The following is a 57234-nucleotide window of genomic DNA, read 5'->3' as shown; positions in this document are numbered from 1 at the left end:
CCTGGCGAGGTTCCGCACCGAGGAGTCCCTCTTCCCGCCCGACGTGGCGGCCTCCCTGCAGCAGTTGTTCGGGCAGATGGCCACCGCCATCGAGAGCTTCGCCCGGCTCATCACCACACAGGTGGCCGCCAACGCCGAGCAGGCCGAGGAGGCGCTCACCGAGGCCCTCGCCGCCAGCCGCGCCACCCGCGACCGGGTCGCCGACCTGCTGCTGGAGGACGTGCAGGAACACCCCCGGCAGTGGCAGCTGCACGGCGCCCTGCTCGCCGAGGTCGACCGCATCCTCGACGAACTGGACATCGACAAGCGCACCGAGCGCCTCACCCAGGAGCTCGACCGGCACTCGGCGGAGGTGCGCGAACGGTACCCCCGGCTGGTGGCCCTCGGTCGGCGGCTGCGCGGCGGCGGGGCGGAGCGCCGCCCCAGCGTCGAGGCCTGAGCCTCCCGTACGCCCGTCCGGCCCGGCCTCGCTTTGCCTGCTCGGCGCGGATGTGGCGGAGCGGGCGTGGGCGTGTCTGCGCGACAAGGCCGCGGCGGTGCTGTGCGCGCCGCCGCGGCCCCCGCGCGCCCGAACGGCCCGCCCGTACGCGTCGGGTCAGCCGGCGGCGTTGTCGACGCGCAGCCGGACCTGCTCCTCCAGCCGCTGGAGGCTGCTGTCCAGGGCGCCGGACACGGCCTGCTCGCCGGGGTCGTGGCTCTCGTCGAAGAACGACAGGTGAACGGTCACCTCGCTCGCCCCGCTGCCGATGCCCGCCACCTGGAGCCAGCCGGTGTAGCCGCCCTGTTCGCGGGTGCCCCATTCGAGCCGCATCTGGTCCGGCCGGGCGCGCAGCAGGGCGGGGGTGTCCTCGTCGGTGCGGTCCTCGTGGACGGTGACGGCCGGCAGGTCCCCGGCGTGCACGTGCAGGTCCTCCGGGAGCCAGCTGTCCAGCTGCCCGACGTTCGAGGCCTGGTCGAAGACCTGCTCGGGCAGGGCCGGCATGGTGCGTGAGCGCTCGTACTCGGTCATCGCTGTACCGCTCCTCGGCTCGGGGTCGTCGTTCGAGGCACGAGTTCCCGGCGCGGGCGAAGTGAAGCGGACCGAATGCGGGAGGGGGCACCCGGCGCGCGAAGGGAAAGCCCCGGCTGGACGGGGGAACCAGCCGGGGCAGTCAGGGGGTTGGTGAAGGCTCCTTCACCACTGGATGAACGATAAACCACTTTCGCCCGGGGATGCCAATCGGCTCCCCCGGCGCCGGCGCGCGGTGCTCAGAGCGCCGACTGAGGGGCCGTACGGGACGTGGGCGCCGAGCCCGTACCCGCGGACTGCGCGGCCTGCGCCGACAGCGGGGTCGCGATGTCCTCCAGCGACTTGCGCTCCGCGGCGACGGCGAAGAACAGCGCCACCACCCCGCCGATGACCATGAGCGTGGCACCGACGCAGAAGGCGAGCACCGTGTCGGCGACGACACCGCTCTCCGTGAGGTTCGCGAAGATCAGCGGCCCGGAGATACCGCCGGCGGCGGTGCCGATCGCGTAGAAGAACGCGATGGCCATTGCCCGCGTCTCCATCGGGAAGATCTCGCTCACGGTGAGGTACGCGGAGCTCGCGCCCGCCGAGGCGAAGAAGAGGACCACGCACCAGCACGCCGTCAGGGTCGTCGCGGTGAGCCACCCGTTTCCGAACATCCAGGCCGTGACGTAGAGCAGCGCCCCGGACAGCAGGTAGGTCCCGGCGATCATCGGCCGGCGGCCCCAGGTGTCGAAGAGCCGCCCCAGCAGCAACGGGCCGAGGAAGTTGCCGAACGCGATCACCGCGAAGAAGTAACCCGTGGAGCCGCTGGGGACGTCGAAGAACTTCACCAGGATCGCGCCGAACCCGAAGGTGATGGCGTTGTAGAGGAACGCCTGCCCGATGAAGAGGGCCAGGCCCAGCACCGACCGCCGCGGGTAGGCGCTCACCAGCGTCCGGGCGATCTGCACGAACCCGACGCTGTGCCGCTGCTTGATGGTGATCGAGCCGGCCGGCTCGGGCAGCGGCCTGCCGGTCTCCCGCTCGACCTCCCGTTCCACGTCCGCCACGAGCTGCTCGGCGCCCTCCGACTTGCCGTGGATGAACATCCAGCGCGGGCTTTCGGGGACGTGCCGGCGTACCAGGAGGATGACCAGGCCGAGGACGACGCCGAGGCCGAAGGAGATCCGCCAGCCGATGTCCTTGGGCAGGATGTCGGTGTCCAGCAGGACGACGGAGAGCAGGGCACCGCCCATCGCGCCGAGCCAGAAGCTGCCGTTGATGATGAGGTCGACCCGGCCGCGGTACTTGCTGGGGATCAGCTCGTCGATGGCGGAGTTGATGGCCGCGTACTCACCGCCGATGCCGAAGCCGGTGAGGAAGCGGAAGACGAAGAACCACCAGGACGAGAACGACAGCGCGGTCAGCGCCGTGGCCGCCAGATAGACGGCCAGGGTGATCAGGAAGAGCTTCTTGCGGCCGAAGCGGTCGGTGAGCCAGCCGAAGAACAGCGCCCCGACGCAGGCGCCGGCGACGTAGAGCGCCGCGGCCACGCCGGTGACCTGCGCGCTGCTGATGGCGAGCCCGCTGCCCTCCTCGGAGAGGCGGCTCGCCATGTTGCCGACGATGGTCACCTCGAGGCCGTCGAGGATCCAGACGGTGCCCAGACCGATCACGATCATCCAGTGCCACCGTGACCATGGCAGCCGGTCCAATCTGGCGGGGACCTTCGTCGTGATGGTCCCGGTCGTCGACTGCCCGAGCTCGCTCATGGTCACCTCCGAGGCGTAGTGGCCGCTCCCGGGTACCCGATGATCAATCAGGCGAAACGGCGTCTGTTCGCCGTCCACGGGGGTACGCGGGGACCATGCGGACCGTCAGACCACTGGCCGTCGTGACCGGCGCCTCCAGCGGCATCGGGCGCGAACTGGCCGGGACCTTCGCCGACCACGGGTTCGACCTCATCGTCTGCGCGGAGGACGCCGCCCTGGCGGACGCGGCGCGCGAGCTGCGCGGGCGTGGCGCGGACGTCACCGCGGTACGGGCCGACCTGGCGACGTACGACGGTGTGGAACAGCTGTACGCCGCGGTCGCCGCGACCCGGCGGCCGGTCGCCGCGGCGGCGCTGAACGCGGGGGTGGGGATCGGCGGGGCGTTCGTCGACAACGACCTCGCCGACGAGGCCCGCGTCATCGACGTCAACGTCAGCTCGACGGTGCACCTGGCCAAGCGGCTGCTCCCCGGCATGGTCGACGCGGGCGGGGGCCGGCTGCTGATCACATCCTCGCTCGTGGCCACGACGCCGGGCTCCTTCCAGGCCGTGTACAACGCCTCGAAGTCGTTCCTGCAGTCGTTCGCCCAGGCACTCGCGAACGAGCTGAAGGACACCGGTGTGACGGTCACCGCGCTGATGCCGGGCGCCACCCGCACCCCCTTCTTCCACCGCGCCGGCATGGACGACACCCGCCTCGGCCGGATGACGGCCAAGGACGACCCGGCGCGGGTCGCCGAGGAGGGCTTCGAGGCGCTGATGCGCGGCCGGCACAAGGCGGTCGTCGGGTCCGTGCGGAGCAAGGCCCTCGGGGCGGCGACGAAGGTGCTGCCCGACCGGCTGAAGGCCGCGGGACAGCGGTTCCTCTCCGAGCCCCGCCCGCGGCGGCGTCGGCGCCCGCCGCGGGGGCCTCGGCGGTGACGGGCCGCACCGTCCCCCCGCGGAAAATGGTCTTTCTGTGGGGGCTGCGCCCCCACTCCCCCGACGCGGCGGCTTCGCGCCGCGTCCGCACCCTCCGTCGCCCGCGGCGGTCAGCGGCGGTACACCTCCGGGTTGGCGCAGTGGGCGAGTTCCTCGCCCCGGAGGAAGCGGCCCACCTCCGCCGCGACGATGCGCGCCGCCTTGTGGGCGACCTGGCGGCTGGCGCCGGCGATGTGCGGGGTGAGGACGACGCCCGGCGTGGACAGCAGACGGGCGCCGGCGGGGACGGGCTCGACCGGGAACACGTCGAAACCGGCGCCCGCGAGACGACCCGAGTCCAGCGCGTCGCACACCGCCTCGTAGTCGACCAGCGCACCGCGCGCACAGTTGACGAGGACGGCGCCCCGGGGCATCGAGGCGATCTCGGCGGCCCCGATCATGCCGGTGGTCTCCTCCGTCACGCGCGCGTGCAGGGAGACGATCCGGGAGCGGCTCAGCAGCTCGTCGAGGGGGACGAGCTGCGCGATGCCGTCCACCGCCTCCGGCTTCACGTACGGGTCGTGGACGAGGACGGTGGCGCCCATGGCGACGAGCACCCGGGCCACGCGTGAGCCGATCGCGCCGAAGCCGACCAGACCGACGAGGGAGCCGTCGATCTCGATGCCGCAGGCGTCGTAGTCGTAGTAGTCGCCGCGCCAGGTGCCGTGCTTGAGGTCGGTGTGGACGTCGCCGACGCCGCGGGCGGCGGCGAGGATCAGGGCCAGGGTGTGTTCGGCGGTGGCGACGGCGTTGCGGCCGGGGGCGTAGCAGACGGCGACGCCGTGGCGGGTGGCCGCCTCCAGGTTGGCGTTGACCGGGCCGCCGCGGCTGACGCAGAACAGTTCCAGGCCGGGGCAGGCGGCAAGGACGCGCTCGGTGAGCGGCGCCATCTGGGTGACGCAGATCCGGGCGCCGCTCAGCGCCTCGATCATGTCGTCCTCGGTGCCGGACGCCTCGTCCACCTCGGCGACCCGGCCGAAGGGGGTGTGCGGCCAGGGCAGCCGGGTTTCGCGTACGTCGAGGTCGGCGCCGGCGGGCGCGGCGGCGCGCAGTTCGGCGGTGAGCAGGCCGGGCAGGACGAAGTGGTCGCCGGCGGCGAGGACGGTGGTGGTCACGGTGGGATCTCCGGTCAGTGGGCGGTGGCGGGCGCGTTCAGCCGCAGCAGGGACGCCTGTCCCCCGGGCGGCAGCCGCAGTTCGGTCAGGGCGCCGTTCTCCAGGGCCGGGAAGACGTCGCGGTAGCGGGCGAGCGGGATGCCGAGGAGCTTGCACAGCACGAGGCGTACGAGGGTGGAGTGGGCGACGACGAGCACGCGGCCGTCGGGGAGTTCCCGCACGGCCTCCTCCAGGCAGGCGATCGCCCGGTCGGCCGCCGCCGCGGGGTCCTCGCCGCCGGGCAGGTGGTGCGCCACGGGGTCGTCGAGGAAGGCGGCCAGCTCGTCGGGGAACGCCTCGGCCATCTCGGCGCGCGTCAGCCCGTCGCCGCGCCCGAAGTCCACCTCGTAGAGCCGCTCGTCGACGCGCGGGGTGAGCCCGAGCGCGGTCGCGGCGGGTTCGGCGGTGAGCCGGGCGCGGGACAGCGGCGAGCAGAGCACGGCGTCGAGGCGCTGTCCGGCGGCCCAGGTGGCGAGGTTGGCGGCCTGTTCGCGGCCGAGTTCGGTGAGCGGCACGTCGGTGCGGCCGGCGTAGCGGTTCTCCGCGTGCCACTCGGTCTCGCCGTGGCGTACGAGGACGAAGTCGGTCACTGCTCGGCCTTTCCGCGCGCGTGGGCCGCGACGGACCGGTCCAGCCAGCCGCGTCGGGTGAGTTCGTCGACGAAGTCGAGGTAGACGGGGGTCAGCCGGGCTGTGCGGGACGGGTCGGGGGTGAGTTCCTCGCGGACGCGGACCATGCCGGCCGCGGCCTCCTCCAGCGTGGCGCCCGACGCGGTCGCGGCGAGGACCGCCATGCCGGTGGCGCTCTCCGCGTGTTCGGGGAGGCCGGCCGGGCGGCCCAGGACGTCGGCGCGCAGCTGGGACCAGTAGCGGTTGCGGGCGCCGCCGCCGGTCAGGGTGAGCGGGCCGGTCACGGGGGCGCCGATGTGGTCGAGGTAGTCGAAACAGAGGCGTTCGACGCAGGCCACGCCGAGCAGGCAGGCGTGGAACGCCTCCGCGTCGCCGGACACGTCACCGAGGACGAAGGGGGTGGCGCCCGGGGCGTGGAAGGGGAAGCGTTCGCCGCCCGCGCCCACGAGGGGGTAGGCCACGGCGGTGGAGCCGGTGGCGGCGGCGCGTGCGGTGAGGGTGTCGAGGTCGGCGCCGGGGAAGCGCCGGGTGAGGACGCCCGCGCCGCTGCTGGAGGCGCCGCCGGGCAGCCAGGTGCCGCCGGGGCCGCGGTGGCAGTAGACCACTCCCCCGGGGTCGCGTACGAGGTGGGGGCTCGCGCCCTTGAACACGAGAGTGGTCCCGAGGACGGAGTTCCAGGCCCCGGCGGTGAGCGCTCCCGCGCCGATCTGGGCGGCGCAGCCGTCGGTCATGCCGGCGACGATCGGCGTACCGGTCGGGATGCCGGTGGTCGCGGCGGCTTCCCCGCAGACGGTGCCGATGACCGTTCCGGGCCGGGCGACCCGCGGGAGCAGGCCGGAGGGGACACCGAGGGCGGCCAGTTCGGCGTCCGGCCAGCGCTCGTCGGTGAGGTGGTAGCCGGTCTTGAGGGCGTGGCTGGCGTCGCTCGCGACCTGGCGTCCGGCGAGCCGCCAGGTGATCAGGTCGGCCTGGTGCAGCAGCCGGGCGTCCGGGAAGTCGGTGTTGTCCAGCAGCCACAGCAGTTTGGGCAGCGCCCAGGACGGCTGCATGGTGCGGTAGCCGAGCTCCCGCCAGACCCGGGATCCGGTGGCGTTGACGCGGTCGGTGTACGCGCGGGCGCGCCCGTCGTCGTACATGAGGCCGGGGGTCAGCGGCCGGCCCCCCGCGTCGGCGAGCAGGATGGTGCCGGAGGTGGCGTCGACGGCCAGGCCGCGTACGCGCGCGGGGTCGATGCCGGTCAGGGCCTCGCGGCAGGCGCCGGCGAGCGCGGACCACCACTGTTCGGGGTCCTGCTCGTGCCGTGGACCGTCGCGGTGGCCGGTGACGGTCCGGGAGGCGGCGGCCAGGAGGCGGCCGGTGCCGTCCACGGCGACGGCCCGGGCGCTCTGGGTGCCGAGGTCGAGGCCGAGGTGGACGGCGTCGGCGGAGAGGGCGTCAGACATGCGGTGCTTTCTGTACGGCGGGGGCGGCGGGCGCCGGCGCCCAGCCGAGGGAGCGGGCGGCGTCGCGCCAGATGAGGAACGAGGTGTAGAGCTCGTCGTAGCGCTCGGCACGCCCGGGGTCGGGTTCCCACGCGGAGCGCATGCGGACGTAGGTGGCGGCGGCGGAGTGCATGCTGCTCTCGGCGCCGGTCAGGACGAGCCCGGTCAGGAACGCGCCCTTGGCGCCCGGTTCGGAGTCGGCGCTGCGAGCGGTGGGCACCCCGGTGACGTCGGCGATGAGGCGGCACCACGGGTCGCTGGCGGAGCCGCCGCCGCACAGGCGCAGTTCGTGGACGTCGGTGCCGGAGGCGCGCAGGCAGTCGCGTACGACGAGGGACAGCCCTTCGAAGACGGCGCGGGCGAGGTCGGCGGGCGTGTGGTCGAGGGAGAGGCCCCAGAAGGTGCCGCGGGCGCGGGGGTCGAGGAACGGGGCGCGTTCACCGGCGGGTGAGAGGTACGGCAGGAACGCCGGTCCGCCCGGGGCGGGTGCGGTGGAGAAGGCGAGTTCGCCGAGGGCGGCGGGGCCGTCGGCGGCGAGGACGCGGGAGGCCCAGTCGAGGACCTCGGTGCCGGAGAGGGTGGGGAAGGCGCGCAGGACGCGTTCGCGGCCCCCGTAGGCGATGTTGATGCCGCACGGTTCGCCGGTGGTGTCGACGTGCCGGGTGACGATCTCGGTGCAGAGGGTCGTGCCGAGGATGGCGCACGCCTGGCCGGGGTCGACGACGCCGGCGCCGCGGGCGGTGGCGGCGATGTCGTACGGGGCCATGACAACGGGCAGGCCGGCGGGCAGGCCCAGCTCGCCCGCCGTGCGGTGGGTGATCTCGGCGACGCGCTCGTGTTCGCCGAGGACGCGCGGCAGGAGCCCGGCGTACGGGGCGAAGTCGAAGAGGTCGAGGATGGCGGGGTCGTAGTCGCCGGTGGTGTGGTCGAGGAAGGGCGCCGACGCGTCGGACTCGTCGATGGCGGTGACGCCGGTGAGCTTCAGGAACAGCCAGCCGGCCGCCGTCAGGGCCGTACGGGAGCGTGCCAGGCGCCGCGGGTCGTGGGCGGCGAGCCAGCTGATCACCGCGTTGGGCATGCCGCTGCAGGTGAGGGAGCCGTTGCGGCGGTACGCCTCGTCGAGGACGCCGTCGGCGGCCCAGCGGGTGAGCAGGTCGCCCGCGCGGCCGTCGGACCAGAGGACCGCGGGGCCGGTGGGGTGGCCGTCGGCGTCGACGAGCCAGCAGCCGTCGCCCTGGGCGGTGAAGGCGACCAGCCGGACCGGGTCGTGGCCGGCGCCGTGCTGGGAGAGCGCGCCGCGCACGGTGGAGACCACCGCGTTCCACACGGCGGCCATGTCCTGTTCCGCCCAGCCGGGGTGGGGGCGCAGCACTTCGGTGCCGATACGGGAAAGCGCTGTTTCCTGCCCCTGGTCGTCGAAGACGACCGCTTTGATGACCGACGTGCCGACGTCGATGGTGAGAACCGACATGAGTGGAATACCTGCCCCTTCGCACTTGCGGACGCCAGGGAAACGTGCGGCCGGGCGAAGCGTCAATCGGCCCGGGAATTATCCCGTGACCGGCCGTGGCCGCGGTGTGAGATCGCCGCTCGGCACCGCTCCGCCGGGCGGCGGGGGCCCGCTTCCGCCGTGTTAAGTTCACGTGAGGTTCGCATCACGCCGTCCCCCACGTTCCCGCTCGGCCGCGCGCCTGTCCACCACCGTGGGTGGAGTGAACCGGAAAGGAGCCGGACGCCATGACCCGTATGGACGCCCAGGAGGAGCGCCGCGGCCGGCTGCGCGATCTGGTGACCGCCAAGGGGTTCGTCCGCACCGCGGACCTGGCGGAGGAGTTCGGCGTGAGTGTGATGACGGTCCACCGCGACCTGGACGCGCTGCAGACCCAGGGCTGGCTCCGCAAGGTGCGGGGCGGGGCGAGCTGTCTGCCGTCGACGCAGTTCCACGGCAGCGTCAGCGAGCGCATGACGACGATGGCGCAGACCAAGCACCGGCTGGCGCGGGCCGCCGCCGAGCTGCTCACGCCCGGCCGGATCGTGATGCTCGACGACTCCACGACCTGTCTGAGCCTGGCGCAGCAGATGGCCGATCACACGCCGCTGACGGTGATCACCAACTCGCTGCCGGCGATCTCCACGCTGGCCCGGCAGCCGGGCGTGTCGCTGATCGCGCTGGGCGGCACGTACTTCCCGGCGTACGACGCCTTCATGGGGCTGCACACGGCGCACAGTGTGGAGTCGTTCCGCGCGGATGTGCTGTTCATGTCGACGACGGCGGTGACGGGGGGCCGCTGCTACCACATGTCGCCCGAGGCCGTGCAGGTCAAGCGGGCGATGATGGCGTCCGCGGCGCGGCGGGTACTGCTGGTCGACCACACCAAGTTCGCCAACCAGGGGCTGTACGCGCTGGCGCCGCTGAGCGACTTCGACCTGGTGCTCGTCGACGAGGCGGCGCCCGCCGGGGAAGTGCGGCGGCTGCGGGACATAGGCGTCGACATCCGCACGGTCGACACCTCGCGCTGACGCCGCGGGCGTCAGGCGTTCACCGACGCCACCCACCTGCTGAACAGCGGTGTACGGGCCGCCGCGCTGCACGGCGGGAAGTCGCAGCCGCAGCGCACCCGGAGTACAGGGGTACGGGCACGGCGGGCTCACGGACGTCACAGACCTCATGTGAACGTCACACCGTCTTCACCCGGGCTGCGGCGTCGCGCCGCGCCCCGGTCACCGCGGTGAGCTGGGGTGACGCCCTCCGGGCGGCGCGGAGCGCGAGCCGGTGTCCCTCGTTTTCACGCCGGTGGTGAGGGGACCGGCGAGGTTTTCCTCCCGGTCATTGACCGCGTTCCCGCACAGCCGTTTCATCATGACGCCTTACGGCACCCCGCTCCCCGACATTCGGCAAAGGTGGTTCTCGTGGCCGTCGTTCTGGATCCCTCGTCCTCCGCCGAGGAAACACCCCAAGGGCATTGGCTCGACAGGATCGGCATTCCCAGGCCGCTCGCCTGGGGATTTCTCGGTCTTCTCATTTTCATGATCGGTGACGGAGTCGAATCCGGATATCTGTCGCCGTATCTCCTGGACGAGGGGATGTCCAAGGAGCGGGTGGCGCTGCTGTTCAGCGTCTACGGCGTGACGGCGAGCGTCGCCGCCTGGTTCTCCGGGGCGCTCTCGGACCTCTGGGGCCCGCGCCGGGTGATGATGCTCGGCCTCGGCGTCTGGGCGGCGTTCCAGGTGGTGTTCCTCGTCCTCGCGGTCCCGTCGGTGGACTTCGGGCTGCTGCTGGTCAGTTACGGTCTGCGCGGTTTCGGCTATCCGCTCTTCGCGTACGGCTTCCTGGTGTGGGTCACCGCCGTGACGCCGCAGCGTCGGCTCGGCTCCGCGGTGGGCTGGTTCTGGTTCGCCTTCACCGGCGGGCTGCCGACCCTGGGCTCGCTGGTCGCCAGCTTCGCGGTGCCGTGGATCGGCGCGTACCGCACGCTGTGGTTCTCGCTCGGTCTGGTGGTGGCGGGCGGCCTGATCGCGCTGCTGCTGGTGCGCGAACCGACCGGCGCAAGACGGCTGGCGCCCGCGGGGGAACGCCCGGTCGCCACCCTGCTCGGCTCGCTCGCGATCATCTGGCGCAATCCGAGGATCGGTACGGGTGCGGTGGTGCGGGCGATCAACACGGCGCCGCAGTTCGGCTTCCTGGTGTTCCTGCCGGTGTTCTTCACCGACACGCTGGGTTTCTCGCTCAGCGAGTGGCTGCGGCTGCTGTCGGCGATGTTCGCCACCAACATCTTCTTCAACCTGGTCTTCGGGGTCGTCGGCGACCGCATCGGCTGGCAGCGCACCGTCGCCTGGTGCGGTGGTGTCGGCTGCGCGGTGACCACCCTGCTGCTGTACTACGGCACGGCGTCCGCGGGCGACGACTACGCCCTCGCCATGGTGCTGGTGAGCCTCTACGGCGCGACGCTCGCCGGGTACGTACCGCTGTCGGCGCTGATGCCGTCGCTCGACCCGGCGCACAAGGGCCAGGCGATGTCGGCGCTGAACCTCGGCGCGGGCGCCAGCACCTTCCTCGGACCGGCGCTGGTGGGGCTCTTCCTGGGGCCGCTCGGCGTCCAGGGCGTGATGTGGATCTTCGCCGCGCTCTATCTGGCGAGCGCGGTCATGACGCTTTTCCTCACCCTGCCGGAGACGGTATCGGCGAAGCCTCACGGGTACTCGTCGGAGCACGGCCCGGCAGCGCGGGCGCGGAACGATACCCCGGAGGCGTAGCCATGAGTGACCCGTGGGGCTACCCGACCCCTTCCCAGGCGGAGGGCGAGCGGGAGCCGGGTGTCGACGAACACCCGGACGTGGCCCGCAGCACGCCCTCACAGGCGGAGGGCGAGCGCACCGCCGAGACGGAGGAGCTCGGCGACGAGGGCAAGGGCGCCGAGGGCGCCGAGGACACGGAGTGAGACGGCGGCGGACATGCCCGGGTGGCGTGTCCGCCCGCCGCGGTGCACCACCGGCCGGCTGAAGGGCCGCGCGCACGACGTCACGGGCAGGTGCGCGGTCGGGGCGAAGTGGCCCGGCCACACGCGCGTCGAATGGCCCAGGGCACGGGCCGGTCCGGCCCCTGGGTTGAGGGCGTCCCCGTCGCCCGCGCCCGAGGAGCCGCATGCCCCGCCGACCGCTCGCACTCCCGGCTCCCTCGCCCCGCGCGCTTCCGGGGTCGCGGCGGCGGCGTGGGGCTTCCTCCCGGCGGCCGGGCCCGCGCTAAGAGCGCGGCGGGCCGGCTGGCGCCCGGCGCGTTGTTCCTGGTGGCGGGGGTGGCCATGGGTCCCGCGGTGCGGTGCGCGGAGGCCGGAGCCGCACGCCGGGGGCTTACCCGGCGATCAACGGGGAACCCGGGGATCACCGTCTGCAAGGAGTAGCCGTGACATTTTCCTCATCCACAGAGGTTCAGGAGGGGGCGGAGGTTCCGCACAATCCGGTGCCGTGCGCATCCCTCCCGGGTGATTCGATTCCGAGTGATCCGGTGCCGGGTGGTCCGGTACCGGGTGGCCCGGTGACGCACCAGCCGGGAGGTGCGATATGTGTGGCCTGAGCGGAGAGATCCGGTTCGACGACCGGCGCCCCGACATCGCCGCCGTCGAACGCATGACCGACCGGCTGGCCGCCCGCGGGCCCGACGGCCGCGGCCTGTGGTCGCAGGGCGCCGTCGCCCTCGGCCACCGCCGGCTGAAGATCATCGACCTGTCGGAGAACGGCGCCCAGCCGATGTCCGACAGCGAAGCCCGGCTCACCGGTGTGTTCAACGGGTGCATCTACAACTACCAGGAGCTGCGGGAGGAGCTGCGCGGCCTCGGCCACCGGTTCTTCTCCACCTCGGACACCGAGGTGCTGCTGAAGGCGTACCGCCAGTGGGGCACCCGCTGCGTCGACCACCTCGTCGGCATGTTCGTCTTCGTCATCGTCGAGAACGACACGGGCCGGGTGGTGCTCGCCCGGGACCGGCTGGGCATCAAGCCGCTGTACCTGTCGTACGGCCCCGGCCGGCTCCGGTTCGCCTCCACGCTGCCCGCCCTGCTCGCGGGCGGCGGCGTCGACACCTCGATCGACCCGGTCGCCCTGCACCAGTACCTGAGCTGGTCCGCCACCGTGGCGACGCCGCGTACCGTGCTCGCCGGGGTGCGCAAGCTGGCCCCCGCCACCGTGCGGGTGGTGGAGCCGGACGGCACGTACCGCGACCACCGCTACTGGCAGCCGTCGTACACCCGCCGACCCCAGGACGCGGGCATGGACGCCGCCGACTGGCGCGACGCGGTGCTGGACGCGCTGCGGACGGCGGTGCGGCGGCGCATGGTGGCCGACGTGCCGGTGGGTGTGCTGCTCTCCGGCGGCCTCGACTCGTCGCTCATCGTGGCGCTGCTCGCCGAGCAGGGCCAGCGGGACCTCGCGACGTTCAGCGTCGGGTTCGAGTCGGAGGGCGGCGAGGAGGGCGACGAGTTCGCGTACTCCGACCTCGTCGCGCGCCACTTCGACACCGAGCACCACCAGCTGATGGTGCCGTCCGACCGGGTGTCGGGGGCGCTGGACGGGGCGATCGCCGCCATGAGCGAGCCGCAGATCAGCCACGACGCGGTCGCCTTCCACATGCTGTCCGAGCTGGTCGCCAAGGAGGTCAGCGTCGTCCAGTGCGGCCAGGGCGCGGACGAGGTCTTCGGCGGCTACAGCTGGTACCCGGAGATGGCCGCCGTCCCCCGGGAGCAGGAGCCCGAGACGTACGCCGACGTGTACTTCGACCGGACGCACGCCGACCTGGCCCGGATCCTGCGGCCGGAGATGCTGCCCGACCACGACGCCTCCCGGCGCTTCGTGCACGAGCACATGGGCGAACCCGGTGCCGAGACCGCGCTCGACGCGGCGCTGCGGCTGGAGACGCACGTGATGATGGTCGACGACCCGGTCAAGCGGCTCGACAACATGACCATGGACTGGGGCCTGGAGGCCCGGGTGCCGTTCCTCGACCACGAGCTGGTGGAGCTGGCGGCGGCGTGTCCGCCGGAGCTGAAGCTGGCCCAGGACGGCAAGGGCGTCCTGAAGGACGCGGGCCGCACCCTGCTGCCCCACCGGGTGATCGACCGGCCGAAGGGCTACTTCCCGGTCCCCGCGATCCGCCATATGGCCGGCCCGGTCCTGGAGCGGGTCCGCGAGGCGCTCACCGCTCCCGAGGCGCGGGCGCGCGGCCTGTTCCGGGAGGAGTACGTGGCCGAACTGCTGGCGGCCCCCGACCGGCACCGTACGAAGCGAGGCGCGAACGCCCTGTGGCAGGTGGCGCTGCTGGAGCTATGGCTGCAGACCCACGACATCAGCTGACCGTCGACACGGCCGCCGCCTCCGCGGGCCCGGTGCCCGTCGCGCTCGCCGCCTCCGCGGGCCCGCCGGGCGCCCCGAGGCCGCTGCTCTCCCACGGCTGCTGGTACCCGTCGGCCGACCCGACCGGTGAGCGCGTCGCGTTCATCTGCGACCGGCTGGGGGTGCCCCAGCTGTGGACGGGGCCCACCGCCGCCGGCGACGGCGGCGACGAGGTGCGGCTGCTCGACTCGGACCCCGAGCCGGTGTCGGAGGTGGCGTGGTCGCCCGACGGGCGGTGGATCGCCTACACGGTCAACCCGGGCGGCGGCGAGCACAGCAGGGTGCTGTGCGTACGCCCCGACGGCACCGGCCGCAGGCTCATCGCCGGCGCGGACGCGGGTAGCTCGGCCTACCTGGGCTGCTGGACGCGCGACGGTTCGGGCGTGGCCGTGACGATCGCCGAGCCGCCCTCCGCCCACCGCGACCCGGAGCCCGGTCTGGCGGGTCTGCCCGCGGGCTGGGCGGACCGGGACGGGCACGCCACGCTGCTGGGCGGGGCGGACCGGGGGGACGTGGGGCGCCGGCGGGGCACCCGGGACCGGTTGTCGGCGTACCTGGTCGACCCGGACGAGCCGGGCGCGCCGGTACTGCTGGCCACCGAGACGGGCGCGGCCACGCTGCGGGTGTGCGACGTGAGCCCGGACGGGCGGCTGGCGCTGCTGCGTCGCGGCCCGCGCGGGCGGCGGGAGGCGGTGGTGCTGCGCACGGGCGACCTGCGGACGGCGTCCGTCCTCCGGGTGGCGGACGGCGACCCCTGGATCGGGCGCTTCGCCGAGGACGGCCGCACCGTGTGGCTGCGCAGCGACCACGACCGGGAGTTCGCCGCGCTGCTCGCGGCGGAGCTCGACGCGGACGGCACCATGACAGGCCTGTCCGTGGCGGCGGAACGGGACGGCTGCGGCCTGGAGTTGCTGGCGTTCCTCACCGACGGGCGGACCGCCGCGCTGGCGTGGAACGTCCAGGGGGCGAGCGAACTGGAGACGCTGGAGCCGGAGGCCGGGCCGGGGCGGGTCGCGCACTGCGTCGAGCTGCCCCACGAGGTGGTCACCCGGGTCACCCGCGGCGGCCCCGGCGGGATGGTGCTCGCCCTGTCCGGGTCGCAGCGCAAACCCGGCGTGTGGTGGCTCCCCGGCGGCGCGTCGCCCGTGCGCACTGCCTGGTCGTCACGCGACGAGGACGCCGTACCGCCTGGGCGGCCCCCCGTGCGTCCGGTGCCGGTCCGGCTGACGGCGCGCGACGGCCTCGCGCTGGGCGGCTGGTACTACCGGGCGCCCGGCCGCGACGCCGGTGACCCGGCGCCGTGCGTGATCCATCTGCACGGCGGGCCCGAGGAGCAGGAGCGGCCGGTGTTCGAGCCGCTGTACCACGAGCTGCTGGGGCGCGGTCTGGACGTCTTCGCCCCCGACGTGCGCGGCTCCTCCGGGTACGGGCGGTCCTTCGTGGACGCCGACCTGGGGAGGGGACGGTTCGCGGCGATCGAGGACGTGGCGGACTGCGCGGCGCACGCGGTGCTGACGGGGCGCGCCGATCCACGACGGCTGGCCGTGATGGGGCACTCGTACGGGGGCTATCTCACGTTCGCCTCGCTCGTGTGGCACCCGGAGCTGTTCCGCACCGGGGTCGCGGTGTGCGGCATGTCGGACTTCGGGACGTTCTTCGCGGGGACCGAGCCGTGGCTCGCGGAGTCGGCGGCGCACAAGTACGGCCACCCGGAGCGTGACCGGGAACTGCTCCGCGCGCTCTCCCCGATGAGCCGTATCGACGCCCTGCGCGTGCCGCTGCTGGCGGTGCACGGGGAGCACGACACCAATGTGCCGCCGGGCGAGTCCGACCAGATGGTGCGCGCCGCGCGGGAACGGGGCCTGCCGGCCGAGCTGCTGACGCTCCGCGGGGAGGGCCACGAGTTCCGGCGGGCGGACAACCGGAGGCTGTTCCGCCGGGCCGCGGCGGACTGGCTGGAACGGCACCTCAGCGGCTGAGCCGGCCGGACGCCGACCCTGGCGGACGCCGACCCTGGCGGACGCCGACCCTGGCGGACGCCGACCCCGGACGGGGCGCCAACCCCGGGCGGGGCCCCGAGCCGGGCGGACGCCGACCCCGGGCGGGTCCCGCACCCCGGCGGACGCGAACGGTACAGACGCCGCCCCTGGCGGACACCCGGCCCGGGCAGGCCCCGAGCAGCGCGGATACCGAAGCCCGGTGGGTTCCGCACCCCGGCGGGTCCCGCATCCCGGCGGACAGCCGGTCCGCGCGGGCGCTGGCCCCGGGCGGGCCGTACCCCGGCGGTCAGCCGGCCCGCGGGGGCCCCGAGCCGGGCGGACGCCGACCTCCGGCGGGCCCGAACGGTACAGACGCCGATCCCGGGCGGGGCGCCGAGCCGGGCGGACGCCGAACCCCGGTGGGTCCCGCACCCCGGCAGGTGCGAACGGTACAGACGCCGCCCCCGGCGGACAGCCGGCCCGGGAAGGCCCCGAGCAGCGCGGATACCGAAGCCTGGCGGGCGCCGAGACGGGCGGACGCCGACCCCCCGCGAGTCCCGCACCCCGGCGGACACCCGGCCCGCGCGGGCCCCGAGCCGGGCGGATACCGAAGCCCTGCAGACCGGGACACGTGCGCTTAAAGTTACCGAAGGTGGGCATTCCGTACGCCGCTACGGAACCGATCACCCCGGAACTGGAGGCGCAGACGCATGATTCCCCCGCTCGCCTCGTACGCCGTGGTCGTCCCCACCATCGGACGGCCCTGCCTCTCCGACTGCCTCGCCGCGCTCGCCGCGAGCGACGGGCCCGAGCCCCGCCGGATCGTCCTCGTCGACGACCGGCCCGATCCGGCGGTCGGCGGCCTCCCGCTCGGCGCGCTCGGACCGCTCGCCGACCGCGCGATCGTCCTGCGCAGCGGTGGGCGCGGCCCCGCGGCGGCCCGCAACACCGGGCTGCGCGTGGTCGACGAGCCGTGGACGGTCCTCCTCGACGACGACGTGCGGGTGAGCGCGTACTGGCGCGAGCAGCTCGCCCGCGACCTGGCGGAGGCCTCCCCCGACACGGGCGGCGTCCAGGGCGTTCTGGACGTGCCGCTGCCCACCGACCGCCGCCCCACCGACTGGGAGCGCAACACCGCCGGCCTGCGCGGAGCCCTGTGGGCGACCGCCGACATGGCGTACCGCACCGCGGCCCTCAAGGCCGTCGGCGGCTTCGACGAACGTTTCCCGCGCGCCTTCCGCGAGGACGCCGACCTGGCGCTGCGGATCATCGACGCCGGCTGGCTCATCCGGCGCGGCGAGCGGCGCACGGAACACCCGGTGCGACCCGCCGACCGGTGGGTGTCGATACGGGTGCAGAAGGGCAACGCCGACGACGCGCTGATGGTGCGGCTGCACGGGCGCGACTGGTGGCAGCGCGCGGCGGCGCCCCGCGGCCGGATCAGGCGGCACGCGGTGGTCACCGCGGCCGGGCTCGGCGCGCTCGCCCTGGCGACCGCCGGGAGCCGGCGGGCGGCGGCGCTGGCCGCGGCGGGGTGGCTGCTGGGGACGGCCGAGTTCGCGCGGGCCCGGATAGCGCCGGGGCCGCGCACCGTGGACGAGATCCTGACGATGACCGTGACCAGCGCGCTCATCCCCGCGGTCGCCACCTGGCACCGGCTGAGCGGCACACTGCGCCACCGTGCGGCGGGGACCTGGGACGGCACGGTATGAACCGCCCCTCGGCCGTGCTCTTCGACCGGGACGACACCCTCGTCGAGGACGTGCCCTACAACGGCGACCCGGAGCGCGTCCGGCCGATGCCGGGGGCGCGTGAGGCCCTGCGGATGCTGCGGGACCACGGCATACCCGTCGGGGTCGTGTCCAACCAGTCCGGCATCGGGCGCGGCCTGCTGACCGAGGCCGCCGTACGGAACGTCAACGCCCGGGTCGACGCGCTGCTCGGCCCGCTCGACACGTGGGTGCACTGTCCGCACGTACCGGAGGACGGCTGCGGCTGCCGCAAACCGAGACCCGGCCTCGTCCTGGAGGCGGCGCGGCGGCTGGGCGTGCGGGCCGCGGAGTGCGTCGTCATCGGCGACATCGGCGCGGACATGGGAGCGGCGCGGGCGGCGGGCGCCACGGGGGTCCTGGTGCCGACGGCGCGGACGCTGCCCGAGGAGGTGGCGTCCGCGCCGTGCGTGTGCCCCGACCTGCTCACCGCGGTGCGGCACGTCCTGGGGGACCACCTGAGGAGCCTGAGGAGGCTGTCATGAGGGCTCTCGTCGTCCGGCTGGACAGCTTCGGGGACGTCATCCTCGCCGGGCCCGCCGTGCGGGCGGTCGCGCACCGGGCGGAGCGGGTGACGATGCTGTGCGGGCCGCGTGGCGCGCCGGCCGCGCGGATGCTGCCGGGCGTGCACGAGGTACTCGTGTGGGCGGCGCCCTGGGAGGGGTTCACCCCGCCTCCCGTGGACCGCGCGGACATCGACCGCGTGGTGAACCGGATCGCCGCCGCCCGCGCGGACACGGCGCTCGTCCTCACCTCGTTCCACCAGAGCCCCCTGCCCGCCGCGCTGCTGCTGCGCATGGCGGGCGTCCCGCGCATCGCGGCCGACAGCGTCGACGCGCCCGGCTCGCTGCTCGACGTCCGGCACCAGCGGGCGCCCCACGCCCACGAGGTGCGGGCCGCGCTGGACCTTGCCGAGGCCGCCGGGTTCACGCTGCCGCCGGGCGACGACGGGCGGCTGCGGGTCCGGTACGCGGCGGGCGGCGCGCCGGAGCTGACCGGGCCGGGGCCGTACGTCGTCGTCCACCCCGGCGCGAGCGTCGCGGCCCGCCGGTGGAGCGCCGACCGGTGCGCCCAGGCGGTACGGCAGCTGGCGTCCGCCGGACACCGGGTCGTCGTCACCGGCGGCCCCGACGAGCGGGAGCTGACGGCGCTGGTCGCGGGCCGCGCCGGGATGGACCTCGGCGGACGGACACAGCCACCGCAGCTCGCGGCGGTCCTGGCGTGCGCCGGCGCGGTGGTGACCGGCAACACCGGCCCCGCGCACCTGGCCGCGGCCGTCGGCACGCCGGTCGTCTCGCTCTTCTCACCGGTCGTGCCCGCCGAACGCTGGGGCCCGTACGGCGTGCCGCACGTGCTCCTCGGCGACCAGCGCGCACCGTGCGCGGACACCAGGGCCCGGGAGTGCCCGGTGCAGGGCCACCCCTGCCTGAACGAGGTGACGGCGGAGGACGTGGTGGCCGCCGTGGAGAAGCTGCTGGAGGCCGACGAGTGAGGGCGGCCGGAGCCGGGCGCGTGGGCGCCATGCGGATGGGTGTCGGGCGGGTGAGCGCCGGGCGTGCGGATCGGGGGCGCCAGGACCCGGGGCGCGCGGGAGTCGGATGGGTCGGCTTCAGGCGCGCGAGCCCCGGAGGGGCGGGCTCCGGGCTGGTCGGCTCCGGGCTGGTCGGCTCCGGGCGCGCCGACCCCGAGCCGGTCCACTGCGCTCACGCGGACCCCCGGCGCGCGCGGAGGGCCGCCGCGTGAGGCCGCGGCTGCTCGTGCTGCGGGCGCTCGGCCTCGGTGACCTGCTGGCGGGGGTGCCCGCGCTGCGGGCGCTGCGCCGCGCGTTCCCCGGGTACGAGACGGTGCTGGCCGCGCCGGAGCAGCTCGCGGCGCCGGCCGCCGCCTCCGGGGCGGTCGACACGCTGCTGCCCGCGTCGGCACCCGGCAGGGCCGTACCGGCACGGCTCGACTGGGCCGGGCCGCCACCGGAGGTGGCCGTAGACCTGCACGGCAAGGGGCCGTCCAGCCACCTGCTGCTGCACCGCATGCGCCCGGGACGGCTGCTGGCGTTCGCCCATCCCGGTACGCCCGGCATCGCCGGGCCCGAGTGGACGCCGGACGAGCACGAGCGCGTCCGCTGGTGCCGCCTGCTGGAGTGGTACGGCATCCCCGCCGACCCGGACGACCTGCTGCTGCCCGCGCCGGAAGCGGCGTCGCCGTTCCCCGGCGCGGTGCTCGTCCACCCCGGCGCCGAGTCGGCCGCCCGCCGCTGGCCCGCCGAGCGGTACGCGGAAGTCGTCCGCGAGTTGCTACGACGCGGCCACCGGGTGGCCCTGACGGGCGGCCCGGGCGAGGACGCCCTCGTCCGCCGCATCGCCGATGCGGCGGCCGGGACGACGGGAGCCACGGGGGCGCCCGGCCCCGCGACGGCACTCCCCGCGGCCTCCGGCGCGCCCCCGGCGGCCGGCGTTCCTGAAAGGGTCCCCAGCGCCACGCGGGCGGCCACCGCGCCGGGTGGCGCCGACACGGCGGCCACCGCCGATGCGACCCGAACGGCCTCCGACCCGCAGGCGGCCGGCAGCCGCACAAACGACCCCAGTACGGCCGGGACCACCGCGCCGGGCGGCGCCGGCACGGCGGCCACCGCCGATGAGGGGCCGGCCGGGGACGGGGCGTCGGTGGCCGTCGGCTCCCACCTCGCGCGCGTGCCCGGCGCCCCGGACGCGCCCGGGTACTGCACGGCACGGGCGGCCGTCACCGGCGAGGCGGGCGCCCCCCACGCGCGCGTGCCCGGCGCCGGCGGCGCGGCGTCCGGTGCCGGGGCCAGCGCCGGGGTCGGGCGGCGTCCCACGGCTGTGGGCGACCCCGGCGCGCGGTTGCGCGTCTTCGCGGGTGGGTTGCCGTACGAGCGGCTCGCCGCGCTCGTCGCGGGCGCCGCCGCCGTGGTCAGCGGCGACACCGGCATCGCGCATCTGGCGGTCGCGTACGGCACGCCGTCCGTCACGCTCTTCGGTCCGGTGCCGCCCCGGTGGTGGGGGCCGCCGCGCGGTGCGCGGCACGTCGTCCTGTGGCACCCCGGACCGCCCGGCGATCCGCACGGGCGGGAGCCGGATCCGCTGCTGCTGCGCATCCGGCCGGCCGACGTTCTCACCGCCCTGTCCGATCACCCGGAGGTACCCCGCCCGTGACGCAACGGACCGCCGACCCCCGCACCAGCGTGGTCGTGATCACCCGCGACCGCCGGGACCAGCTGCTGCGTACCCTCGACCGGCTCGCGGAGCTGCCGGAACGGCCCCCGGTGGTCGTCGTCGACAACGCGTCGACGGACGGCACCGCCGAGGCCGTCGCCCGCCTCCACCCGGGCGTCACGCTGCTGACGCCCGGCCGGAACCTCGGCGCGGTGGGCCGCACGCTCGGCGTGCGTCACGCCCGTACGCGCTACGTGGCGTTCAGCGACGACGACTCGTGGTGGGAGCCGGGATCGCTGCGCCGCGCCGCCGACCTGCTGGACCGGCACGAGAAGCTCGGGCTGATCGCGGCGCGGATCCACGTCGGTCCCGACGCCGCGCCGGACCCGCTGAACGCCATGCTGGCCGCCTCCCCGCTCGGCCGGCCGGCCGATCTGCCGGGGCCGCAGGTGCTGGGGTTCCTGGCCTGTGCGGCCGTTGCCCGGCGGAGCGCGTACCTGGAGGCGGGCGGCTACCACCCGGTGCTGTTCTTCGGCGGTGAGGAGACGTGCCTCGCCTACGACCTGGCGGCGCACGGCTGGGGCGTGTGCCACTGCCCCGACGTGATCGCCGTGCACAGTCCCACGGGCGGTGTACGGGCGGGGCGGCCCGCGCGGCAGCGCCGCAACGCCGTACTGACCGCGTGGCTGCGCCGCCCGCTGCCGGTCGCCCTGCGGCACACGCGCACCCTCGCGGCCGAGGCGCGCCAGGACCCGGAGGCGCGGGAGGCGCTGCGCGAGCTCTTCGCCCGGCTCCCGGCGGCGCTGCGGGCCCGTAAACCGCTCCCGGCCCCCGTGGAGGCCGCCGCGCGCCGCCTCGACCTCCAAGGAGCCGTGACGTGACCGATCCCCGCACCACCGTCGTCGTCATCACGCACAACCGCCGCGACGAGCTGCTGCGCACCCTCGGCGAACTGGCACGACTCCCGGAACGCCCGCCGGTGATCGTCACCGACAACGCCTCCACGGACGGCACCGCCGAAGCCGTCAGGCGCCTCCACCCCGAGGTCACGCTGCTGACGCCCGGCCGGAACCTCGGCGCGGTCGGCCGCAATCTGGCGGTACGGCAGGCGCGTACGCCCTACATCGCCTTCTGCGACGACGACTCCTGGTGGGAGCCGGGGTCGCTGAGCCGCGCCGCCGACCTGCTGGACCGCCACGAGCGGCTGGTCGCGGTCACCGCCCGGATCCTCGTCGAACCGGACGGCCGGGAGGACCCGATCGTGGCCGAGCTGCGGGACTCCCCCATTGAGGGGCCGGAGTGGTTGCCGGGGCCGGCGCTGGGCTCGTTCCTGGCGGCGGCGACCGTGCTGCGCGCCGACGCGTTCCTGGCGGCCGGCGGCTTCAGTGAGCGACTGTGGCTGGGCGGTGAGGAGGAGCTCCTGGCCACCGATCTGGCGACGCAGGGCTGGTGGCTCGCGTACGCGCCGCAGCTGACCGTGCACCACGCGCCGTCGAAGCTGCGCGACTCGACGCTGCGACGCGTCCACGGGCTGCGCAACACGCTGTGGTTCTGCTGGCTGCGCCGTCCGCTCGGGCCCGCCCTGCGCCGGACGCTGCACCTGGCCCGTACCGTGCCGCGCGACGCGGCGTCGCTGCGGGCGTTCGCGGAGGCGGTGGCGGGGCTGCCCTGGGTGCTGCGGGAGCGGCGGGTGGTGCCGCCCGCGGTGGAGGCGCGGCTGGGGGCGCTGGCGCGGGCCCAGCGGGAGTCGACGGCGCGGCGTTATGTCGGCTGAGGCGGGGGGTACCCGGAGCGGCGTGATCACCATTGGCGTCGAGGAAGAGTATCTGCTGGTCGATCCGGCCACCTGCATGCCGGTGCCCCTGGCGGACCGGGTGCGCGCGGCGGCCGGGCTCGAGCCGATCCTGGACGACCAGGAGGTCCAGTCGGAGCTCCTCCAGGCCCAGGTGGAGATCGCCACGCCCGTCTGCACCGACCTGGAGGAGGTCGGTGGCCATCTGCTGCGGTTGCGGCACGCGCTGGGCGGCGCGGCGGAGAAGAACGGGTGCCGGATCGCGGCCGTGGGGACCGCCCCGTTCCGGGAGGCGGTGCCGGTTCCGGTGACCGAGAAGGCCCGCTATCTCGCGATGCGCTCGCAGGCTCCGCAGCTGGTCGCCGAGCAGCTGGTGAACGGCATGCACGTGCACGCGGCGGTGCCCGACCGGGAAACGGGTGTGGCGGTCATGAACCGGATTAGGGTCTGGCTGCCCGTGCTGGTCGCCATGTCGGCGAACTCGCCCCTGTGGGACGGCCGGGACACCGGTTTCGCGAGCTGGCGCACCGTGATCTTCGGCCGCTGGCAGGTCGGCGGCCCCCCGCCGCGCTTCGAGGACCTCGCGGACCACGAGCGGCGGGTACGGACGCTGCTGGACTCCGGTGTGATCACCGACACCGGCCAGCTGTACTGGCAGGCCCGGCTGTCGGACCGCTACCCGACCATCGAGGTGCGCTGCGCGGACGTGCAGTTGCGGGCCGACTCGGCGGTGATGTTCGCCGGGCTCGTCCGCGCCATGATCGCCACGGCGATCCGGGACGAGAAGGCGGGCGTGCCGGTCCCGGAGTGCCCGCCCGAGCTCCTGCAGGCGGCCAACTGGTACGCGGCGCGGCACGGGCTCAGCGGGCTGCTGATCGACCCGGAGGGCGTCCGCCGCAGGGCGGGGGACGTCCTGTGCCGACTGCTGGACGCGCTGGCGCCCGCACTCGACGAGTCCGGCGACACGCGTGAGGTGACCTCGCTCGTGCACCGGCTGCTGCAGCAGGGCACCGCGGCGGACCGGCAGCGCCGGGTGCTGGCCGAGGGCGGTCTGCCGGCTCTGGTGGACCTGCTGACCACGGAGACCGTCGCTCCCTGAGAACGCTCTGGTCAGAGGCGCGGGGAGGCGGCTTTCCCCCGCGCACCTGCCCTCCTGTCACGCTGCGTGATCACTCCAACGGCGCATACCACCGCGCCGCGCGCCCCCGTTCGGCCGAGCCTGGTGACAGACGCGGGACCGCAGCAGCGGTCGCGGACGCCGTCGCCGACGAACGCCGGACCGGTCGGTCGTCCCCGGTCCGCACGGTACGGAGGAGATCGAATGAACACCGCTTTCTCACGCAGCTGGGAACACGCCGTCGTCACGGGCGGCGCCGGTTTCGTCGGCTCGCACCTGTGCACCGCGCTGCTGGACTCGGGCACGGCCGTCACCTGCGTCGACGACTTCAGCACCGGCCGGCCCGAGAACATATCCGCGCTGCGCGACCGCCCCGGCTTCACCGTGGTGGAGGCGAACGTCGCGGAGCCGTTCACGGTGGACCGGCCGCCGGACCTGGTGCTGCACTTCGCTTCCCCGGCCTCGCCGACCGACTACCTGCGGCTCCCGCTGCACACGCTGGAGACCGGCAGCCTCGGCACCCGCAACGCGCTCGCCCTCGCGCACCGCGCCGACGCCCGCTTCGTGCTCGCCTCCACCTCCGAGGTGTACGGCGACCCGCAGCAGCACCCGCAGAACGAGCGGTACTGGGGCAATGTGAACCCGGTCGGGCCGCGCAGCGTGTACGACGAGGCGAAGCGGTTCGGCGAGGCGCTGAGCACCGCCCACGCCGAGGCGCACGGCACGGACGTCGGCATCGTCCGGCTGTTCAACACCTACGGTCCGCGGATGCGCGGCCACGACGGCCGGGCCGTGCCCACCTTCGTACGCCAGGCCCTGGCCGGTGAGCCGCTCACCGTCACCGGTGACGGTGGGCAGACCCGGTCGCTGTGCTACGTCGACGACACCGTGAGCGGTGTTCTCGCCGCGGCGGCGCACGGGCTGCGCGGGCCGGTGAACATCGGCAACCCGTCCGAGCTCACCATGCTCGAACTGGCGCGGCTCATCATCGAGTTGACCGGGTCCGGCTCCGAGATCCGGTTCATCGAGCGGCCCACGGACGACCCGGCCGTGCGCTGCCCGGACATCACGCTCGCCCGCGACAAGCTGGAGTGGGAGCCGCGCGTCGGGGCCGAGGAAGGCCTGCGGCGCACCATCGACTGGTTCCGGGCCCACGTGGGCACCGGCTCCTGACACCCGCCTCCCCTCCCCCCGCCGGCACCCGTGCGTTCGGGGCCCGGCCTCCCGACTCGCCGAAAGGCCAGGGACGTCATGCGCATCCTCGGTATCAACGCCCTTTTCCACGATCCGGCCGCCGCGCTGGTCATCGACGGGCGGACCGTCGCCGCCGCGGAGGAGGAGCGGTTCTCCCGGCGCAAGCACGGGAAGCGGCCGGTGCCGTTCTCCGCGTGGGAACTGCCCGAGAAGGCCGCCGCCTGGTGTCTGGAGCGGGCCGGCCTGCGGCCGAAGGACCTGGACGCCGTGGCGTACTCCTTCGACCCGGAACTGGCCCGGCCGGCCGATGAGATGGGCCTCGACGACCCGTGGGACCACCTGCGGATCACCTACGCGCGCGAGGCGCCCGGGTTCCTGAGGACGGCGCTGCCGGGCCTCGATCCGGACATCGTCCGGTTCGTACCGCACCACATGGCGCACGCCGCGTCCGGGGCGTTCGCCGCGGAAGGCGCGGACACCTCGTCGGTGCTGGTCCTGGACGGCCGCGGCGAGCGGGCCTCGCACCTGGCGGCCCGCCGGATCCACGACCGGCTGGAGCCGCTGTACGCGCAGGAGCTGCCGCATTCGCTGGGCCTGGTCTACGAGGAGCTCACCGAGCACCTCGGGTTCCTGCGCTCGTCCGACGAGTTCAAGGTGATGGCGCTCGCCTCGCACGGCCGGCCCCGGATGCTGCCCGAGCTGCGCCGGTACGTGTACCCGACCGGTGACGGCGGGTTCCACGCCGCCGGGGTGCCGTGGAGCGAGCTGTGTCCGCGCCGCCGGCCGGACGAGGCGTGGACGCAGGATCACGCGGACATGGCCGCCAGCGCGCAGGCCGTGCTGGAGGAGACGCTGCTGGACCTGGTGCGCCGGCTGCACGGCCAGACCCACGACAGTGTGCTCACGCTCGCCGGGGGCGTCGCCCTCAACTGCGTGGCGAACTCGCGTATCGCCCGTGAGGGCCCCTTCTCCCGGGTCTGGGTCCAGCCGGCCGCCGGTGACGCGGGCACCGCGCTGGGCGGGGCGCTGCTGCTGGCGGCGGGCGGCGGGGACGACCCCGAGCCGATGCCGGGCGCCGATCTGGGGCGGGACTGGTCGGACGCGGAGCTCGGCGCGTGGCTGAAGACGGCAGCGGTGCCGTTCGACCGCCCCGCCGACATCGCGCGGACGGTGGCGGAGGCGCTCGCGGACAACGCGATCGTGGCCTGGTTCCAGGGGCGTTCGGAGTACGGGCCGAGGGCGCTCGGGCACCGCTCGCTGCTGGCGCACCCGGGGCACGCGGGGAACCTGGAGCGGCTCAACGACGTCAAGGGGCGCGAGCAGTTCCGGCCGGTGGCGCCGATGGTGCTCGCCGACCGGGCCGCCGAGATCTTCACGGGGCAGCTCCCCAGCCCGTACATGCTGTTCGTGCACGACGTCGCGCCCGGGTGGCGGGACCGGATCCCGGCGGTCGTGCACGTGGACGGCACCGCGCGCATCCAGACCGTGGACCGGCGCAGGGAACCGCTGGTGGCGCGGATGCTGGACGAGTTCGAGCGGCTCACCGGGCTCCCCGTGGTGGTCAACACCAGCCTCAACACGGCCGGGCGGCCCATGGTGGACGACCCGCGCGACGCCCTGGAGTGCTTCGGCTCCTCGCCCGTCGACCTGCTGGCCATCGGGCCGTACGCGGTACGGCGCGGGGCCTTCTTCTCCGATGACGCCTCGCGCCGGCCGGCGCGGTAGGCAGGGAGCCGACTCATGAACATCCTGCTGTGGCACGTGCACGGGTCCTGGACGACGGCGTTCGTCCAGGGGCCCCACACCTACCTCGTCCCGGTGACGCCCGGGCGTGACGCGGACGGCCTGGGCCGGGCCCGTACCTTCTCCTGGCCCGACTCGGTGCGGGAGCGCACGCCCGAGGAGCTGCGCGACGCGCCGGTGGACCTGGTGGTCCTCCAGCGCCCGCACGAGTACGAACTCGCCGAGCGGTGGCTGGGCGGCCGGCGGCCCGGCCGTGACGTCCCGGCGATGTACCTGGAGCACAACGCGCCCGACGGGAACGTCCCCGACACCCGTCATCCCTTCGCGGACCGCGACGATCTGACGCTGGTCCACGTCACCCACTTCAACCGGCTGTTCTGGGACAACGGCTCGACGCGCACCGAGGTGATCGAGCACGGCATCGTCGACCCCGGCCACCTGTACACCGGTCGCGTCCCGCGCGCGGCCGTCGTCGTCAACGAGCCGGTCCGGCGCCGCCGTCACACCGGTACGGACCTGCTGGCCGAGCTGGCCGAGGCGGCGCCGCTGGACGTTTTCGGGATGCGTACGGCAGGCCTCGCCGGCCATCTGGGCGTGCCCGAGGAGCGGTGCCGCACCGCCGACCTGCCGCAGCGCGAGCTGCACGCGGCGATGGCGCAGCGGCGGCTGTACCTGCATCCGGTGCGCTGGACGTCGCTGGGGCTGTCCCTGCTGGAGGCCATGCACCTGGGCATGCCGGTGGTGGCGCTGGCCACCACGGAGGCGGTCGAGGCGGTCCCGCCCGGCGCCGGGACGCTCTCGACGCGGCCCGAGGTGCTGGCACGGGCCGCGCGGCGCTATCTGGCGGAGCCGGAGGCCGCCGCCGAGGACGGCGCCCGTGCCCGGCAGGCGGCGCTCGAACGGTACGGGCTCAAACGCTTCCTGGACGACTGGGAGCGCGTGATGACGGAGGTGCGCTCATGACATCACTCGACACATCGCCCGGCGAGACCGGACCGATGACCCCGCGGCCCCTGTCCATCGCGCTCGTCTCGGAGCACGCGAGCCCACTCGCCGCCCTGGGCGGCGTGGACGCGGGCGGGCAGAACGTCCATGTCGCGCGTCTGGCGGGCGCCCTCGCGGACCGAGGCCACCGCGTCACCGTCTTCACCCGGCGCGACGCACCCGACCTGCCGGACCGGGTGCCCCTGCGCCCCGGAGTGGAGGTGCACCATGTGCCCGCCGGTCCCCCCGAACCCATCTCCAAGGATGAACTGCCGCCCCACATGGGTGAGTTCGGCCGTTACATGGCCCGCGAATGGCGCACCCGACCGCCCGATGTGGTGCACTCGCACTTCTGGATGTCCGGGGTGGCCTCCCTCCAGGCCACGCGCGGGCTGCGGCTGCCGCTGCTGCACACGTACCACGCGCTCGGCACGGTGAAGCGGCGCCACCAGCGGGAGGCCGACACCAGCCCGCCGCAGCGCATCGCCTGCGAGCGGGAGGTCGGCATGGGCTGCGACCGGGTCATCGCCACCTGCCGGGACGAGGTCGTCGAACTGGGCCGCATGCGCATCCCGCCCGACAAGGTCGGGGTCGTGCCGTGCGGTGTCGACCCCGAACAGTTCCGCCCCGACGGGCCGGTCGCCGAACGGGACGGCGCCGCCCGGTTCCGGCTGATCCAGCTGGGCCGCCTGGTGCCCCGCAAGGGCGCCGCCGTCGCCATCGCGGCGCTGTCCCGGCTGCCCGACACGGAGCTCCTCATCGTCGGCGGACCCGCCCCCGACCTGCTCGACGGGGACCCGGAGGTACGCCGGCTGCGCGAGGTTGCGCGGCAGGCCGGGGTCGCCGACCGCGTCCGGTTCGTCGGCGGGATGCCCAGCGCCGAGGTGCCGCCGCTGCTGCGGAGCGCCGACGTGGTGCTGTGCCCCGCGGACTACGAGCCGTTCGGCATCGTGCCGCTGGAGGCGATGGCCTGCGGCAGGCCGGTCGTCGCCAGCGCGGTGGGCGGGCAGCTGGACACCGTCGAGGACGGAGTCACCGGACGGCTGGTGCCGCCGCGCGACCCCGAGGCGCTGGCCGCCGCGGTCGGTGACCTGCTCGCCGCGCCCGAGCGGCGCGCGGCCTGCGGGGAGGCCGGCCGCCGCAGGGTCCTGACCCGGTACGGCTGGGCCAGGGTCGCGGCGGACACCGAGGCGGCCTACGGCACGGTGCTCGCCGCGCGGACCGCGGTCACGGAAGTGGCCTGACCGGTTTCCACACGTCTCCCCCGAAGCCCGAAGGAGGTGCGGGACCGGCCGCCGTCCGCTGGGACGCGGTACGCCCGAACGCCCATGACAGATCCTCTCGCTTCTCACACCCGCGACACCCGGGCCGGCGACGCCCAGGCCCGCGAGGCCGTCCGGCGTCACTGCCAGTCCCTCCAGGACGCCCTCGGGCGCTTCCGCCGGCAACACCTCGACCGGATCGCCCAGTGGGGCGGCGAACTCGCCGCCGTCCTGCCCGTGGGCGGCCGGCTGCTCGCAGCGGGCAACGGCGGCAGCGCCGCGCAGGCCCAGCACCTCACCGCCGAACTGGTGGGCCGCTACCGCCGGGAGCGCCCCGCCTACTCGGCGATCTCGCTGCACGCGGAGACGTCCAGCGTGACCGCCATCGGCAACGACTACGGCTTCGACCAGGTGTACGCGCGGCAGGTCGCCGCGCACGGCCGCCCCGGGGACGTCCTCGTCCTGCTGTCCACCTCGGGCAGCAGCGCCAACCTCCTCGCGGCGGCGGTGACGGGCAGGGCCGCCGGGCTGCGCGTCTGGGCCATGACCGGCCCGCGACCCAACCCGCTGGCCGAGGCCGCCGACGAGGCGCTGTGCGTCGACGCCGACTCGACCGCGACCGTCCAGGAGACCCATCTCGTCGCCGTGCACCTGCTGTGCGAGTGCTTCGACGCGGCGGTGGCCGCCGGGCGGCCCGCGCGGCCGGCGGGCGCGTCGACGCCCGTCGCGGCCCATCGGAGGATGTCATGACCACACGCAAGCCCCTCGTCGTCGTCGGCGACGTCCTGCTCGACGAGGACATCGAAGGCGTCGCCAGCCGGCTCGCGCCGGACGCCCCGGCCCCGGTCGTGGACTTCACCGGTGACCAGCGCCGCCCCGGCGGCGCGGGGCTGGCGGCGGCGCTCGCGACGCGCGGCGGCCGGGACGTGGTGCTGGTGACCGCGCTGGGCGACGACCCCGCCAGTGAGGCGGTGCGCCGTTCGCTGCGGGGCCGTGTCCGTGTGGTCGAGCTGCCGCTCAAGGGCACGCTGCCGGTGAAGACGAGGGTCCTCGCCGGCGGTCGCCCGCTGGTGCGGATCGACCGCGGCGGCGGCGACCCGGGCGAACCGGACGCCGCGGTGCGCGACACCCTCGCCGGCGCCCACGCCGTACTCGTCGCCGACTACGGCCGGCACACCGCCGGCGCGGTCCGGGAGCACTTGGCGGCCGTCGCCCCCAAGGTGCCGGTGGTGTGGGATCCGCACCTGAAGGGCGACGTGCCCGTGCCGGGCGCGCGGATCGTCACGCCGAACGCCGCCGAGACGCGCGCCCTGTGCCGCGGCGACGGCGAGTCCCTGCGCGCGTACGCCGAACGGGGCGCCGAGCTCGCCGAGCGGTGGCGGGTGGCGACGGTGGCGGTGACGCTCGGCGAACGCGGCGTGCTGCTGACGCGGCCGGGCGCGGCGACGCCCATGCTCGTCCCGGCGCCCTACCGGGCCGAGGGCGACGCGTGCGGCGCGGGCGACTGCTTCGCCGCCGCGACGGCCGCGGCGCTCGCCGACGGCGCCCTGCCGGAGGAGGCCGTGCAGCAGGCGGTCGCCGAGGCGGCGGCGTTCGTGGCGGCCGGGGGCGCGGGCAACCCGGCCCTGTGGCGCACCCCGCCGCCCGCCCGGCTTCCGGACGCCCCCGACACGGACGCGTTCGCGCTGGCCGAGCGGATCCGCGCGCAGGGCGGCACGGTGGTCGCCACCGGTGGCTGCTTCGATCTGCTGCACGCGGGCCACGTCGGCCTGCTGGAGAGCGCCCGGGGCATCGGCGACTGCCTCATCGTGTGCGTCAACTCCGACGAGTCGGTGGGCCGTCTCAAGGGTCCGGGCCGCCCCCTGAACCCGCTCGCCGACCGCGTCCGCGTCCTGGCGGGCCTCGGCAGCGTCGACGCGGTCGCGGTCTTCGACGGCGACACCCCGGTGGAGCTGCTCAGCCGTCTGCGCCCCGATGTGTGGGTCAAGGGCGGCGACTACTCGGCGGAGGACCTCCCGGAGGCGGAGGTGCTGCGCACCTGGGGTGGCCAGGCGGTGGTCCTCCCCTACCTGGACGGCCGCTCCACCACCCTCCTGGCCCGCCGCGCCGCCGAAGCGGCGGCCCCCATCCGGCCCCCGGGGCGGTGACCCCGGCGCCGCCCGCCCACCGGCGGGGGGCCGCGCCCCGCGGCCCCCGCGGCCTCCCGCCGGAGCGTCACGCCGCCGTGCTCAGCGCCGGGCGTTCCGTCAGGTGCGGGGTCCCGGTGGTGCGGACCACGACCGGGGCCGGGGCGCGGCGGTCGCGCAGGAGGTACCCGCCGCCGATCGCCGCCGTGATGAGCAGGCCGCCGATCACGAGGGCGCCGCGGGCGCCGGCCAGTTCCATGAGGAGGCCGAGCGCGGGCGGGCCCGCGAGGCCCCAGCCGGTCCGGATACCGCCCCAGACGCCGAGGACACGGCCGCGCAGGTGCGCGGGCGGGTCGGTCTGCAGGACGGTCGTTCCGGCCGTGTCGGAGACCGACTCGACGACGGCCATCGGCAGGACGAGGACCAGCAGCACGGCGAGCGACGGCGACAGACCTGCCACCACCTGGAGCAGGGCTCCGGTGGCGGCCAGCGCTCCCACGAGCCGGACGGACGGCTCGCGCAGCCGGGCGCCGAGGACCGCGCCGAGGATGCCGCCGACGGCGAGGACGGTCGAGACGGTGCCGAAGGCTCCGGCGCCGCCGGCGAGCGGGCCGGTGACCAGTACGGCCAGGGTCAGCCCGTAGTTGCGGCCGAAGACCGCGCTGATGCCGGTGATGCCCGCGAGGGCGACCAGCCGGGGCCGGCGGGCGAAGAAGGCCAGGCCCTCCCGGACCGTCATGTCGCCGCTCGGGTCGGGCGCGACCGGTGCGGGCCCGGCCGGTGCGGGCGCGAGCGCCGTCGCCACCGGGCGCAGGAACGGGATCACCGCGGCGACGAAGAGGAACGACACGCCGTTCGCCACGTACGCGGCGGCCGTGCCGAAGAAACCGACCGCCACGCCCGCGAGCGCGGCGCCCGTAAGCCGTCCCGCGCTGTGCACGAGGGAGCCGACACCGATCGCGGACGGCACGTCCTCGGGGCGCACCAGGTCGTTGCCGAGGAGGGCGCAGGCGGGGCCGTCGACGGTGGCGATGAGGCCGGTGACGGCGGCCAGTACCAGCAGCACGCCGAGATCCAGCCGGCCGAACGCGACCATGAAGGCGGTGACGAAGGCGACCGCGCCGAGCAGCGCCTGGCTGACGGCGGCGGTGACCTTGCGGGACCGGCGGTCGACCGCGGCGCCGCCCACGAGGCTCAGGAGGAGGCCCGGCGCGGCCTGCACCGACAGGGAGAGGCCCGTCGCGGCGGCGGAGCCGGTGATCTGGAGGACCAGCAGGTTCTGGACCGTGAGCTGCATCCACGTACCGGCGTTCGAGACGAGGTTCGCCACGGACCACCAGCGCATGCTGCGGTACCTGAGGGAACGCCAGGGCGAGTGAGCGGCGGAGGCGGTGGCGGGGGTGGGCGCGGAGCCCGCGGAGGAAGAAGAAGGCACGGTGGGGTACTCGGTGGAGAGCCCGGTGGACTCGGATGGCGGAATCGGCGGAACTGAGGGGCCCGGGCTGTACCGCACGGCCGGTCCACCGGATCTGTCTGGTGCCGCGCCGCTCGTCGGAGGCGGTCCCGCAGCGTCGACCATGGTGGCAGAGGGGCGCACCGCCGGTGACCGGGGCACGCCCCGGGAAACGCCGCCACGGGCGGCCATCCGCGCGCTCACCTGCGGTTTGGCCCCGTCTGGTGTGCTTGCTCACAGTGACCGTCCGGGGTGCCGTCCGTAGTGGCCCAGGCCACAGTGGGAGGGGAGGACACCCGATCGGAAGGCGGAGGAAGGCATGGGCAGCGGAGTGCGGGTCGACCTTCAGGGCAAGCAGGCACTGGTGACCGGCGGCGCGCGCGGTCTGGGCGCCGCGATCGTACGGAGGCTGGCCGGCGCCGGGGCGTCCGTCCTCGTCGCGGACGTCCGCAAGGAGCCGGCGCGTGAGCTGTGCGAGGAGCTGAACCAGGACGGGGCCTCGGGCGACGCCCGGTTCGTGGAGCTGGACGTGCGGGACGCCGCGGCGGTCGCCGACGTCTTCCGGGAGCTGGAGGGGGACGGCCGGTTCGTGGACGTCCTGGTCAACAACGCGGCCGTGGACGTGTCGAAGCCGATCGAACACCTCACCGCCGACGAGGTGACGCGGGTCGTCACCACCAATCTGCTGGGCCCGATGTACCTGTGCCTGGAGACCTACCGCCGGATGGTGGCCCGGGGCGGCGGTCACATCGTGAACATCCTCTCCACCGCGGCGAACCGCACCTGGACGGAGGCAGGGCCGTACTCGGCGGGCAAGTCGGGGCTGCGGGCCTTCACGCACACGCTCTTCAAGGAGGCGCAGCGGGACTGCCCCGGCATCGGCGTCACGGGGATCATCGCGGGCGGCATGGAGACGCCGTTCATCCTGGAGCGGTTCCCGGACGCCGATGTGTCGCTGCTGCAGAGCCCCGACATCGTGGCCGACACGGTGCTGTACGCGCTGTCGGTCCCGGCCGGCAGCGCGGTGGGCGAGCTGGTCGTCGTACCGCGCAAGGAGCCGTCCTGGCCCTGACCGGGCCTGCCGGGATCAGGTCTTCTCGGGCGGCCGGCCGGTGCGCAGCATCCGCAGGACGGCCCGCTCGGCGGGCCCCTGGGTGGCGGGGATGCCGTAGGTGCCCTCGTCACCGAGGTGCGGCAGTGTGGCGGCGACGGTGACGCCCTCCTCGTACAGCTCGATCACCCTCGGGTTGATGTAGGAGGCGCGGCAGACGGCGGGGGTGTTGCCGAGGTAGGCGGAGACCTCGTGGGCGGCGCGGGCGATGGCGCGGCGCCGGGCGGTCTCGCTGTGCGCGACGGCCTGGGAGACGGCGAGGGCGATCGCGGCCATGACGGTGGCGTGCCAGGTGCGGAAGTCCTTGGCGGTGACGTCCAGGCCGGCCAGGTCCTTGAGGTAGGCGTTGACGTCGGCGCCGGACACGTCCTGCCAGGTGGGGCGCTCCCAGTAGGCGAAGAGGCGGTCGCCGCCGCCGCGCCGGCGCATCAGCGCGGTGAGGGCCCGGCAGGTCGGCGGGTCCACGACGGTCTGGACGAGCTCCCGGCCGTGTTTGCCCGTATAGCTGAAGACGACCGCGCCGCCCTGGCAGCGGGTGTGTTCCCGCAGCAGGGTGGTGAGGCCGTAGCTGTTGTTCAGTTCGGTGTAGCGGTCGCTGCCGATGCGGAAGAAGCCGAGGTCGAGCAGGCGTACGGCGGTGGCCAGGACCCGCCTCCGGGTCAGCCCGCGGTCCCCGAGGTGCCCCTCGACGGTCTCCCGGATGGCGGGCAGGGCTTCGGCGACGTCGAGGACGTGGTCGTGCTTGGCCTGTTCCTGCTCGGCGCGGAACCGCGGGTGGTAGAGGTACTGGCGGCGCCCGGCGGCGTCGGTGCCGACGGCCTGGAGGTGGCCGTTGGGCCGTGGGCAGATCCATACGTCCCGCCAGGCGGGCGGGATGACGAGTTCCCGGATGCGGCCCAGCTCGGCGGGGTCGCGCAGGGGTTCGCCGTGGGCGTCGAGATAGCGGAAGCCGCGCCCATGGCGTTTGCGGGTGTACCCGGGGTCGGTGGGCCGGGTGTGATGGAGACGCAACGGATCCTCCTCGGGCGGCCGCTGGAGGATCCGCGCGGACGCCGACAGCGGCGGCGGGGGCGGGCGGGTCCTAGACGGGTTTGAGCGGATCGTGCCCGATGTCCATCAGGCCGTGGCGCCAATCGGCTCCGCCGGCGGTGGGTTCGAGGTCGGGGCCCCGCTGGGACCGCACGATGTCGCGGACCCGTCGCATGACGGCGACGTCGTCCTCGGTGAGGTCGGTGCGGCGCTTGCCGAGGATTTCCAGGACGCGGCGGCCGGTGGCCTTCCCGGAGCGGTCGGGGAGCTCCTCGGTCTCCTCGCCCGCCGATTCGACGTTCAGCCACTCCTGGAGTTCGCGCGAGGTCATGTTGACGACGGTGTGGAACTCGTCCCACAGCTCGGCGCTGATCTGTTCGGACGCTGCCATGGCGCACCTCCCGACATAACGGCGATCTCCGGGTTTCCGGTCCTCCGTCGCCACAAACGTCACGCGTGCACGTCAGGGCGGCAGGGTCTGTTCGGCCCAGATCGTCTTGCCGGTGGCGGTGTAGCGCGTGCCCCACTGCTGGGTCATCTGCGCGACGAGGAACAGGCCCCGGCCGCCTTCGTCCTCGCTGCCGGCGTGGCGCAGATGGGGCGAGGTGTGGCCGGTGTCGGAGACCTCGCAGATCAGGGTGCGGTCGCGGATGAGCCGCAGCTGGACGGGCCCGGATGCGTACCGGATGGCGTTGGTGACGAGTTCGCTCACCACGAGTTCGGTGGTGAAGGACAGTTCGCCGTCCAGACCCCACGCGCCGACCTGTCCGGTGGCCAGGGAGCGGGCGCGGCCGACCATCTCGGGGCTGTCGGCCAGCTCCCAGGTGGCGACGTGCCGGCTGTCGAGCAGGTGGGTGCGGACCAGGAGGAGCGCGGCGTCGTCGTCGACGGGGCCGGGCAGCAGGGCGTGCACCACCCCGTCGCACAGATCCTCCAGGGGGCGCCGGTGGTCGGCGAGGACGGTGTGCAGGGCGTGGAGTTCGGCGTCGCGGTCCCGGCCGCGGCCCTGGACCAGGCCGTCGGTGAACATGGCCAGCAGGCTGCCCTCCGGCAGGGTGAACTCGACGCTCTCGAAGGGCAGGCCGCCGAGTCCGAGCGGGGGGCCCGCGGGGAGGTCGGGGTGGTCGACGGTGCCGGTGCGGGGGTCGACGAGCGCGGGCAGCGGGTGGCCCGCGCGGGCCATGCTGCACCGTCCCGACACCGGGTCGTACACGGCGTACAGGCAGGTGACCCCGAGCGCGGCGTCCTCGCTCGCGTCCTCGCGGCCGGTGGCGGGGACGGCGGTCTGCTCGTGGGCGGTCTGGGTGATCAGGTCGTCGAGGCGGGTGAGGAGTTCGTCGGGCGGGAGGTCCAGCTGGGCCAGGACGTGGACGCTGGTGCGCAGCCGGCCCATGGTGGCTGCGGCGCTCAGCCCGTGCCCGACGACGTCACCGACGACGAGCCCGACGCGTTTGCCGGACAGGGCGATGACGTCGAACCAGTCGCCGCCGACGCCGGCCTTGCTGTCGGCGGGCAGGTAGCGGTGGGCCACCTCGACGCCGGTGAGCCGGGGCAGGTTCCGGGGCAGCAGGCTGCGCTGGAGCATGAGGGCGGCGGTGTGTTCGCGGGTGTAGCGGCGGGCGTTGTCGATGCAGACGGCGGCGCGGGCGACGAGTTCGTCGGCGACGGGCAGGTCGGCCGCGCCGAACGGGTCGAAGCGGCGGTCCCGGGTGAACGTGACGACACCGAGGGCCGGACCGTCGACGCGCAGGGGCAGGGCGAGCCGGGAGGGGGCGCCTTCCGCGTTGGGGCCGTCGAGAACGGGGCGTCCGGTGGTCAGGCAGCGCGCCTGGGGTGAGTCGGGCGGGTAGTCGACCGGGCGGCGGGGGTCGGGCCGGGTGGCCGGTGCGGCGTCCACCTGTGCGTCCCAGACGCGGACGACGCGACGTGCGGGGGCGGTGCCGGGGGCCGGCTGCTCGCCTTCGAGTACGGCGTCCAGCAGGTCGACGGTGACGGCGTCGGCGAACCGGGGCACGGTGACGGAGGACAGCTCCTGCGCCGTGCGGACCATGTCGAGACTGGTGCCGACCTGGCCTCCGGCCCGTACGAGCAGGTCGAGGCGCTGCTGTGCGAGGTAGCGGTCGGTGATGTCGACGGTCTCCTCGCAGATGCCGAGGGTGGCGCCGGCGGCGTCCTGGAGGCGGTAGTACGAGCAGGACCAGACGTGGTCGCGGCGGGAGTCCGCGGGCGGGCGGCCCCGGTAGTGGAGGTCGACGACGGGTTCGCCCGTGGTGAGGACCCGCCGCATGGTCTCCTCCAGGGTGGGCGGGTATCCGGGGGTGAGGATCTCACCGCCGGCGACCATCTCGTCGGGGCCGAGGCCCGCGTACTGGGTGCTGCCCATCTCCTGGTAGAGCGCGTGGTTCGTCCAGACGACCCGCAGGTCGCTGCCGTAGATGGCGAGCCCGATGGGCGACTGGGTGACGAGGCCGCGGAGCATCGACTGGAGGGCCTCCCAGTGCTCGGTCTCGTCGGCGTCGGCCAGCGCCAGGAGCCGGGCGGGCCCGGACTCGGCGGCCGGCCCGGCGGCGGCGTGGGAGAGCGGGACGGCCGCCGTGGTCACGCGGATGATCCGGCCGTCCCGGTGACGGAGGTGGAGGACGCGGCGGGTGGCCTCCGACGCGCCGGGCAGCCGCGCGGCCGGCCGGTAGGGGCCCGCGCGGTCCACGACGAAGGTGCCGATGGCGCGCCCGACCGCCTCGTCGGCGGGGTAGCCCAGCAGCGCCTGGGCGGCCGGGCTCCATCCGACGACCGTGCCGTCGGAGTCCAGGACGGCCGTCGCCGCTCTCGTGATGTCGAGGGGGCCCCGGAAGTCGGCACCCTCGGCTGCGTTCACCGCGCTCATGGCACCTGCCTTCTTACGTCTCCTGATGATCGCCCGGTCGCGCGGGGTACACAACCGAACTCAGTCCGCACGGGTCGCCCGCGGCCCGGGGGCGCTGCGGGCGGCGAGCAGCAGGGCGATGTCGTCGGGGCGGTCGGTGGCCGCCTTGGCGGCGCGGATGAGCCGGTCGGCCGTGTGGGCCAGCGAGGGGTCGTCGACCGAGGCGAGGGCGGCGCGCAGCCGTTCGATGCCGAGGTCGATGTCGGTTCCGGGCTGTTCCACGAGCCCGTCGGTGAACAGGGCGAGGACGGTGCCGGGCGCCAGGCGCAGTTCGGTGACGGGGTACGACGCGTCGGCGTCGATACCCAGGACGACGCCGCCGGGCAGGTCGAGCACCTCGGCCCGGCCGTCGGGGTGGCGCAGCAGTGGCTGGGGGTGCCCGGCGCGTACGGCCCGGGCGGCGCCGGTCGCCGGGTCGAGGTCGACGTAGCAGCAGGTGGCGAACTGGCCGGGGTCCAGGTCGATGAGCAGCCGGTTGGTGCCGCTCATCACCTCCCGGGGGCCGTGGCCGCTGAGCGCGAAGGCGCGTACGGCGCTGCGCAGCTGGCCCATGGTGGCGGCGGCGGACACGCCGTGGCCCTGGACGTCGCCGATGACGAGGGCGACACCGCCGTGGCCGGTGTCGATGACGTCGTACCAGTCGCCGCCGACCTCCATGCCCTGGGTGCCGGGCAGGTAGCGGCCGACGGTTTCGACGTGCCGCAGGCGCGGCAGGCGGTGCGGCAGCAGGGCGTCCTGGAGGCCGCGGGCGAGGGCGGCCTCGGTGTCGTATCGCCGTGCGCGCTGGAGGGCCTGGGCGATGAGACCGGCGAGGGCGGTGAGGACCGTGCGTTCCTCGGGGCTGAAGCCGCGCGGCTGGTCGAAGCCGAGGATGCAGGAGCCGACGGGCCGGCCGGATGCGATCAGCGGCAGGAAGGCGCGGGCGCCGACGTGGGCGTCGAGGGGGATGCCCGGGTAGGTGTCGGCGAGGTGCTGCATGGACTCGAAGAAGAGTGGTCGCCCGGAGGTGAGGGTTTCGACGCCCGGCAGGCGGGCGTCGAGTCCGACGCCGTCGAACTGGTCGAGGAAGCCCTTGGGGAACCCGGTCTCCCAGGCGAGGTGGAGGTGGCGTTCGCTGAGGAGGTAGATGGCGAGCTGACGGCCGCCGAAGGCGGGCAGCAGCTCCTCGGTGACCACGGCGGACACCTGGCGGGCGGTGACGGCCTCGGTGAGCGCGATGGCGAGGGCGACGGGGCGGTAGAGCACGGCGGCCCGGTCGGCCGGTGACCCGAGCCCGTCCCCCGCCCCCGGGGCGAGGCCCGCGCCCGGGGCGATGACGGAGCCGGGGGCGTACACGGGCCGCTCGGTGGCGGCGAGGGTGACGGTCAGCCCGTCCTGGCCCGGGTAGAGGGAGACGGACAGCCAGGTGGACGGGCTCCGGTGGGCCATGAAGTGGACGGGGTCGTCCGAGAGCAGTGCCGCGCGGAAGTGGTCCTCGTACGCGGGCAGTCCCAGCCAGGGCACGGCGTCCCACAGGGACCTCCCGACGAGCGCGGTGCGGGCCTGGCCGAGCAGGGTCTCGGCGGTACGGCTGACGAAGAGGATCCGCCCGAGCCGGTCGAGGGAGAAGGCGCCCCTGGGCAGCCGGTCGGCCGCCGCGGCGCCCAGCGGACCGGTGCCGGGGTCCACGAGCGCGCCGGTCAGCCGCCCGCCGGGGCCGTCGCGGGACGCCGTGGCCCGGCGGCCGGACAGTTCGAGCAGGCAGGGCCGCCCGTCGGGGCCCCGGATCCACATCCTTCGGGTGGTCGGCCGGTCGGACTCGCTCACCAGCCGGGCAAGGGTCCACACGCCGTACGCGTCCTCCGGCGACAGCAGCGCGGCCAGGGCGTCGGCGGTGGCGGGGAGGCGGTCCGGGCCGGGCGGTGGCGGGGGCCCGCCGCCGTCCGAGCGGTCGTCCGGGGAGGGGGGCTGTGCGGGGCGCGGACCGTCGTCCGGGGCGCCGGAGAGGAGGGCGCGCAGGCCGTCGTCCCCCGTCAGGGTTCCGCTGTCGATGTCCCAGTCGAGGTGCCCGACGCGTACCGGCGGTGTGCTGGTGGGCAGCTGTACGGAGGTGGGGGCGTGGTCCCACTCGACCGGGGTGCCGTGCGCGGCGAGGTCGGCGAGGCGGGCGCCGAGCTGCTCGGCGGTGGCGGTCATCCGCCGGCGGTCGGCCGCGCTGACGGGGCCGCCCCGGGTGGCGCCCCGCAGGACCACCAGGACGCCGAACCTCTCCCGGCCGTTCGTGACCGGCGCGTAGAGGGAGCCGAACGGGAACGGCAGCCCCGCCATGAGCTGGGGAAAGCGGCGCATGGCGTCCTCGGCGTCGGCGAGGGCGACGAGCCGTCCCGAGCGGTAGGCCTCGGCGACCGGGAAGGGCCGGTTCACGTGCATGCGCCACCACGGCCGGAACAGGGGTCGCGGCAGTCCGCCGAGGACGGCCAGCCGGAGCAGCCCCGGGGAGCCGGAGCGCAGGTAGACGCCGCCCGCGTACCCGCCGACCGCCTCGACCGCGCCGACCGCGGCCCGGGCGAGCGTCAGGGACAGCCCGTCGGGCGCCCGGCCCTGTCCGTTTGACATCGTCGGCCCACCTCGCTCAGCGGCATCCGCCCGGTGGCGTCGCGCCCCGCGCCGTACCGGGACGGACGGGACACCCCCAGGATGCTCCCCGGAGGGCCGCGCGCGCACATCGGTGGGCCGTTTCCCGTGGCCCTGCGGATTCCTCCGGGCGCTGTGAACGGTGAAGTATGTTGAGGACGATCGGGACTGGAAGGAGGCACGCCGGTGCCATCAGGGCAGCAGGCACGCGCACAGGCAGCCGCGATCAGGCCGGGTCCGGTGGCCGCGCGGGACGCGCACGGCGCGCCGGCTGCGCCCGCGGACCGGGTGCTGGCCCTCTTCGGCGGCCACCGCCTCTCCCCCGCGCAGCGGCGCATCGCCCAGTACGTCATCGACCACCTCACCGAGGCCGCGTTCCTGTCGATCACGGATCTCGCGGAGCGGGTGGGGGTCAGCCAGCCGTCGGTCACCCGGTTCGCGACGTCCCTGGGCTACAGCGGCTTCCCCGCGCTGCGCGAGGCGTTGCAGCCCATCGCGCTCAGCGCGGTCGCGGGGCTGCCCGACACGCGTGAGGAGGTCCGCCGCAACGAGCTCCAGGCGGCCATCGACGCCGAGATCGAGAACCTGGAGAGCCTGCGCCGGCTGGTCGCCGACCCCGGTCAGATCCTGGACGTCGGCCGCGAGCTGGCCGCGTCGGTGCCGCTGACCGTCCTCGGCCTGCGGATCTCCGTGTCGCTGGCGGAGTACTTCGCGTACGCGGCGCGCCGTATCCACCCCGACGTACGGCTGGTGACCCGGGGCGGCAGCGTCGCCTATGACGCGCTGCTGCAGTCGCGGGAGGCGGGCGGCACGTGGGTGCTGGCGTTCGCGATGCCGCGGCATGCCAACGAGACGCTGGCCACGCTGCGCGCGGCCCGCCGGACCGGGCTGCGGGTCGCGCTGATCACCGACCTGACGCTGGGCCCGCTGGTGGACGAGGCGGAGGTGACGCTGACGGCCGGAACCGGATCACGCCTCGTCTTCGATTCGTACGCGGCGCCGGGGGTGCTGTCGGCGTCCGTGCTCCAGGCGATGGCCGACGCCAATCCGGAGCGTACGCAAATGCGGCTGGAAGGGTACGAACAGGCTGCCGAGCAGCACAGTTTCTTCCTGGAGGACTGACCCCCGCCGATCGTTGGCCGGGGGCGTTTTCTCGCCATCGGCGCGCATGAAATTTTTCATGCGCTTGCTTACTCAACGGTAAATATATTTACTGCTCGGACGGCCGGGAACCCAGCGCATCGGGCGCCCGGTACACCCCTTCAATGCCCTGCTCATGGGGCCTTGGACCGAACACCCTCGAACGGCGCTCCCTCCTCGCGCCGCTCCCGCGGTGTTCCACCGGGCACTCCGTACTCCCCTCGGATGGCCCGTGGCGGCCCCGGTCAACCCCTGGACCGGGGCCGCCTCAATTCGGCCGATCAGGTACTTGCGGCGGCGGCCAGCCGCGCGCGGGCAGCGGCCAGGGCCTGCTCCAGCTGCCGGGTTCCGGTCGTGACGCAGAGCGTGTACGTCACGTCGTCGAGTCGTCGTTTCAGATCAGGGGCGATGGCCAGCTCCTGAGCGGCGGTGCACAGGGATTCGTAGCGGCTCACGAGCTCCTGGAGCACCGCTGGATGCGCCAACAGCATGAAGGTACCTGCCTTTCCACGCCACAAAGCACACAGAGGAGGGACGCCGACGCGGGCCTCCCTGAGGCCGAGTGCGCCGGTCCCCGACCGGGACGCCATCCCCGCACCGGGATGTGCCCGCGCTCTCCGCTCCTCAACCGACATTGTGATGCAACCGTGACGGATCCGCGCAGTGTGGACACACCAGGTGATTTGTCCGCCTTTTGGTGATGCCTCCTGAAGCGAGGGGTATGCGTCGCACATGAACGTGAACCCCATCGAAATGCAGAAGGCCCTTGGTGGCGTCAACTACCCCGCGTCGAAGAAGGACATCGTCGGCGCGGCCGAGAAGCACAAGGCCGGCCAGGAGGTCATGGAGGCCCTGAAATCGCTGCCGGAGAAGGAGTACGAGTCACCGGCCGCGATCAACAAGGAGGTCGGCAAGGGCTCCTAGCCTTCCCCGCCCGGCCGCCCGGCCCGCCCGATGCGCGCGGTGCGGTCGGTCCGGTCGGCCGCGTCGGATGCGTCGGCCCGGAGCCGGCCGCAGCGACGAGAACCCGGACCGCCCCGCCACCCCCGGCCAGGGGTGGCGGGGCGTTCGTCCGCCCACCCGCGGACCGCCCCCGCACCCGCGTCCGCGCCCGCCCCTCACCCAAGTGGACGGCGTGGGGCTGTCGCGCGCCCGTTGCCGCGCTCCACTGGGAGGAACCGGCAGCGCATGCGCCGAAGTCCGTCGCACGGAAAGGCAACCCGGATGACGCGATCGTCATCTTCTCTGTGCGGTGGGCACGGATCATGCGGCCCGCCACCCCGCACACCGGTGCATGGAGTGAGTAGGCAATGGTCCATATCTCGATCGTCGTCCCCTGTTTCAACGAGAGTGAGGTGATCGCGGCCTTCCACGCCGCGCTGACCTCGGCCCTCGACCGCGCCGACGCGACCTTCGAGGTCTGTTACGTCGACGACGGCAGCGGCGACGCCACCATGGACCGGCTGCGGGAACTCGCGGCGACGGACCCGCGCGTCCGCTACACCTCCTTCAGCCGCAACTTCGGCAAGGAGTCCGCGATGCTCGCCGGCATGCGGATGTCACGCGGTGACGCGGTCGTCCTCATGGACGCCGATCTCCAGCACCCGCCGGAGCTCGTGCCCCGCATGCTGGAGCTCCACCGGCACGGCTACGACCAGGTCATCGCCCGGCGCGACCGCACCGGCGAAGGCCCCGTGCGCAGTTCGCTCAGCCGGGCCTACTACCGTCTGGTGCGCCGCTTCATGGACGTCGAAATCGTCGACGGCGCGGGCGACTTCCGGCTGCTGTCGCGCCGCGCGGTCGACGCCGTCCTGTCCCTGCCGGAGAGCAACCGTTTCTCCAAGGGGCTCTTCTCGTGGATCGGGTTCGACACCGTCAGCTTCACCTACCAGAACGTCGAGCGGGCCGCGGGCGAGTCCAAGTGGGGCGGCCGACGGCTGCTCAACTACGGCATCGACGGGCTGCTCTCCTTCAACAGCCGCCCGCTGCGGCTCGCCATCCACACCGGACTGTGGCTGTTCCTCTCCGCGTTCGCCTACGCGCTGTGGATCGTCGCCAACGTCGTCCTGAACGGTGTCGACACCCCCGGTTACGCGACCCTCATCACCGCCATCGTCGCGCTCAGCGGCATCCAGCTCGCCACGCTCGGCGTCATCGGCGAGTACGTGGGGCGGATCTACCACGAGTCCAAGCGCCGCCCCCACTACGTCGTACGCGAGACGAACGAGCCCCCCGCCCTCCGCCCGGCCGCCGCCGCCCGTACCGCGTCCCGTCCGGCCTCCCGGCCCCCGGCCGGCCTGGAAGCCGCCGGCCGGGCGCGGCCGGAGTCGTGAGACCCCTCAGGCGCTTCGTGCCGTGGGGACGCCTCGTGAAGAGCGCCGCGCTGCGGCAGTTCCTGTCGTTCGCGGCGATCGGCGTGGCCAACACGGCGGTCTACTACGCGGTCTACGCCACCCTCAACCTCTGGCTGCCCTACCTCGCCGCGCACGCCGTGGGCTACGCGGTGAGCGTCACCGGCTCGTTCCTGCTCAACTCGTACGTCACGCTGCGCACCCGGCCCACGTGGCGGGCGTTCGCCCGCTACCCCCTGTCGGGCGCGGTCAACCTCGTGGGCAGCGGCGCCCTGCTCCATCTCGCCGTCAGCGGCCTCGGCATGGACGAGAACCTCGCCGCCCTCGCGGCCGGTGTCGCCGTCACCCCGCTGTCGTTCCTGCTCGCCCGGTGGGCGATCGTCTCCGGCGCCGCCGCGACCCGTCGCGCCGGGTCGCGGCAGCCGCCGGAGGAGCAGGTCACGGAAGCCGCGTCCCGTAAGTGACCTTGTCGAGGTGGTAGAAGTCCGCGACGCAGTTGGCGGGCCAGCTCTTGCGCCCGCCGTCGCCGAACGGCTCCAGCATCCTGCCGACGGACAGCGGTACGTACGGTGCGACCCTCACGCCGCTCGCGGCCTGCTCGCGCAGCCACTGGTCCTGACGGTCCCACTTCTCGGCCCGCACCTTCATGTCGTGGCCCAGGTGGTACAGGGGCCGCACCAGGCCCAGGACGGACACCGCGCACACGGCCGCCGCGAGGACCGTCACCACGCCCGTCACCCCCACCGTCGCCCCGCCGGGTGAGCGTCGCCGCAGCCCACGGCCCAGCAGGGCGCCGATGCCGACCAGGACCAGGACGTACAGCAGCAGGTAGTCGTTCCAGGTGCGCTCCGTGGTCACGACCCGCGCGCCGAAGGCCGGGTAGGTGATGACGGTGCAGAGGTAACCGGAGACGAGGAACGCCAGCGCGCCGAGCGAGCCCGCCAGGAGCGGGCGGCACGGCAGGAGGGCCGGCGCCCGCCCGGGACGGCGCCGCGTGAGCAGGCCCAGCAGCACCCCGGCCGCCACGGCGCCCACGTACTCCCAGGTCGTCAGAACGGTCTCCAGGATCCGCACGTAATGGCGCAGCGAGGCGACGAGCGACTCCGGGGCGAGCATGGAGACCGTCTCGGCGCCGTACCGCTCACGCCGGTTGCGCGAACCGGGGGACGTCACCAGCAGGATCGTGCCGATGGCGACGCCCGCCATACCGGCCAGCGCCCAGACCCGGACGAAGCCGCGCACGCGCGGGGCGAAGAAGAGGGACGCGCACAGCACGGCCCCGCCGAGCACCACCAGCGCGACGACCGACGCCTCCTCGGAGAGCGTGCCCATGAAGACGCCCGCCACCACCACGGTGGCCACGGCGGCGATCCTGCCGCGGCGGCCGTGGACCCGCATCAGCGGGATGGCCGCCGCGCAGGCCAGCACCGGGGCCAGCGTGTGCGAGACGGACGCGGCGGGCCAGTAGAAGGTCTTGTACGTGTTGGGTGTGGCGAAGAGGAACACCGCGGTGATCATCGAGGCGACGAGGAGCGGTACCCCGCGCGGCACCCGCTGTCCGGCCGCGCGCAGCGCGTGCGCGGTCACGGCCCACAGCAGGACCAGCATGAGGACGCCGCTGGTCACGGCGTACCACTGGTGCCCGGCGACCGGGAACTCGGCGTACAGCCCGACGAGCAGGCCGTTGGCGAGGCGCCCGTTGTCGGTCACGTAGAACTTGCCGATGATGCCGCCGATGCCCTGGTCGCGTACGACGGGGAGGAAGCACCACTCGTCGGCGCTGGGGCGGACGTAACGGCCGAGGTAGGACGCCGCGGCCAGCAGGCCGAGGGGCAGCAGGGCCAGACCCACCGTCCACAGGGTGGTCCATGACCCGGGTGGTCCGTCCCCGTCCCTCCCCGGCCCCGGCCCGGGACTGCCGCCCGGGTCTTCGGGGATGGTGACACTCGTTGCGCCGACGGACATGCTCTCTTCACTGCCTCTCGGGAAACCACTGGTCCGACACCCAAGAGGGGATTTCTCGCGGTGTCGTTTCCATTCGCCCGGACGGATTCGGGGAACGCAACCTCAGAGACCGTCAGGGGGACGAGGTTGCGCCGAGAAGCCGGTGCAGGGACATCGTCATGGCGGTGACGAAGGCGTCGCGGACGTGGTCCTGAAGGAGGTCGAGCGAGAGGTACGGGTTGAGGTCCTCCAGCTCGACGAGGAGGAGCCGGCCGTCGGGGGCGCGGCACGCGTCGACGCGCTGGATGCCGTGGTCGACGGTGTTCCAGTCGACGAAGCGCTGGGCGAAGGCGAGGTCGGCCGCGGTGGGTTCGTACCGCTCCAGCTCCCAGCGCCGGTCGGTGCGGGGCGCGTGGAGGGCGTACTGGAAGGCGCGGTCGACGAAGTAGAACGACACCTCGTAGCGGAAGTCGATGTGCGGCTGGACGAGGACGTCGCCGCGGGCGAGGCCGGCGAGCTCTTCGCGGGGGACGGTCCGCAGGCCTATGGAGTCGGCGCCGAGCTTCGGCTTGACGACGTAGGCGTCCGCCTCGGGCAGCCGTCCGAGGTCCTGCGGGCGGTCCACGGTCGGGATGACGGGGTACCCGGCGGCGTACAGGTCGAGGAGGTACTGCTTACCGGCCATGTCGCCCTTGCCGGTGAGCTGATTGTGCACGCGTACGCCGTCCGCGAGCGCGCGGGCGCGGAACTCGTCGTACGCGGCCCGGTAGTGCAGGACGGGCCCGCTGTTGCGGACGACGACCGCGTCGAAGGAGCCCATCAGGGCGGCGGCGTCGAGCGGGTGGCACAGGGCGATGTCGAACGTGTGGCGCAGCCGGGAGGTCAGGAAGATGTCCTCGTCGCAGTAGCGCCGCCCGCGGGCCTGGTAGGCGAGGTCGGTGACGAAGAGCAGGCGGGGGCGAGGGGAGGACACGTTTCTCCTGGTGGTCCGGGGGTGTGCCCAACCTACCGGCGCGCCACGACCAGGCGGCAGCGGGGCGTCCCGTCGGCGCGGGTGCCGAGCGCCGGGAGCGGTGTCAGCCCGGTCGTGAAGCCGGTGCGGGCAAGGTCGTCGAGGACGTCCGCGAGCCGGAAGGTGCGGTAGTACATGATGAAGCGCGGTCGCCACAGCAGGTTGCGCACCCGCATCGCCGCGTCGAAGCCCCACAGCGCCCAGTAGGCCGTGGAGCCGACCGGAGGGGGCGCCGCGACGGGGAAGGCGAACAGGCCGCCGGGGCGCAGCGAGGCGTACACCTGGCGGAAGAGGACCGGCCGTTCGCGGGGCAGGAAGTGCCCGAACGCGCCGAAGCTCACCGCCAGGTCGAAGGTGTCCCGGAAGGGCAGGGCCCTGGCGTCGGCCCGCACCCAGTGCCGGTCGGGCCCGGCGGCGGTGCCGGGGTGGGCGGCGCGGGCCTCGGTGAGCATGCCCGCGCTGAAGTCGACGCCGGTGACCGTGGACCGGCACAGCTCCCGCAGCACCCGTACGCCGGCCCCGGTGCCGCAGCACACGTCGAGCCCCGCGCGGAACGGCCCGTGGGGCCGCAGGGCGTCGGTGACGGCGTCGAGGACCCGGTCGGGGGTGCGGAACGGGGTCTCGTCGAACCGGGGGGCGAGCAGGTCGTATCCGTGCTCCGTGGAGGAGAGCGCCTGGACGGCGAGTTCGCGGAGGGTGGGGCCCTTGGGTGTGAACATCGCCGTCAGCGTATCGGCAGGGCGCGGGCCGCCGGGGGCGCGGGAGCGGCGTTCGCGGCGGGGCCCGGGTCGCCGCATCGTCACAGCGGGTCGGCGTCCAGGATGTCGAGGAACAGCGCTCCGTCGGCTTCCGCCGTCCGCCGTGACGGGTCGGGGGGCGGTTGCTCCGCCCAGATCACCTTGCCCTGGGAGGTGTAGCGGGTGCCCCAGCGTTCGGCGAGCTGGGCGACGAGGAAGAGGCCGCGACCGCCCTCGTCGGTGGTGGCGGCGTACCGCAGGTGCGGGGAGGTGCTGCTGTTGTCGGCGACCTCGCAGGTCAGGCCGCGGTCGTGGAGGAGGCGTACGCGGACCGGCGGGGCGCCGTAGCGGATGGCGTTGGTGATGAGCTCGCTGAGGATCAGCTCGGTGGCGAACGCGAGGTCGGTCAGGCCCCAGTCGTCGAGCTGCCGGACGGCGGCGGCGCGGATCCCCGCGACGGCTCCCGGGTGGAAGGGGACGTCCCAGTCGGCGACGCGGTCGGGGCCCAGCGCGCGCGTGCGGGCGATGAGCAGGGCCACGTCGTCCTTGGGGTGGGCGGGCAGCAGCGCGTCGCACACCGCCCGGCAGCTGTCGTCGGGGGTCCGGTCGGGCACCGACAGGGCCTGGCGGAGCAGTTCCAGGCCGACGTCGATGTCGCGGGTGCGGTCCTCGATGAGTCCGTCGGTGTAGAAGACGAGCTGGCTCCCTTCGGCGAGTTCGAGCTCGGCCGTCTCGAACGGTATGCCGCCGAGCCCCAGCGGCGGCCCGGCCGGGAGGTCGGGGAACTCCACGCGGCCGTCGGTGTGGACCAGGGCGGGCAGCGGGTGTCCGGCGCGGGCCATGACGCAGCGCCGCGAGACGGGGTCGTAGACCGCGTACAGGCAGGTGGCTCCGGTCATCCCGGCGTCCGCGGGGCCGCCCGGGGAGGGGTGGCCGGCCGGGTCGGTCTCGTCCTGGTCGATGCGGCCGACCAGGTCGTCGAGGCGGCCGAGGAGCTCGTCGGGCGGCAGGTCGAGGGTGGAGAAGTTGTGGACGGCGGTGCGCAGCCGGCCCATCGTTGCGGCGGCGTGGAGCCCGTGTCCGACGACGTCCCCGACGACCAGGGCGACGCGGCTGCCGGGCAGGGGGATGACGTCGAACCAGTCGCCGCCGACGCCGGACTGGGCGGGCAGGTAGCGGTGGGCCACGTCGAGCGCGCTCTGCTCGGGCAGGGCGCGCGGCAGCAGGCTGCGCTGGAGGGTGACCGCCATGGCGTGTTCGCGGGTGTAGCGGCGGGCGTTGTCGATGCAGACGGCGGCGCGGGTGACCAGCTCCTCGGCGAGGGCGAGGTCCTCGTCCTCGAATGGTTCGGGCTTCTCCGAGCGCCAGAAGTTCGCCACGCCCAGCACCACTCCCCTGGCCTTGAGGGGTACCGCGATGAGCGAGTGGATGCCGTACGCGACGATCCGGCCGGCCCTCTCCGGGTCCTGGGCCTGCCAGCCCGGCGCCCGGGACAGGTCGGGTACGAGTTCGGCCCGGCCGCTGCCGTAGCCGCGGGCCTGGGGGGTGGACGGCAGGAAGCCGATCATCCTGCCGCGCGGGTAGAGCGGGTGGTCGTCGCGGATGCCGGTGACGGCGGTGCGGCGCATGTCGGCGCTGGTGCCGGTGGGCTCCTCACCGTGCAGTACGGCGTCGGCCAGGTCGACGGTGACGAAGTCGGCGAAGCGCGGGACGGCGACCTCGGCGAGTTCCTGGGCGGTGCGCTCCACGTCGAGGGTGGTGCCGATGCCGACGCCGGCGTCGTAGAGCAGGTTGAGCCGTTTGCGGGCGCCTTCGGCGCGGCCGGTGAGGGCGCGCAGCTCGGTGGTGTCCCGGATGGTGGCGACGGTGCCGGCGGGGCCGCCGTCGCGGTCGGTTGACCGCTGGTTGACGGCGAGCAGCCGGTCGGCGGCGAGGACGACCTCGTCGGTGGCGACCCGGCCGGAGCGGAGGAGCTCGGCGATGCCGGGGTCGAGGGCGGGCAGGTCGTCGATGTGCCTGCCCTCGGCGTCGGACGGCAGCTGGAGCAGCCGCTCGGCCTCGTCGTTGGCGAGGAGGAGGCGCCGGTCTCCGCCGACGATGACCACGCCTTCGCGGACGGAGTGGAGGACGGCGTCGTGGTGTTCGTACACGCGGGTCATCTCGGCGGGGCCGAGGCCGTGGGTCTGGCGCCGCAGGCGTCGGGCCACCAGGGCCGTTCCGGCGGTGGCGAGGCCCAGTCCGGCCGCGCTGGTGGCGAGGATGACGGGGAGCTGGCGGTTGACCACGCCGGTGACGTTCTTCACCTGGAGTCCGGCGGAGACGAGGCCGATGACCCGCCCGTCGGCGGCGCGGACGGGGACGATGGCCTGCACTTCGTCGCCGAGGGGGCCGTTGACGTGCTCGGTGTGGACGCGCCCGGCCAGGGAGGGCTCTATGGTGCCGACGAATCGGCCCCCGATCCGCTCGGGCCGGGGGTGCGTGTAGCGGATGCCGCGGGTGTCCATGATGACGACGAAGTCGACGCCGGCGCGTTCGCGGGCGGCTTCGGTGAGGGGCTGGAGGACGGCGGAGGGGTCCGGGGACGCCAGCGCCTCCCGGATGCCGGGGGCGTGGGCGAAGGACTCCGCGACCGCGACGGACCGGTTGCGCGCCTCGCGGTCGTTGTCGCTCCTCGACTGGAGCACCAGGGCGAGGACGGCGCCCAGGACCAGCAGCACGACGAGCGCCACCTGCAGGACGAAGACCTGTCCCGCGACACTCCTCGGGAGCCGTTCGGCCAGTGACCGAACCGACACACCGCGGAATCGGCCGAGAAGGTTGACCACGCTCATTTCTAACACCGCTTGGCCCGGGGGGACCATGTGTGACCTATGGTCACAGACCGACCACAGGCGAGCGGGCCCCTTCCCGCCCCGGTGGACCGCCGGCGCGTTCGCGGGGCCGGCCGAGTCGTGCGGGCGGGGGCGGGCGGCGGGAGCGGGGTCAGCCCACGCCCCGCGGCCGGAACTGGATGCTGATGCGGGGCCCGGCGCCCCGCGCGGTCTTCGGGACGGCGTGTTCCCACGTGCGCTGGCAGGAGCCGCCCATCACGACGAGGTCGCCGTGCCCGAGCGGCAGCCGCAGCGGGGCGGCCCCGCCACCCCGGGGGCGCAGCGCCAGGTCGCGCGGTTCGCCGACCGAGAGGATGGCCACCATGGTGTCCTGCCGCGAGCCCCGGCCGACGCGGTCACCGTGCCAGGCGACGCTGTCGCGGCCGTCGCGGTAGTAGCAGAGCCCGGCCGTGGTGAACGGTTCGCCCAGTTCGGCGCCGTAGTGCGCGGACAGGGCGCTGCGGGCCTCGTCGAGCACGGGGTGGGGGAGGGCGTCGCGCTCGCCGTAGAAGGCCAGCAGGCGCGGCACGGCCACCTCGTGGTCGTACATCCGGCGGCGCTCGGCCCGCCAGGGTACGGAGGCGGACAGCTCCTCGAAGAGGGCGTCCGCGCCACTCAGCCATCCGGGGAGCAGGTCGATCCACGCCCCGTCCCCCAGGACGGTCCGCCGGACGCCGCTCAGCGGACCGAGACGGATGTCGTCGGTCTGGTCGAAGAGCGATCCCTGGAGGTGGTGTGTCATGCCTTCCAGCCTAGCCACGAACCGAACACCTGACCTATTACGCGATCACCACTCGCTCAGCAGCTCGTAGGCCGTCGGGATCAGCGTGTCCTCGCCGCGGTAGCGGCGGGTGGAGACCGCCGCCAGGGCCGTACCGGTGTCGGGGCGGAACCCGAGGAAGACCTGCTGGCCGGAGGTGGCCCCGAGATGGAAGTACATGGGCCCGTGCTCGGTCGCGTCCTGGAACCAGGTCAGCGTGTGCACCTGCCCCCGCCCCCGTCCGCGCCGCAGCACCGGGCGGCGCACCTCCCGCAGCGCGTCCGCGAGCGGGGAGGTCTCGGGGCGCAGATGGGCCTCCAGGAAGGTGAGCAGGTCGTCCGGGGTGGCCCGCACCGCTCCGGCCGCCGCGAAGCCGCCGATCCGCAGGGCGGGCGTCGGCCGCACGCCGTCGGCCCGGTGGCCGGTGGCGTCGGCGTGCGGTCCGCCGGGGGCCAGGGCGGTGCCGGTCAGCCCCAGTGGGTCCAGCACGTGCGTGGTGAGCAGCCGCTCCCAGGGGGTCGCGGTGGCGGCGGCGAGGGCGTGCCCGAGGACGGCGGCGCCGAAGTTGGAGTAGCGCCAGCGGGTGCCGGGGCGGTGGCGGGGGCGGCTGCGCAGGAAGGCGCGGACGACCCGCTCGGCCGAATAGGGGGCGTAGGGGTTGGTGCTCCGGTGGGGCAGGGCCCGGAGGTGGAAGTCCCGGGGCAGCGGGGGCAGCCCGGAGGTGTGGGTGATCAGGTGCGTCAGCGTGATGCCGGCGGGCCCGCGCCGGCGGCCGGGGTCCAGGTACGTCACGGCCTCGTCGTTGCCGGACAGCGCGCCGGTGCCGGTCAGCCGCGCCAGCAGCAGCCCCGTGTACGTCTTGGTGACCGACCCGATCTCGTACCGCGCCCGGTCGCGCGGGAGCGCCGGGGGTGGCGCGGTGCCGCCGCAGCGGACGGCGCGGCGGCCGTCGCACGAGAGGGCGAAGACGACGTCGGGGGCGTCCACGGCTCCTACGGCGGCGTCGAGCCGCGCCCGTACGGCCGTCCCGTCGTCGTACGACCCCGGGGCGGGCGCCGGGGCCGGGCGCGGCCGGGCGGTCATGCGCGGGCCGGCCCGGACAGGGCGCGGGACATCGCCAGGATGGAGGCGAAGGCGGCGACCAGCGTGGAGTGGTACACGACGTCGAAGACCTCGTCCGGATCGCCCTCGGGCATGTCGAGGAAGGCGGGCATGGCTCCGTCGGGCTGCTGCGCCGCGGCGAAGCCTTCCCAGGCGGCCGCGTCGAGGGTGGGGCCGGGCAGGCAGGCGTCGACGACGAGCAGTTCGCCGAGCAGGTCCCAGCGCCGCAGGTCCAGCCAGTCGTCCAGCCAGACCGGCAGCCAGGTGGCGAGGTGGTCGGCCAGGTGCGGCGGCAGGCCGCCGGGGTTCTCGCCCCAGTCGGTGAGGTGGAAGACCACGTGGGTGATGTCGTACCCGATGTGCGTGTCGACGGTCCACGGCTCGGGCATGCGGCCCAGCCAGGTACGGGCGAGCGCCTCGCCCTCCGGCATGCTGGGCTCCAGCCCGAACCGGCGTTCGTACGCGCAGAGCGCGAGGCGGCGGACGGGCGTCACTTCGAGGGCCTTCCAGCTGCCGAGCCGGTGGTTGAGCCGAGCCCAGCGCTCCATGTCCGGGTTGCGGTAACCGAGTTCGCGGAACGGGACGTACACCTCGAAAGGGATGGGGGAGATCGGCTCGGTCCGCTGACCGCGCACCAGCATCCGGCCGCCGTCCAGCGCTTCGCGCCAGGCGTGGTCGAGCAGCCGGCGCGCGAGGTCGGTCTGCCGGGAGCCGGACACGCCCTCGCGGAACAGCACCTTGCAGATGACGCCCAGTTCGCCGATCGGTTTGAACCGCTCCAGGAAACCGATCTCGGGGTCGACGTCCGGCTCCAGCCGGAACCCGTCCCGGTGGGCGTACAACCACTCCAGGGCCCCCGCGCCGACGCCGTGGATCAGCTGGAGACCGGTCATGTCCACTCCTCCGCCGGGGTCGCGGCGCTCTCGGTGCGCGCGGTGGTCAGGGCCGCCGCGAAGGCCAGCATCAGCGTGGAGTGGTAGCAGTGGAGGAAATCGCGCGGCCCGGCCTGCCCGCCGTGCCCTCCCCCCACCTCCGGGAGGGCACCGGAGGCGTCCTGCGCGCCCGCCACACGGCTCCACGCCGTCTCGGTCACCGCCTTCGCCGGGGGTCGCGGGAGACTGGCCGCGATCGCGAGGAGTTCACAGCCGAGGTCCCACTGCTCGTCCTCCAGGCACGTGTCCACCCAGGGCGGCAGCCACGTTTCCAGGTAGTCCGCAAGCCAGGGCGGTACACCGTGAACGGCGCGGCCCCAGTCGGTGAGGTGGAAGACGACATGGGTGGCGGTGTAACCGGCCGTGCGTTCGAAGGTCCACGGTTCGGGCAGGGACCCGAGCCACGTGCGGCCCAGTACCGTGCCGGCCTCCTCGTGGGCGGGAAGGCCGCTGCGCCCCTCGGAGTTGATCACCGCGAGCAGCCGGTTCGGCAGTGCCTCGATCATGCGCCAGCCCCTGGTGCGCAGGAGGGACGAGGCGTACTCCTCATACCCCTGGTGCCGCAGGCCGCCGGAGGCGAAGGCGGCGTAGATCTCCAAGGGGTAGGTGGCCCACGGTTCGAGGCGCTGGAGTTCGAGCAGCAGCGCGCCGTCTTCGGTCTGGCGCCAGGCGAAGTCCAGCAGGTCGGAGGCGAGGCGGTGGAGCGGGGCGCCGGGGAGGGTGGACCTGCCGACGCAGACGCACACCTGGGCGAGTTCGCCGAGCGGCTTCCAGGTGAGGCCGGCGTTGGTGCCGGGATCGAGCGCGTCGTCGTCGAGGCGGAAGCCGTCCCGGTGGTCGGACACCCAGCGCAGGGCCGCCTCACCCATCCGGGGGACGTCGACGGCCGCCATCACACCGGCGCCCCTGCGCGCAGCAGCCGGGCGGCGTGCAGATGGAGGGCGACGCGGGGGTCGGTGCCGCCCATGAGCGACACGAACTCCAGCCCCGCGTCCAGGCCGAGCGTCTCGGGCACGCCGTCGATGACGGTCAGCCAGCGCCCCGCCCCGGCCGCCTGGAGCCAGTCGCGGCGGCGTACGGCGCGGACGAAGCCGCGGGCGACGTCCACCGGCCGGCGGGTGGCGGCGCGGGTGACCGCGCTGTCGGCGTCGGGCACCGCGAGGGCGGCCAGGACCGCGAGTTGATGGGTGAGAACCTGCCAGGGCGCCAGGTCCAGCCAGGCCGTGCCCGGTTCGGCACCGGCCGACCCGAGGGCCCGCCGCATCGCCCAGTGGGTCCAGAGGGAGGTGGGTGAGGCGCTGTCAGCGGGTGGGAACGCGCGGACCGCCCGTTCGAGGACCGCGAGGTCGTCGGGGGCGGGAGGGCGACGGAGCGCGACGCTCGGCAACAGGGTGTCGGCACCCAGGACTCGGACGGCGGCGAGGCGGAACCCTCCGTCCCCGTCGGCCGCCGCGCCGGAGAGCACACCGAAGTGGTCTCCGCTGCTGAGCGCGGAGACCACCTGCGATGCGAGCTCCTGCACTGCGCCCGTCAAACGGGTGGAAGTGTCAGGCTGCTCCATTCAGCCCCTCCTCAACCCTTCTTCGGGCGGGGCGTCGGAGGTGACAGCAGAGCGGAGCCGGCACCTGCCTGCAGCGCCAGGATTCCGCATTCGCGCGTGTCTCGGTAGAAGCCCTCCGCTTCTGACGGGTCGAGTGCCGATTCGATGTCGATGTCCAGCACCGTCCGGTCCTGAACCGCTGTCTCGATCGCTGACATGCCACCATCCCCAATCACGGGAGGAATCTGCTTGCCCTTCCAGTGGAACGCACACCGGCATTCGGTGCAAATCCGGTGAAATGGCAACCACTTCATCAGGTCTTCAACCAACGGCGCGGCTCCTTCCCCTCGCTGCCCCCCGCGCCCGCTCAATTGCTCCCCGCGCCCCCTCTTCTGCCTCTCCCGGATGGCGCAATGGGCCGGAATGCCCCTTAGATGAGGCAACGACACGGTGTGTGCCTCACCGAACGTTCGGCGAATGGAGCCGCGCCATGAGCACCGATCACCCGACAACTCCCCCCACCCCTCCCCCGCCTCCCGTGCCCCCGCTGCCGTCCGTGCCCCCCACGACGGGCCACGACGGCCTGCGGGACCCCGCGGGCCCGGCGGAGCACGTCCCGCCGGTCGCGCCGGTCGCACCTGCGGCGGCTGCGGCGGGCGGGCCCGGCCCCGGGCAGCCCGTCGCGGCGGACCGGGTCCGGGTCGACGCCGCACGTCCGGATGCGGTCCACACGGACGGCGTACGTCCGGAAGCCGTACGCGCGGACGCCGGTGACGCGCGCCCGGGCCTGCAGGACCAGGCCGAGGAGCCCCCGCAGACGGCTGACGAGCCCATACGCACCCTGCTCTGGACGGCGGCCACCTACCGGCCGCTGGAAGAGGTCGCCGCGCTGGTCAGCCTGCTGAAGGGGACCACGGAGGTGCCCAACCCCGGTGACGAGGCGCTGCGCGCCGCCGCCGTGGCCAGACCCCTGGAGGAGGTCCGGCAGCTGGTCACCATGCTGGGGGAACCTCCGCACAACTTGGACGAGGCCGACACGACGCTGCGCGCCGCGGCCGTCGGCAGGCCCATCGAGGACGTCGCCCAACTGGTGAACATCCTCGGGACGGACGACGGCGAGGGCTGGCCCCTGCACGGCAAGGCAGCCCGCGACACCACCCGCCGGCAGGACACTACGGACGGGGCGGCCACCGCCGCGGACGAGACGAAGTCCGGTAACGGCACAGGGCGGTTCCTCCCCGGCCTCACGCCCGCCGCCCTGACGCCGCCCGCCGCGCCACGCGACGCCGCGTCACGCGGGGCGAGGACGGTCTCCCCCGTCCTCCGCTCGGTGCTGCGCTGGCCCACCGCGATCGTGCTGCTCGTCTGCGGTCTGGTCCACCTGCCGATGAACCTCGCCGGCCTGCGCTCGGGCGGCTACGCCGACATCCTCGCCGTCGCCGTCACCGCGCTGTGCCTCTCGCTGTGCGTCTGGGTGGCCATGCGGGACACCGCACGGGTCTGGGCGGCCGGCGCCGCGACCGCGGTCGGCGTCGTCGCGCTGCACGCGATGGCGGGCGTCGGCGGCCTGAACGTCCTGGACCGCAGCCTGGGCGGGTCCTACGCCTGGGCGAGCACCGCCGCGGTGATGTGCGGCGCGCTCGCCGCGCTGCTCGCCGGCTCGGCCCTGTTGCGCCGGCCGCGACCGGCCGACGCCACCACCGGCGGTGGCTGACCGCCACGCGACGCCACAACCGTCCGGGGCGACCGGCGCCGGGGCGACCGCGCCGGGGCCGGCCACAGCCACGAGGCCGGACGGCAGGCCGGACCGTGGAACCGGACCGAGGCCGGGACCGCGTGGCCGGGCTCCAAGAACCTCCCGCAAGCCCGCAAGCACGGACCGCGAGAACCGACCGGCGCGGCGCCCCCCCGAAAGGGCGGCCCAGGGCGGGATCCCACCGCCCACCGCCGGGACAACCGGCGAGGCGCAACACGCGAACCCACCGCCGGGGCAACCGGCGCGGGACCGGACGGCGGCGGCCCACCCACCGCGCGCCGGGTCCGGGCGAGCACCGTCGGGGGCCGGCCGCCGGGTCAGCCGAGGCGTCCGGTGACGAACGGCAGCAGCGTCAGCAGCTCCGCGAGCGGTCCCGGCGCCAGCGGGACGCTGTGCAGGGCCTCCCGGGCCAGGTCCAGGCGGCGCCGCGCCTCGGCCAGCGCCGACTCCCGGCCGCCGGCCTCCGCGACCAGTCCGGCCGCCCGCCGGATCACCGCGTCACCGGCCGCCCCGGGCGGTCGCACCGCCGTGAGCAGCTCGGCGAGCCGGGCGGACGCGGGGGTGCCCGCCGTCAGCGCGGCGAGCACCGGCAGCGTCTTCTTGCCGCGGCGCAGGTCACCGTGGACCGGCTTGCCCGTGACGGCGGGGTCGCCCCACAGCCCCAGCACGTCGTCCACGGCCTGGAAGGCCACCCCGAGCTCCCGTCCCGCCGTGGACAGCGCGTGCACCGTCCCCTCGGGCGCTCCGGCCAGCAGCGCGCCGAGCGCCGCCGCGCAGCCGAGCAGGGCCCCGGTCTTGTGTTCGGCCATCCGCAGGTAGGCGTGGACGTCCACCGCCTCGGGCCCGGTCCACGGGCGGCTCTCCGAGGCGAGGTCCTCGGACTGGCCGTCGACGACGTCACGCAGATCCCGGGAGAGCCGGCGCACGGCCGCCGCGCCGTGCGGTCCCGGCGCGGTGG

Annotated in this window: 49 protein-coding genes (2 of these 49 running past the window's edge); 26 read left to right on the top strand and 23 right to left on the bottom strand. The window is 74.5% G+C overall.

From position 1 onward, the window contains the following. Positions 1-439: the 3' portion of an aromatic acid exporter family protein gene (locus tag ABZZ38_RS09710; RefSeq protein WP_356737548.1), read on the top strand. The gene continues 797 nt to the left of window position 1, outside the view; the window shows 439 of its 1236 coding nt (coding positions 798-1236); the start codon falls outside the window, past its left edge; the stop codon is at positions 437-439. 156 nt (positions 440-595) lie between these two features. Here ABZZ38_RS09710 and ABZZ38_RS09705 read toward each other — a convergent pair whose 3' ends face one another. Beyond that, positions 596-1009 carry an SRPBCC family protein gene (locus ABZZ38_RS09705; protein WP_356737546.1) on the bottom strand — a complete coding sequence of 138 codons (414 nt, stop codon included), beginning with the start codon at positions 1007-1009 and terminating at the stop codon, positions 596-598. Between the two features lie 239 nt (positions 1010-1248). Further along, the gene (locus tag ABZZ38_RS09700) at positions 1249-2763 is read right to left on the bottom strand and encodes an MFS transporter (protein WP_356737544.1); all 1515 of its coding nucleotides are present in this window, start codon (positions 2761-2763) and stop codon (positions 1249-1251) included. Between the two features lie 95 nt (positions 2764-2858). Between ABZZ38_RS09700 and ABZZ38_RS09695 the strand changes: the two genes are divergently transcribed. Then, on the top strand, positions 2859-3683 hold the full coding sequence (locus tag ABZZ38_RS09695) for an SDR family NAD(P)-dependent oxidoreductase (RefSeq protein ID WP_356737542.1): 825 nt from the start codon (positions 2859-2861) through the stop codon (positions 3681-3683). Between the two features lie 110 nt (positions 3684-3793). On the opposite strand, the gene ABZZ38_RS09690 is transcribed toward ABZZ38_RS09695, so the two are convergent. From ABZZ38_RS09690 to ABZZ38_RS09675, 4 genes are read right to left on the bottom strand one after another with little or no spacing between them, the layout of a single operon-like run. After that, positions 3794-4837: a 2-hydroxyacid dehydrogenase gene (locus ABZZ38_RS09690; RefSeq protein ID WP_356737540.1), complete on the bottom strand. Its 1044-nt coding sequence runs from the start codon at positions 4835-4837 to the stop codon at positions 3794-3796. Between the two features lie 14 nt (positions 4838-4851). Then, positions 4852-5466 carry a histidine phosphatase family protein gene (locus ABZZ38_RS09685; protein ID WP_356737538.1) on the bottom strand — a complete coding sequence of 205 codons (615 nt, stop codon included), beginning with the start codon at positions 5464-5466 and terminating at the stop codon, positions 4852-4854. Further along, complete coding sequence (locus tag ABZZ38_RS09680) at positions 5463-6947, bottom strand: FGGY family carbohydrate kinase (RefSeq protein ID WP_356737536.1); 1485 nt, start codon at positions 6945-6947, stop codon at positions 5463-5465. Before ABZZ38_RS09680 ends, ABZZ38_RS09685 begins: the two co-directional genes overlap by 4 nt. Beyond that, the gene (locus ABZZ38_RS09675) at positions 6940-8457 is read right to left on the bottom strand and encodes an FGGY-family carbohydrate kinase (RefSeq protein WP_356737534.1); all 1518 of its coding nucleotides are present in this window, start codon (positions 8455-8457) and stop codon (positions 6940-6942) included. Before ABZZ38_RS09675 ends, ABZZ38_RS09680 begins: the two co-directional genes overlap by 8 nt. 266 nt (positions 8458-8723) lie before the next feature. Between ABZZ38_RS09675 and ABZZ38_RS09670 the strand changes: the two genes are divergently transcribed. From ABZZ38_RS09670 to rfaE2, 18 genes are all read left to right on the top strand, one after another. Next, positions 8724-9506, top strand: a complete 783-nt coding sequence (locus ABZZ38_RS09670; RefSeq protein WP_356737532.1) for a DeoR/GlpR family DNA-binding transcription regulator — start codon at positions 8724-8726, stop codon at positions 9504-9506. 402 nt (positions 9507-9908) lie between these two features. Further along, entirely contained in the window at positions 9909-11240 is a 1332-nt protein-coding gene (locus ABZZ38_RS09665; RefSeq protein ID WP_356737599.1) for an MFS transporter, read from the top strand. Positions 11241-11242: 2 nt separating this feature from the next. Then, a complete protein-coding gene (locus tag ABZZ38_RS09660; protein WP_356737530.1) occupies positions 11243-11425 on the top strand; it encodes a hypothetical protein in 183 nt (60 codons plus the stop codon). Between the two features lie 619 nt (positions 11426-12044). Continuing rightward, complete coding sequence (locus ABZZ38_RS09655; protein WP_356737528.1) at positions 12045-13829, top strand: N-acetylglutaminylglutamine amidotransferase; 1785 nt, start codon at positions 12045-12047, stop codon at positions 13827-13829. Then, positions 13802-15847 carry an alpha/beta fold hydrolase gene (locus ABZZ38_RS09650; protein ID WP_356737526.1) on the top strand — a complete coding sequence of 682 codons (2046 nt, stop codon included), beginning with the start codon at positions 13802-13804 and terminating at the stop codon, positions 15845-15847. Before ABZZ38_RS09655 ends, ABZZ38_RS09650 begins: the two co-directional genes overlap by 28 nt. Before the next feature lie 710 nt (positions 15848-16557). Next, complete coding sequence (locus ABZZ38_RS09645) at positions 16558-17559, top strand: glycosyltransferase (protein ID WP_356737524.1); 1002 nt, start codon at positions 16558-16560, stop codon at positions 17557-17559. Next, positions 17556-18101 (top strand): HAD family hydrolase, encoded by a 546-nt coding sequence (locus tag ABZZ38_RS09640; protein WP_356737522.1) that lies wholly within the window; start codon positions 17556-17558, stop codon positions 18099-18101. The genes ABZZ38_RS09645 and ABZZ38_RS09640 overlap by 4 nt, the downstream gene beginning before the upstream one ends. Beyond that, on the top strand, positions 18098-19108 hold the full coding sequence (locus ABZZ38_RS09635) for a glycosyltransferase family 9 protein (protein ID WP_356737520.1): 1011 nt from the start codon (positions 18098-18100) through the stop codon (positions 19106-19108). Before ABZZ38_RS09640 ends, ABZZ38_RS09635 begins: the two co-directional genes overlap by 4 nt. 247 nt (positions 19109-19355) lie before the next feature. Beyond that, positions 19356-20786 carry a glycosyltransferase family 9 protein gene (locus tag ABZZ38_RS09630; protein WP_356737518.1) on the top strand — a complete coding sequence of 477 codons (1431 nt, stop codon included), beginning with the start codon at positions 19356-19358 and terminating at the stop codon, positions 20784-20786. Beyond that, positions 20783-21667: a glycosyltransferase gene (locus ABZZ38_RS09625; RefSeq protein ID WP_356737516.1), complete on the top strand. Its 885-nt coding sequence runs from the start codon at positions 20783-20785 to the stop codon at positions 21665-21667. Before ABZZ38_RS09630 ends, ABZZ38_RS09625 begins: the two co-directional genes overlap by 4 nt. Next, positions 21664-22560, top strand: coding sequence for a glycosyltransferase (locus ABZZ38_RS09620; protein WP_356737514.1), 897 nt, complete (start codon positions 21664-21666; stop codon positions 22558-22560). The genes ABZZ38_RS09625 and ABZZ38_RS09620 overlap by 4 nt, the downstream gene beginning before the upstream one ends. 22 nt (positions 22561-22582) lie before the next feature. Then, positions 22583-23677, top strand: a complete 1095-nt coding sequence (locus ABZZ38_RS09615; protein ID WP_356737512.1) for a glutamate--cysteine ligase — start codon at positions 22583-22585, stop codon at positions 23675-23677. Between the two features lie 222 nt (positions 23678-23899). After that, on the top strand, positions 23900-24868 hold the full coding sequence (locus tag ABZZ38_RS09610) for a UDP-glucuronic acid decarboxylase family protein (RefSeq protein WP_356737510.1): 969 nt from the start codon (positions 23900-23902) through the stop codon (positions 24866-24868). Between the two features lie 78 nt (positions 24869-24946). Beyond that, on the top strand, positions 24947-26614 hold the full coding sequence (locus tag ABZZ38_RS09605; RefSeq protein ID WP_356737508.1) for a carbamoyltransferase C-terminal domain-containing protein: 1668 nt from the start codon (positions 24947-24949) through the stop codon (positions 26612-26614). Positions 26615-26629: 15 nt separating this feature from the next. Next, the gene (locus tag ABZZ38_RS09600; RefSeq protein ID WP_356737506.1) at positions 26630-27595 is read left to right on the top strand and encodes a glycosyltransferase; all 966 of its coding nucleotides are present in this window, start codon (positions 26630-26632) and stop codon (positions 27593-27595) included. Further along, complete coding sequence (locus ABZZ38_RS09595; protein ID WP_356737504.1) at positions 27592-28860, top strand: glycosyltransferase; 1269 nt, start codon at positions 27592-27594, stop codon at positions 28858-28860. Before ABZZ38_RS09600 ends, ABZZ38_RS09595 begins: the two co-directional genes overlap by 4 nt. 84 nt (positions 28861-28944) lie before the next feature. Further along, the gene (locus ABZZ38_RS09590; RefSeq protein ID WP_356737502.1) at positions 28945-29628 is read left to right on the top strand and encodes an SIS domain-containing protein; all 684 of its coding nucleotides are present in this window, start codon (positions 28945-28947) and stop codon (positions 29626-29628) included. Continuing rightward, on the top strand, positions 29625-31025 hold the full coding sequence (gene rfaE2, locus ABZZ38_RS09585) for a D-glycero-beta-D-manno-heptose 1-phosphate adenylyltransferase (protein ID WP_356737500.1): 1401 nt from the start codon (positions 29625-29627) through the stop codon (positions 31023-31025). The genes ABZZ38_RS09590 and rfaE2 overlap by 4 nt, the downstream gene beginning before the upstream one ends. A gap of 67 nt (positions 31026-31092) precedes the next feature. Here rfaE2 and ABZZ38_RS09580 read toward each other — a convergent pair whose 3' ends face one another. Further along, complete coding sequence (locus tag ABZZ38_RS09580) at positions 31093-32439, bottom strand: MFS transporter (RefSeq protein WP_356737498.1); 1347 nt, start codon at positions 32437-32439, stop codon at positions 31093-31095. A 337-nt stretch (positions 32440-32776) separates the two neighbouring features. On the opposite strand from ABZZ38_RS09580, the gene ABZZ38_RS09575 reads away from it, so the two are divergent. Continuing rightward, entirely contained in the window at positions 32777-33529 is a 753-nt protein-coding gene (locus ABZZ38_RS09575) for an SDR family oxidoreductase (RefSeq protein ID WP_356737496.1), read from the top strand. Positions 33530-33544: 15 nt separating this feature from the next. Here ABZZ38_RS09575 and ABZZ38_RS09570 read toward each other — a convergent pair whose 3' ends face one another. The 4 genes from ABZZ38_RS09570 to ABZZ38_RS09555 all read right to left on the bottom strand — a co-directional run bounded on the left by ABZZ38_RS09570 (position 33545) and on the right by ABZZ38_RS09555 (position 40115). Continuing rightward, a complete protein-coding gene (locus ABZZ38_RS09570) occupies positions 33545-34579 on the bottom strand; it encodes a DNA topoisomerase IB (protein ID WP_356737494.1) in 1035 nt (344 codons plus the stop codon). Between the two features lie 70 nt (positions 34580-34649). Next, complete coding sequence (locus ABZZ38_RS09565) at positions 34650-34988, bottom strand: DUF3140 domain-containing protein (protein WP_356737492.1); 339 nt, start codon at positions 34986-34988, stop codon at positions 34650-34652. Between the two features lie 72 nt (positions 34989-35060). Further along, positions 35061-37481 carry a SpoIIE family protein phosphatase gene (locus tag ABZZ38_RS09560; RefSeq protein WP_356737490.1) on the bottom strand — a complete coding sequence of 807 codons (2421 nt, stop codon included), beginning with the start codon at positions 37479-37481 and terminating at the stop codon, positions 35061-35063. A gap of 60 nt (positions 37482-37541) precedes the next feature. Then, entirely contained in the window at positions 37542-40115 is a 2574-nt protein-coding gene (locus ABZZ38_RS09555) for a SpoIIE family protein phosphatase (RefSeq protein ID WP_356737488.1), read from the bottom strand. A gap of 204 nt (positions 40116-40319) precedes the next feature. Here ABZZ38_RS09555 and ABZZ38_RS09550 point away from each other — a divergent pair, with 204 nt between their 5' ends. Beyond that, a complete protein-coding gene (locus ABZZ38_RS09550) occupies positions 40320-41255 on the top strand; it encodes a MurR/RpiR family transcriptional regulator (protein WP_356737486.1) in 936 nt (311 codons plus the stop codon). Positions 41256-41554: 299 nt separating this feature from the next. Here the strand turns inward: ABZZ38_RS09550 and ABZZ38_RS09545 are convergent, their stop codons facing one another. Then, complete coding sequence (locus ABZZ38_RS09545) at positions 41555-41764, bottom strand: DUF5133 domain-containing protein (RefSeq protein WP_356737484.1); 210 nt, start codon at positions 41762-41764, stop codon at positions 41555-41557. Between the two features lie 241 nt (positions 41765-42005). Here ABZZ38_RS09545 and ABZZ38_RS09540 point away from each other — a divergent pair, with 241 nt between their 5' ends. From ABZZ38_RS09540 to ABZZ38_RS09530, 3 genes are all read left to right on the top strand, one after another. After that, complete coding sequence (locus ABZZ38_RS09540) at positions 42006-42197, top strand: DUF2795 domain-containing protein (RefSeq protein ID WP_356737482.1); 192 nt, start codon at positions 42006-42008, stop codon at positions 42195-42197. 386 nt (positions 42198-42583) lie between these two features. Then, a complete protein-coding gene (locus ABZZ38_RS09535) occupies positions 42584-43606 on the top strand; it encodes a glycosyltransferase family 2 protein (RefSeq protein WP_356737480.1) in 1023 nt (340 codons plus the stop codon). After that, positions 43603-44088, top strand: a complete 486-nt coding sequence (locus tag ABZZ38_RS09530; RefSeq protein WP_356737478.1) for a GtrA family protein — start codon at positions 43603-43605, stop codon at positions 44086-44088. Before ABZZ38_RS09535 ends, ABZZ38_RS09530 begins: the two co-directional genes overlap by 4 nt. Here ABZZ38_RS09530 and ABZZ38_RS09525 read toward each other — a convergent pair. The 10 genes from ABZZ38_RS09525 to ABZZ38_RS09480 all read right to left on the bottom strand — a co-directional run bounded on the left by ABZZ38_RS09525 (position 44063) and on the right by ABZZ38_RS09480 (position 54738). Further along, positions 44063-45475: a DUF6056 family protein gene (locus ABZZ38_RS09525; RefSeq protein ID WP_356737476.1), complete on the bottom strand. Its 1413-nt coding sequence runs from the start codon at positions 45473-45475 to the stop codon at positions 44063-44065. The two genes, ABZZ38_RS09530 and ABZZ38_RS09525, sit on opposite strands and share 26 nt — an antisense overlap. 226 nt (positions 45476-45701) lie before the next feature. Beyond that, on the bottom strand, positions 45702-46541 hold the full coding sequence (locus ABZZ38_RS09520; protein WP_356737474.1) for a hypothetical protein: 840 nt from the start codon (positions 46539-46541) through the stop codon (positions 45702-45704). A 32-nt stretch (positions 46542-46573) separates the two neighbouring features. Beyond that, a complete protein-coding gene (locus ABZZ38_RS09515; RefSeq protein WP_356737472.1) occupies positions 46574-47299 on the bottom strand; it encodes a class I SAM-dependent methyltransferase in 726 nt (241 codons plus the stop codon). Between the two features lie 80 nt (positions 47300-47379). Then, a complete protein-coding gene (locus tag ABZZ38_RS09510; protein ID WP_356737470.1) occupies positions 47380-50148 on the bottom strand; it encodes a SpoIIE family protein phosphatase in 2769 nt (922 codons plus the stop codon). A gap of 151 nt (positions 50149-50299) precedes the next feature. Further along, the gene (locus tag ABZZ38_RS09505) at positions 50300-50929 is read right to left on the bottom strand and encodes an alpha-ketoglutarate-dependent dioxygenase AlkB (protein ID WP_356737468.1); all 630 of its coding nucleotides are present in this window, start codon (positions 50927-50929) and stop codon (positions 50300-50302) included. A gap of 45 nt (positions 50930-50974) precedes the next feature. Beyond that, on the bottom strand, positions 50975-52030 hold the full coding sequence (locus ABZZ38_RS09500; protein WP_356737466.1) for a serine hydrolase domain-containing protein: 1056 nt from the start codon (positions 52028-52030) through the stop codon (positions 50975-50977). Then, positions 52027-52941, bottom strand: a complete 915-nt coding sequence (locus tag ABZZ38_RS09495) for a hypothetical protein (RefSeq protein WP_356737464.1) — start codon at positions 52939-52941, stop codon at positions 52027-52029. The genes ABZZ38_RS09500 and ABZZ38_RS09495 overlap by 4 nt, the downstream gene beginning before the upstream one ends. Continuing rightward, positions 52938-53873 carry a hypothetical protein gene (locus ABZZ38_RS09490; RefSeq protein ID WP_356737462.1) on the bottom strand — a complete coding sequence of 312 codons (936 nt, stop codon included), beginning with the start codon at positions 53871-53873 and terminating at the stop codon, positions 52938-52940. The genes ABZZ38_RS09495 and ABZZ38_RS09490 overlap by 4 nt, the downstream gene beginning before the upstream one ends. Further along, the gene (locus tag ABZZ38_RS09485) at positions 53873-54541 is read right to left on the bottom strand and encodes a hypothetical protein (RefSeq protein ID WP_356737460.1); all 669 of its coding nucleotides are present in this window, start codon (positions 54539-54541) and stop codon (positions 53873-53875) included. Before ABZZ38_RS09485 ends, ABZZ38_RS09490 begins: the two co-directional genes overlap by 1 nt. 11 nt (positions 54542-54552) lie before the next feature. Next, positions 54553-54738, bottom strand: coding sequence for a hypothetical protein (locus ABZZ38_RS09480; protein WP_356737597.1), 186 nt, complete (start codon positions 54736-54738; stop codon positions 54553-54555). Positions 54739-55010: 272 nt separating this feature from the next. On the opposite strand from ABZZ38_RS09480, the gene ABZZ38_RS09475 reads away from it, so the two are divergent. After that, positions 55011-56234 carry a hypothetical protein gene (locus ABZZ38_RS09475; protein ID WP_356737458.1) on the top strand — a complete coding sequence of 408 codons (1224 nt, stop codon included), beginning with the start codon at positions 55011-55013 and terminating at the stop codon, positions 56232-56234. Positions 56235-56593: 359 nt separating this feature from the next. On the opposite strand, the gene ABZZ38_RS09470 is transcribed toward ABZZ38_RS09475, so the two are convergent. After that, positions 56594-57234: the 3' portion of a polyprenyl synthetase family protein gene (locus ABZZ38_RS09470; RefSeq protein ID WP_356737456.1), read on the bottom strand. The gene runs 427 nt beyond the window's last position; the window shows 641 of its 1068 coding nt (coding positions 428-1068); its start codon lies off the right edge, out of view — the gene reads right to left on this strand; the stop codon is at positions 56594-56596.

Source organism: Streptomyces sp. NPDC006368 (assembly GCF_040612535.1).
GTDB lineage: Bacteria > Actinomycetota > Actinomycetes > Streptomycetales > Streptomycetaceae > Streptomyces.
This window is presented reverse-complemented; position numbering and strand designations above follow the sequence as displayed.

Coding starts and splice junctions, on each gene's coding strand:
- ABZZ38_RS09510 (WP_356737470.1), bottom strand. CDS start 50,148: ATGAGCGTGGTCAACCTTCTCGGCCGATTCCGCGGTGTGTCGGTTCGG.
- ABZZ38_RS09555 (WP_356737488.1), bottom strand. CDS start 40,115: ATGTCAAACGGACAGGGCCGGGCGCCCGACGGGCTGTCCCTGACGCTC.
- ABZZ38_RS09605 (WP_356737508.1), top strand. CDS start 24,947: ATGCGCATCCTCGGTATCAACGCCCTTTTCCACGATCCGGCCGCCGCG.
- ABZZ38_RS09545 (WP_356737484.1), bottom strand. CDS start 41,764: ATGCTGTTGGCGCATCCAGCGGTGCTCCAGGAGCTCGTGAGCCGCTAC.
- ABZZ38_RS09600 (WP_356737506.1), top strand. CDS start 26,630: ATGAACATCCTGCTGTGGCACGTGCACGGGTCCTGGACGACGGCGTTC.
- ABZZ38_RS09500 (WP_356737466.1), bottom strand. CDS start 52,030: ATGACCGCCCGGCCGCGCCCGGCCCCGGCGCCCGCCCCGGGGTCGTAC.
- ABZZ38_RS09475 (WP_356737458.1), top strand. CDS start 55,011: ATGAGCACCGATCACCCGACAACTCCCCCCACCCCTCCCCCGCCTCCC.
- ABZZ38_RS09590 (WP_356737502.1), top strand. CDS start 28,945: ATGACAGATCCTCTCGCTTCTCACACCCGCGACACCCGGGCCGGCGAC.
- ABZZ38_RS09695 (WP_356737542.1), top strand. CDS start 2,859: ATGCGGACCGTCAGACCACTGGCCGTCGTGACCGGCGCCTCCAGCGGC.
- ABZZ38_RS09535 (WP_356737480.1), top strand. CDS start 42,584: ATGGTCCATATCTCGATCGTCGTCCCCTGTTTCAACGAGAGTGAGGTG.
- ABZZ38_RS09485 (WP_356737460.1), bottom strand. CDS start 54,541: ATGGAGCAGCCTGACACTTCCACCCGTTTGACGGGCGCAGTGCAGGAG.
- ABZZ38_RS09660 (WP_356737530.1), top strand. CDS start 11,243: ATGAGTGACCCGTGGGGCTACCCGACCCCTTCCCAGGCGGAGGGCGAG.
- ABZZ38_RS09505 (WP_356737468.1), bottom strand. CDS start 50,929: ATGACACACCACCTCCAGGGATCGCTCTTCGACCAGACCGACGACATC.
- ABZZ38_RS09680 (WP_356737536.1), bottom strand. CDS start 6,947: ATGTCTGACGCCCTCTCCGCCGACGCCGTCCACCTCGGCCTCGACCTC.
- ABZZ38_RS09490 (WP_356737462.1), bottom strand. CDS start 53,873: ATGGCGGCCGTCGACGTCCCCCGGATGGGTGAGGCGGCCCTGCGCTGG.
- ABZZ38_RS09610 (WP_356737510.1), top strand. CDS start 23,900: ATGAACACCGCTTTCTCACGCAGCTGGGAACACGCCGTCGTCACGGGC.
- ABZZ38_RS09495 (WP_356737464.1), bottom strand. CDS start 52,941: ATGACCGGTCTCCAGCTGATCCACGGCGTCGGCGCGGGGGCCCTGGAG.
- ABZZ38_RS09675 (WP_356737534.1), bottom strand. CDS start 8,457: ATGTCGGTTCTCACCATCGACGTCGGCACGTCGGTCATCAAAGCGGTC.
- ABZZ38_RS09515 (WP_356737472.1), bottom strand. CDS start 47,299: ATGTTCACACCCAAGGGCCCCACCCTCCGCGAACTCGCCGTCCAGGCG.
- ABZZ38_RS09635 (WP_356737520.1), top strand. CDS start 18,098: ATGAGGGCTCTCGTCGTCCGGCTGGACAGCTTCGGGGACGTCATCCTC.
- ABZZ38_RS09560 (WP_356737490.1), bottom strand. CDS start 37,481: ATGAGCGCGGTGAACGCAGCCGAGGGTGCCGACTTCCGGGGCCCCCTC.
- ABZZ38_RS09705 (WP_356737546.1), bottom strand. CDS start 1,009: ATGACCGAGTACGAGCGCTCACGCACCATGCCGGCCCTGCCCGAGCAG.
- ABZZ38_RS09670 (WP_356737532.1), top strand. CDS start 8,724: ATGACCCGTATGGACGCCCAGGAGGAGCGCCGCGGCCGGCTGCGCGAT.
- ABZZ38_RS09700 (WP_356737544.1), bottom strand. CDS start 2,763: ATGAGCGAGCTCGGGCAGTCGACGACCGGGACCATCACGACGAAGGTC.
- ABZZ38_RS09655 (WP_356737528.1), top strand. CDS start 12,045: ATGTGTGGCCTGAGCGGAGAGATCCGGTTCGACGACCGGCGCCCCGAC.
- ABZZ38_RS09640 (WP_356737522.1), top strand. CDS start 17,556: ATGAACCGCCCCTCGGCCGTGCTCTTCGACCGGGACGACACCCTCGTC.
- rfaE2 (WP_356737500.1), top strand. CDS start 29,625: ATGACCACACGCAAGCCCCTCGTCGTCGTCGGCGACGTCCTGCTCGAC.
- ABZZ38_RS09565 (WP_356737492.1), bottom strand. CDS start 34,988: ATGGCAGCGTCCGAACAGATCAGCGCCGAGCTGTGGGACGAGTTCCAC.
- ABZZ38_RS09540 (WP_356737482.1), top strand. CDS start 42,006: ATGAACGTGAACCCCATCGAAATGCAGAAGGCCCTTGGTGGCGTCAAC.
- ABZZ38_RS09480 (WP_356737597.1), bottom strand. CDS start 54,738: ATGTCAGCGATCGAGACAGCGGTTCAGGACCGGACGGTGCTGGACATC.
- ABZZ38_RS09650 (WP_356737526.1), top strand. CDS start 13,802: ATGGCTGCAGACCCACGACATCAGCTGACCGTCGACACGGCCGCCGCC.
- ABZZ38_RS09595 (WP_356737504.1), top strand. CDS start 27,592: ATGACATCACTCGACACATCGCCCGGCGAGACCGGACCGATGACCCCG.
- ABZZ38_RS09645 (WP_356737524.1), top strand. CDS start 16,558: ATGATTCCCCCGCTCGCCTCGTACGCCGTGGTCGTCCCCACCATCGGA.
- ABZZ38_RS09575 (WP_356737496.1), top strand. CDS start 32,777: ATGGGCAGCGGAGTGCGGGTCGACCTTCAGGGCAAGCAGGCACTGGTG.